The 57671-nt window shown below is 54.5% G+C and carries 48 protein-coding genes, 1 tRNA gene and 1 pseudogene (2 of these 50 cut by a window edge); 32 read left to right on the plus strand and 18 right to left on the minus strand.

What is annotated here, in order from left to right; all coding sequences use genetic code 11:
• From JMJ04_RS10150 to JMJ04_RS10160, 3 genes are all read right to left on the minus strand, one after another.
• Nucleotides 1–231: the start of a Nif3-like dinuclear metal center hexameric protein gene (locus JMJ04_RS10150; protein WP_201370392.1), read on the minus strand. The gene continues 534 nt to the left of window position 1, outside the view; the window shows 231 of its 765 coding nt (coding positions 1–231); the start codon lies at nucleotides 229–231; its stop codon lies beyond the left edge, outside the window.
• A 44-nt stretch (nucleotides 232–275) separates the two neighbouring features.
• Nucleotides 276–1652 carry a CCA tRNA nucleotidyltransferase gene (locus JMJ04_RS10155; RefSeq protein ID WP_007908735.1) on the minus strand — a complete coding sequence of 459 codons (1377 nt, stop codon included), beginning with the start codon at nucleotides 1650–1652 and terminating at the stop codon, nucleotides 276–278.
• A 219-nt stretch (nucleotides 1653–1871) separates the two neighbouring features.
• Nucleotides 1872–4718, minus strand: coding sequence for a tetratricopeptide repeat protein (locus tag JMJ04_RS10160; RefSeq protein ID WP_201370393.1), 2847 nt, complete (start codon nucleotides 4716–4718; stop codon nucleotides 1872–1874).
• Between the two features lie 347 nt (nucleotides 4719–5065).
• Here JMJ04_RS10160 and JMJ04_RS10165 point away from each other — a divergent pair, with 347 nt between their 5' ends.
• The 3 genes from JMJ04_RS10165 to JMJ04_RS10175 all read left to right on the plus strand — a co-directional run bounded on the left by JMJ04_RS10165 (nucleotide 5066) and on the right by JMJ04_RS10175 (nucleotide 7748).
• Nucleotides 5066–5467 (plus strand): response regulator, encoded by a 402-nt coding sequence (locus tag JMJ04_RS10165; protein ID WP_201370394.1) that lies wholly within the window; start codon nucleotides 5066–5068, stop codon nucleotides 5465–5467.
• 378 nt (nucleotides 5468–5845) lie between these two features.
• Nucleotides 5846–6544 (plus strand): hypothetical protein, encoded by a 699-nt coding sequence (locus tag JMJ04_RS10170; RefSeq protein WP_201370395.1) that lies wholly within the window; start codon nucleotides 5846–5848, stop codon nucleotides 6542–6544.
• Between the two features lie 265 nt (nucleotides 6545–6809).
• Entirely contained in the window at nucleotides 6810–7748 is a 939-nt protein-coding gene (locus JMJ04_RS10175; protein ID WP_201370396.1) for a metallophosphoesterase family protein, read from the plus strand.
• A gap of 11 nt (nucleotides 7749–7759) precedes the next feature.
• Here JMJ04_RS10175 and JMJ04_RS10180 read toward each other — a convergent pair whose 3' ends face one another.
• Entirely contained in the window at nucleotides 7760–8791 is a 1032-nt protein-coding gene (locus JMJ04_RS10180) for a glycosyltransferase family 2 protein (RefSeq protein WP_201370397.1), read from the minus strand.
• Between the two features lie 311 nt (nucleotides 8792–9102).
• On the opposite strand from JMJ04_RS10180, the gene JMJ04_RS10185 reads away from it, so the two are divergent.
• The 12 genes from JMJ04_RS10185 to JMJ04_RS10235 all read left to right on the plus strand — a co-directional run bounded on the left by JMJ04_RS10185 (nucleotide 9103) and on the right by JMJ04_RS10235 (nucleotide 18223).
• Entirely contained in the window at nucleotides 9103–9594 is a 492-nt protein-coding gene (locus JMJ04_RS10185) for a hypothetical protein (RefSeq protein ID WP_201370398.1), read from the plus strand.
• A 116-nt stretch (nucleotides 9595–9710) separates the two neighbouring features.
• Complete coding sequence (locus JMJ04_RS10190) at nucleotides 9711–10016, plus strand: Tn3 family transposase (RefSeq protein WP_420799462.1); 306 nt, start codon at nucleotides 9711–9713, stop codon at nucleotides 10014–10016.
• A 134-nt stretch (nucleotides 10017–10150) separates the two neighbouring features.
• The gene (locus JMJ04_RS10195) at nucleotides 10151–10717 is read left to right on the plus strand and encodes a hypothetical protein (protein ID WP_201370400.1); all 567 of its coding nucleotides are present in this window, start codon (nucleotides 10151–10153) and stop codon (nucleotides 10715–10717) included.
• Nucleotides 10681–11898 carry a winged helix-turn-helix domain-containing protein gene (locus JMJ04_RS10200; RefSeq protein ID WP_201370401.1) on the plus strand — a complete coding sequence of 406 codons (1218 nt, stop codon included), beginning with the start codon at nucleotides 10681–10683 and terminating at the stop codon, nucleotides 11896–11898. Before JMJ04_RS10195 ends, JMJ04_RS10200 begins: the two co-directional genes overlap by 37 nt.
• A 251-nt stretch (nucleotides 11899–12149) precedes the next feature.
• Nucleotides 12150–12644 (plus strand): hypothetical protein, encoded by a 495-nt coding sequence (locus JMJ04_RS46475; RefSeq protein ID WP_236038188.1) that lies wholly within the window; start codon nucleotides 12150–12152, stop codon nucleotides 12642–12644.
• Entirely contained in the window at nucleotides 12559–13023 is a 465-nt protein-coding gene (locus tag JMJ04_RS10205) for a helix-turn-helix transcriptional regulator (protein ID WP_236038143.1), read from the plus strand. The genes JMJ04_RS46475 and JMJ04_RS10205 overlap by 86 nt, the downstream gene beginning before the upstream one ends.
• A 109-nt stretch (nucleotides 13024–13132) precedes the next feature.
• Nucleotides 13133–13342: a hypothetical protein gene (locus JMJ04_RS10210; protein ID WP_201370403.1), complete on the plus strand. Its 210-nt coding sequence runs from the start codon at nucleotides 13133–13135 to the stop codon at nucleotides 13340–13342.
• A 218-nt stretch (nucleotides 13343–13560) separates the two neighbouring features.
• Nucleotides 13561–14424, plus strand: coding sequence for a pentapeptide repeat-containing protein (locus tag JMJ04_RS10215; protein ID WP_201370404.1), 864 nt, complete (start codon nucleotides 13561–13563; stop codon nucleotides 14422–14424).
• Between the two features lie 12 nt (nucleotides 14425–14436).
• Nucleotides 14437–15198: an ABC transporter ATP-binding protein gene (locus JMJ04_RS10220; RefSeq protein ID WP_201370405.1), complete on the plus strand. Its 762-nt coding sequence runs from the start codon at nucleotides 14437–14439 to the stop codon at nucleotides 15196–15198.
• Nucleotides 15199–15984 carry an ABC transporter permease gene (locus tag JMJ04_RS10225; RefSeq protein WP_201370406.1) on the plus strand — a complete coding sequence of 262 codons (786 nt, stop codon included), beginning with the start codon at nucleotides 15199–15201 and terminating at the stop codon, nucleotides 15982–15984.
• Between the two features lie 204 nt (nucleotides 15985–16188).
• Complete coding sequence (locus JMJ04_RS10230) at nucleotides 16189–17364, plus strand: cytochrome P450 (RefSeq protein ID WP_201370407.1); 1176 nt, start codon at nucleotides 16189–16191, stop codon at nucleotides 17362–17364.
• Between the two features lie 514 nt (nucleotides 17365–17878).
• Nucleotides 17879–18223, plus strand: a complete 345-nt coding sequence (locus JMJ04_RS10235; RefSeq protein WP_201370408.1) for a hypothetical protein — start codon at nucleotides 17879–17881, stop codon at nucleotides 18221–18223.
• A 1138-nt stretch (nucleotides 18224–19361) separates the two neighbouring features.
• Here JMJ04_RS10235 and JMJ04_RS10240 read toward each other — a convergent pair.
• Nucleotides 19362–20030 (minus strand): transaldolase family protein, encoded by a 669-nt coding sequence (locus JMJ04_RS10240; protein ID WP_201370409.1) that lies wholly within the window; start codon nucleotides 20028–20030, stop codon nucleotides 19362–19364.
• Nucleotides 20031–20034: 4 nt separating this feature from the next.
• On the opposite strand from JMJ04_RS10240, the gene JMJ04_RS10245 reads away from it, so the two are divergent.
• From JMJ04_RS10245 to JMJ04_RS10280, 7 genes and pseudogenes are all read left to right on the plus strand, one after another.
• Entirely contained in the window at nucleotides 20035–20961 is a 927-nt protein-coding gene (locus JMJ04_RS10245) for a methyltransferase (RefSeq protein ID WP_201370410.1), read from the plus strand.
• 460 nt (nucleotides 20962–21421) lie between these two features.
• Nucleotides 21422–22348, plus strand: coding sequence for an alpha/beta fold hydrolase (locus tag JMJ04_RS10250; RefSeq protein WP_201370411.1), 927 nt, complete (start codon nucleotides 21422–21424; stop codon nucleotides 22346–22348).
• Between the two features lie 252 nt (nucleotides 22349–22600).
• Nucleotides 22601–24066, plus strand: a pseudogene (locus JMJ04_RS10260) (amidohydrolase).
• 188 nt (nucleotides 24067–24254) lie between these two features.
• Nucleotides 24255–25001, plus strand: a complete 747-nt coding sequence (locus JMJ04_RS10265) for a COG3942 and LysM peptidoglycan-binding domain-containing protein (protein WP_201370413.1) — start codon at nucleotides 24255–24257, stop codon at nucleotides 24999–25001.
• A gap of 381 nt (nucleotides 25002–25382) precedes the next feature.
• Nucleotides 25383–28058: a GAF domain-containing sensor histidine kinase gene (locus tag JMJ04_RS10270; RefSeq protein ID WP_201370414.1), complete on the plus strand. Its 2676-nt coding sequence runs from the start codon at nucleotides 25383–25385 to the stop codon at nucleotides 28056–28058.
• Nucleotide 28059: 1 nt separating this feature from the next.
• Nucleotides 28060–28437 (plus strand): response regulator transcription factor, encoded by a 378-nt coding sequence (locus tag JMJ04_RS10275; RefSeq protein WP_201370415.1) that lies wholly within the window; start codon nucleotides 28060–28062, stop codon nucleotides 28435–28437.
• A 31-nt stretch (nucleotides 28438–28468) separates the two neighbouring features.
• Nucleotides 28469–30190 carry a hypothetical protein gene (locus JMJ04_RS10280; RefSeq protein WP_201370416.1) on the plus strand — a complete coding sequence of 574 codons (1722 nt, stop codon included), beginning with the start codon at nucleotides 28469–28471 and terminating at the stop codon, nucleotides 30188–30190.
• Between the two features lie 4 nt (nucleotides 30191–30194).
• Here JMJ04_RS10280 and JMJ04_RS10285 read toward each other — a convergent pair whose 3' ends face one another.
• The 4 genes from JMJ04_RS10285 to JMJ04_RS48655 form a co-directional block, all read right to left on the minus strand.
• Nucleotides 30195–31691 (minus strand): acyltransferase family protein, encoded by a 1497-nt coding sequence (locus JMJ04_RS10285; RefSeq protein ID WP_201370417.1) that lies wholly within the window; start codon nucleotides 31689–31691, stop codon nucleotides 30195–30197.
• A 154-nt stretch (nucleotides 31692–31845) separates the two neighbouring features.
• Nucleotides 31846–33735: a MutS-related protein gene (locus JMJ04_RS10290; protein ID WP_201370418.1), complete on the minus strand. Its 1890-nt coding sequence runs from the start codon at nucleotides 33733–33735 to the stop codon at nucleotides 31846–31848.
• Between the two features lie 624 nt (nucleotides 33736–34359).
• Complete coding sequence (locus JMJ04_RS10295) at nucleotides 34360–34572, minus strand: hypothetical protein (protein ID WP_201370419.1); 213 nt, start codon at nucleotides 34570–34572, stop codon at nucleotides 34360–34362.
• Nucleotides 34573–34815: 243 nt separating this feature from the next.
• Nucleotides 34816–35049 carry a CPCC family cysteine-rich protein gene (locus tag JMJ04_RS48655; RefSeq protein WP_201370420.1) on the minus strand — a complete coding sequence of 78 codons (234 nt, stop codon included), beginning with the start codon at nucleotides 35047–35049 and terminating at the stop codon, nucleotides 34816–34818.
• A 186-nt stretch (nucleotides 35050–35235) separates the two neighbouring features.
• Between JMJ04_RS48655 and JMJ04_RS10305 the strand changes: the two genes are divergently transcribed.
• Entirely contained in the window at nucleotides 35236–36498 is a 1263-nt protein-coding gene (locus JMJ04_RS10305) for an FAD-binding protein (protein ID WP_201370421.1), read from the plus strand.
• Nucleotides 36499–36501: 3 nt separating this feature from the next.
• Here the strand turns inward: JMJ04_RS10305 and JMJ04_RS10310 are convergent, their stop codons facing one another.
• The 3 genes from JMJ04_RS10310 to JMJ04_RS10320 form a co-directional block, all read right to left on the minus strand.
• Nucleotides 36502–37290: a hypothetical protein gene (locus tag JMJ04_RS10310; protein ID WP_201370422.1), complete on the minus strand. Its 789-nt coding sequence runs from the start codon at nucleotides 37288–37290 to the stop codon at nucleotides 36502–36504.
• A 598-nt stretch (nucleotides 37291–37888) separates the two neighbouring features.
• Complete coding sequence (locus tag JMJ04_RS10315; RefSeq protein ID WP_201370423.1) at nucleotides 37889–38353, minus strand: GNAT family N-acetyltransferase; 465 nt, start codon at nucleotides 38351–38353, stop codon at nucleotides 37889–37891.
• Between the two features lie 181 nt (nucleotides 38354–38534).
• Nucleotides 38535–38607: transfer RNA gene (locus JMJ04_RS10320), tRNA-Phe, on the minus strand.
• Between the two features lie 444 nt (nucleotides 38608–39051).
• Between JMJ04_RS10320 and JMJ04_RS10325 the strand changes: the two genes are divergently transcribed.
• The 3 genes from JMJ04_RS10325 to JMJ04_RS10335 all read left to right on the plus strand — a co-directional run bounded on the left by JMJ04_RS10325 (nucleotide 39052) and on the right by JMJ04_RS10335 (nucleotide 45564).
• Nucleotides 39052–40713, plus strand: coding sequence for a ribonuclease J (locus tag JMJ04_RS10325; protein ID WP_201370424.1), 1662 nt, complete (start codon nucleotides 39052–39054; stop codon nucleotides 40711–40713).
• Between the two features lie 130 nt (nucleotides 40714–40843).
• Nucleotides 40844–42271 carry a WD40 repeat domain-containing protein gene (locus JMJ04_RS10330; RefSeq protein WP_201370425.1) on the plus strand — a complete coding sequence of 476 codons (1428 nt, stop codon included), beginning with the start codon at nucleotides 40844–40846 and terminating at the stop codon, nucleotides 42269–42271.
• A 137-nt stretch (nucleotides 42272–42408) separates the two neighbouring features.
• Nucleotides 42409–45564: a DNA translocase FtsK gene (locus JMJ04_RS10335; protein WP_201370426.1), complete on the plus strand. Its 3156-nt coding sequence runs from the start codon at nucleotides 42409–42411 to the stop codon at nucleotides 45562–45564.
• A gap of 51 nt (nucleotides 45565–45615) precedes the next feature.
• On the opposite strand, the gene trmD is transcribed toward JMJ04_RS10335, so the two are convergent.
• Nucleotides 45616–46338, minus strand: a complete 723-nt coding sequence (trmD, locus tag JMJ04_RS10340; RefSeq protein WP_201370427.1) for a tRNA (guanosine(37)-N1)-methyltransferase TrmD — start codon at nucleotides 46336–46338, stop codon at nucleotides 45616–45618.
• Nucleotides 46339–46658: 320 nt separating this feature from the next.
• Here trmD and JMJ04_RS10345 point away from each other — a divergent pair, with 320 nt between their 5' ends.
• Genes JMJ04_RS10345 through JMJ04_RS10355 form a run of 3 tightly spaced genes read left to right on the plus strand, consistent with a single transcriptional unit; the run spans nucleotide 46659 to nucleotide 50116 of the window.
• Nucleotides 46659–48374 carry a sensor histidine kinase gene (locus JMJ04_RS10345; protein WP_201370428.1) on the plus strand — a complete coding sequence of 572 codons (1716 nt, stop codon included), beginning with the start codon at nucleotides 46659–46661 and terminating at the stop codon, nucleotides 48372–48374.
• On the plus strand, nucleotides 48374–49096 hold the full coding sequence (locus JMJ04_RS10350) for a response regulator transcription factor (RefSeq protein ID WP_201370429.1): 723 nt from the start codon (nucleotides 48374–48376) through the stop codon (nucleotides 49094–49096). The genes JMJ04_RS10345 and JMJ04_RS10350 overlap by 1 nt, the downstream gene beginning before the upstream one ends.
• A gap of 33 nt (nucleotides 49097–49129) precedes the next feature.
• On the plus strand, nucleotides 49130–50116 hold the full coding sequence (locus JMJ04_RS10355; protein WP_201370430.1) for a uroporphyrinogen decarboxylase family protein: 987 nt from the start codon (nucleotides 49130–49132) through the stop codon (nucleotides 50114–50116).
• Between the two features lie 237 nt (nucleotides 50117–50353).
• On the opposite strand, the gene JMJ04_RS10360 is transcribed toward JMJ04_RS10355, so the two are convergent.
• Nucleotides 50354–50614, minus strand: a complete 261-nt coding sequence (locus JMJ04_RS10360) for a hypothetical protein (RefSeq protein WP_201370431.1) — start codon at nucleotides 50612–50614, stop codon at nucleotides 50354–50356.
• 81 nt (nucleotides 50615–50695) lie between these two features.
• Between JMJ04_RS10360 and JMJ04_RS10365 the strand changes: the two genes are divergently transcribed.
• Genes JMJ04_RS10365 through JMJ04_RS10375 form a run of 3 tightly spaced genes read left to right on the plus strand, consistent with a single transcriptional unit; the run spans nucleotide 50696 to nucleotide 52207 of the window.
• Entirely contained in the window at nucleotides 50696–51211 is a 516-nt protein-coding gene (locus JMJ04_RS10365) for an NUDIX hydrolase (protein ID WP_201370432.1), read from the plus strand.
• A 4-nt stretch (nucleotides 51212–51215) separates the two neighbouring features.
• Entirely contained in the window at nucleotides 51216–51527 is a 312-nt protein-coding gene (locus tag JMJ04_RS10370) for a hypothetical protein (protein ID WP_201370433.1), read from the plus strand.
• 17 nt (nucleotides 51528–51544) lie between these two features.
• Nucleotides 51545–52207: an MEDS domain-containing protein gene (locus JMJ04_RS10375; RefSeq protein WP_201370434.1), complete on the plus strand. Its 663-nt coding sequence runs from the start codon at nucleotides 51545–51547 to the stop codon at nucleotides 52205–52207.
• Nucleotides 52208–52294: 87 nt separating this feature from the next.
• On the opposite strand, the gene JMJ04_RS10380 is transcribed toward JMJ04_RS10375, so the two are convergent.
• From JMJ04_RS10380 to JMJ04_RS10395, 4 genes are all read right to left on the minus strand, one after another.
• Nucleotides 52295–53284, minus strand: coding sequence for an AIM24 family protein (locus JMJ04_RS10380; RefSeq protein WP_201370435.1), 990 nt, complete (start codon nucleotides 53282–53284; stop codon nucleotides 52295–52297).
• A gap of 282 nt (nucleotides 53285–53566) precedes the next feature.
• A complete protein-coding gene (locus tag JMJ04_RS10385) occupies nucleotides 53567–53950 on the minus strand; it encodes a hypothetical protein (RefSeq protein ID WP_201370436.1) in 384 nt (127 codons plus the stop codon).
• 85 nt (nucleotides 53951–54035) lie between these two features.
• A complete protein-coding gene (gene coaBC, locus JMJ04_RS10390) occupies nucleotides 54036–55310 on the minus strand; it encodes a bifunctional phosphopantothenoylcysteine decarboxylase/phosphopantothenate--cysteine ligase CoaBC (RefSeq protein ID WP_307811705.1) in 1275 nt (424 codons plus the stop codon).
• A gap of 292 nt (nucleotides 55311–55602) precedes the next feature.
• Nucleotides 55603–57671 carry the 3' portion of an FHA domain-containing protein gene (locus JMJ04_RS10395; RefSeq protein ID WP_201370438.1) on the minus strand. It continues 1036 nt past the right edge of the window, so only the last 2069 of its 3105 coding nucleotides appear in the window; the start codon falls outside the window, past its right edge; its stop codon occupies nucleotides 55603–55605.

Here is a 57671-nt window from a genome sequence, read left to right on the forward strand (position 1 = left end):
GATTTCGCGGGGCATATTCTCCCAGAAGAGGCCATGATGGGTAATCAGCATGTCGGCACCCGTGGCGGCGGCCATGCGAAAGCACTCAAGATTTGCGCTCACTCCCAGGGCCACGCGTCTGACCTCTGGCTTGCCGATGACCTGCATGCCATTTGGGCAGTAATCACGGAAGGCGCTGATATTGAGATGCGTATTGAGAAACTGCACAACGTCATCGCGAAGGGCACTCATCGAACGTTCTCGCTTCCTGTTTTTCTTAGGAGTTGCATAAGATGTTAAAGCTTTTCGCGCTCAACGAACTCTTTGGCCAGGCTGACCGCACGCTCCTTATCATCAGAGGCCAGTGCGCCATCAATGACCAGGCTCAGCAGGTACTCTTTTAATGGGCGGAGCCAGGGGCCGGGGCCGCGCTCAAAGAGCTGCATCAGTTCATTGCCATCCAGTGGGCTCTTGATGGGAACACGTTCGGCCTCCTCGCGCAAGCGCTGGCAGCGCTCGGTAAGCTCCGCGACGCGTGCGGTTGCCCGCGCGACCTTGTCAACGCGATAGCTTGTAATATCGGCGCTCGAGAGATCGAGCAGTGTTGGCAGATCGTGATCGGCGTCGAGCATCAGACGGCGTACTGCGCCATCGGTCCAATCGATAGTATAGGCATTAGCGCGCATGTGCAGGCGCACCACGCGGGAGACCGAGTCGATAAACTCGCGGTCAAAATGCAGGCGCTTGAGTATATCGCGGGCCATGTGCGCGCCGACATCCTCGTGGCCAAAGAAGTGAACCTTGTGATCTTCAACGCTCTTAGTGCGGGGCTTGGCGATGTCGTGCAGCAGGCCACACCAGCGATTCTTCAGCTTTGGCTGAGTGCGCTCGACGACGCGCAGCACATGGGCGTATACATCCTTGGAGGAGGCCGCGCGCGGAGTAGGCTGCTGGCTGACGCCACGCAACTCCATGACCTCGGGCATGATATACTCCATCAGCCCGGCCTCTACCAGGAGGTCCAGGCCTTTAGCGGGATGCGCCGAGACCAGGAGCTTGTTCATCTCGTCACGGATACGCTCGCGACTGATCTTCTGCAATTTGTTGGCCTGGCGTTTGATTGACTGCCAGGTCGAAGACTCGATTTCGAAGTCCAGTTGCGCGGCGAAACGAATGGCGCGCAAGAGGCGTAGAGGATCTTCATCGAAACGCTTATCCGGCTCGTTACCAACGGCGCGTATAATATGCTCCTCAAGGTCCTGGCGTCCCGCGAAGAGATCAATAATGGAGCCATTGAGGGGATCGCGTGCAAGAGCATTAATGGTGAAGTCACGCCGTTGCAGGTCTTCCGCCAGATCGGTTCCAAAGCACACCTCTGGCTTACGCGACTCTGGATTATAGCGTTCGCTGCGAAAGGTCGTAATTTCGATAATGTTGTTGCTCTCGTAAATGAGGCGTACCGTCCCAAAGCGCTCGCCTACCAGGACGACTGCACTCGGCCGCGTGGGAGCCACCAGGCGTTTGATTTCTTCTGGAAGAGCATCAGTGGCCAGGTCGGCGTCGGCGGACTCGCCACGTTGAAGAAGCACGTCGCGTACCGTCCCACCTACCATATACAGTTGTTTGTGCTGAGCACGAAAATCTTGAGCCAGCCTGATAATAATATCTAGCATGCTAACATCTATGCTTTATTTCTTCTTAATGGAGCCTGCTCGATTCCCTGGCGAAGTGATCCATGGCCAGGTCAAAGCAGTAAAACTCTACGATTTGAAAATAAGGAAGTCCAACCCAGTTTTGCAATGGGATTATTGTATCATGTTCGGATAGTGACTTAAAAGAGGTTTAGCGCATAGGTTTTTTTCTGGATCCATAGCGAAGACATATTTGGCACGTTAATATTCTGAGGCTTTCTCCTCCTGCGAGAGAGGTAAGCTGTCCAACCAGAGCCGCGCTTCCTTGCTTAAGCGATGATGCTGTTGAGCGAAGAAGGTCGCACTGATATTGCCCAACTGGTGAGCGGCCGTGTAATCTCCCTCAAGGGCTGCGGTACGCGCCAGGCCATAGCGTGCGCGTGCCATGACCTCCTCGCCAATGGCAGGCATTGTGAGCATCTCCTGGAAATAGACGCGTGCGCGTTGTGGTTGCTGGCGACAGTCCTCTAACTTGCCATACTCATAGAGCAGGTTGCAGAGCTGGTGTGGGCGATGAATATCGCGCGCCAGGGCCAGACCCTCTTCCAGGTAGTGTTCGGCGTCCTCGAAGCGCAGGCAGGCCGTCATGGTCGCGCCCAGGCCTGTGAGCATGCTAATGATAGAGCGTTTATTATTCATCAGGCGCGCGCGTACCAGGCCTTCCTGGTAGTATTTCTCGGCCTGGGTATAGTCGCGACGGTTGCGCGCAAGTGTGCCCAGACTTTCCAGGCATTCGCAAATTGAGACGGAATGACCTATTTTGCTGGCTAGAGCCAGGCCTTCACGCAGAAATGGCTCCGCCTTCTCATATTCTCCACACTCATTGGCAACGTAGCCCAGGTTGCCTAGGATAGTGCAGAGGATCTCCTGGGCGTTGATCTGCTGTGCCAGTTCCTGAGCCTCCTGGAAATAGCGCTCGGCCTGGGGAAAGTCTCCCAACTCACCCAGAACACAGCCAATATTGTTGAGGATATGACACATCTTCTCCCGGTGAGCGATCAGGCTGGCCTGATCGAGGCTCTCAAAGAGCAGTCCCAGGGCTTGTTCATAATCGCCCCGTTCATAGATCAGTGTTCCCAGACGATGAAGGACGTCCGCGAGATGCTCGCCATTGCCGAGGGAGTGCGCAATCTCCAGGCTCTCCCAGGCATACTCCTCGGCCTGCTTATGATGATCCAGGCTACCATGAGCCTGGGCCAGCCCCAGCAGAATATAGGAGAGTTGTTCCTGGTCGCCCGTGTGACGCGCGTGAAGCATTCCGTCTTCTAAATAGGCGATGGATTCGCTGAAGAGGCCCCGACGGTGCATAATCGTTCCCAGGTGTGTGAGGAGTCTGCTGATGGCTAACTCATCTTGTTGTTGGCGTGCCAGTTGGAGGCCGCGCTGATAGTATGTCTCAGCCTGGAGATAATTGCCGCGCGTATGGGCGATGCGTCCCAGGTCGCGCAGAAAAACAGTGGCATCCGACAAACGTTGCAGCGAGAGCGCCAGTTCTAGCGCGGTCGAAAAATACTTTTCGGCCTCCGAATAGCGGCCACGCACGAAGAGATAGGGGCTACTGGCCTTGACGCCGCGCAGAAAGGTATCGTGCATCTGACGAGTATGCGCCAGTTCCAGCGCGATATGGGTGTTGCGGCTCTCCTGGTCTAGCAGAGAATAGTCCTGGGTATGCTCCTCCAGGTAGGAGATAAAATACTGCACAAAGCGCGTATAGACCTCGCTATCCTCAAGCAGGACGCGGGCGTAATCGGCGATAGTCTGGTGCAGGGTATAGCGACTGGGGCCATTGCTCTCTAGCAGTCCAGCATCCGAAAGCGTATCGAGTACCTCCTGAGAGAGAGCCATGACTGCCAGCGCGGCCTCCTCGGAGAAGCTATTCGGTTTGGCCGGGAAGACAGAGAGAGAGCGTAAGCCGGTGCGTGCAGGTAGATCGAGCAGGGCGTCGCTGACCTCAATGATGGCCTGGAGTGAGACACGGCTCTCGGGCGTAAGGCTGGTATGCCGGTCAATGAGTGAGCGAGGCTCACTGATTTGCAGGCGTTCTCGCGCGTCGCGCAGGCGTGTGAGAGCCGCGTTGATGCGGCGAGGCTGGCGGCCATACGACTGAATGCGTAAGTATTTGCCGATCAGGGTCAGAGCAAGAGGGAGGCCGCCAACGGAGCGGACCAGCTCCAGCGCGCTCTCGGTCTCGTCCTGGACCACGTGTGGCGCGAGCCGAGCCAGCAGGGCCAGGCCATCATTTTCGGCCAGCTCGTGAACCGGGGTGGTGTTACCAGCGGCAAAATGGAGCGCGATATGGGGAAAGCGAGTGGTCAGCAAAAACGCGCAGTTGGGGCCGCCAATCTGGCAGCTCAGGGCATCTTCGATCTGCCAGACATCATCGATAACAATCAATATGCAGCGCTGCCCAATGGCGAAGCGGATGGCCTGTGCCCAGGACTCACAACTCTCCTTATTAGAGAGGGAGGCCTCATCGACATGCAGGAATGCACCCCAGCGGCTGAGATGTTCCAGGACCTCGGGATGAGGACCAAGCCCGGCCCAGAGAATGCCATCGCTAAAGGTTTGCTGTAGAGAGGGATCATGCGCCAGGGCGACGGCCAGGGAGGTTTTGCCCACACCAGGAAGGCCGTTGAGCGCGACAAACGCCGGGCCGCGCGTCGTGTCGCTCAGCTGGTCTCGAATATGCTGCAAAAGATCATCACGCCCAATGAGTGAGCCATCAATGGCGGATAGAAGAGGGATGGTGGGGTCGAGAATGGGATCTGGTGAGATAGGAAGGACGGGTGATAGTTCACTATCAATGGCAGGCAGAGCCAGGCTCTCTTCCACAGGCAAGGTCGTGGGCGTCTCCTGAACCAGTCCTAGTTCCTCAGCATTTTTACCAAAGAGTTCACAGAGACGTTCGCGGAAAAATGGGTAAGGGAAAGAAAGCCCTCGTTCCCAGCGACTGACCGTCGCGGGATCGGTGCCAAGTTCTTGCGCTACCCTGGATTGTGACCAGCCACGTAGCTCGCGCTCGCGCCGTAAGCGCTGATTTGGTTTCATGCCTGTCACCTCTAAGATCTTATGCCGAACCCCAACGTCACTGGCGTGACGAGCGCTTCCCCCATTCGGGGACACGCGCGCTCAGGGTTTTCGGATAAGAGTATGTCAAAACGCAGGCCCCATGGGTGCAAATACTCTGCTTATTGGGATTTATAAAATAATGCAGGCAACGTGCGAGAGTTTGTAAATCAAGCACATCCTTATAAGGAACGTCGCAAAGTTGTTATGTAGTTGTCTAGTAGTTGTCATTGTACCAGATAATACTGTATATGCATAATTAGGTAGGGGAGACATAGGTAAAAAGGTTTACGTACAAATGGGGTAAAGAGAGTAAAAGGAAGTCAAACATGAGTAAGCTCGTGATGATCATTGATGACTCTCCTACGGTACGGAAGATCGTCGAGATAAGTTTGCGCCGCGAAGGTTTTCGTGTCGCAGCATTCAATGATGGCGTCGAGGCATTGCAGGCAGTGACGAATCGTGAATTGGAGCGCATTCCAGATCTGGTCATCCTGGACATTGATTTGCCCAAGATGAATGGCTATGAAATTGCACGGTATTTAAGATCGAAGTCTGCCTGGAGCAATACGCCGATTATTATGCTGTCGCGGCATAATGGCGTTGTAGACCGCTTGAAGGCGCGCCTGGCTGGTGTTCAGACGTACCTATCGAAGCCATTTACGACCCAGACGATTCGCGAAGCCGTCAACGCAAGCTTAAAATTAACCCGAGAGGCGCAAGCTGTGTAAAAGCGCCCAGGCGCTTATTGGTTTAAGCTTACTACTTCTCCGAAAACCCTGAGCGCGCTTGTCCCCGAATGGGGGAAGCGCTAGACACTCTAGTGGCGTTGGGGTTCGGCATAAGATCTTAGTAGTTTATTAAGCTATCACACAGCTACGGCGAGAGACTATTTTCTAACCCAACCCGCCTCGCATCACCGGGCAAGCCGAGGAAACTCTCCTCGGCTTGCCTCTATATGTTTGTATGAAATCTTTCTTGCTTCAGGCTCCCATAGCCATTTTTTGCTATAAAGGCCCTTCTGGATTGATATTGCTTGACTAGAACCTATCTTCTGGTATACTTAGGAAAATATGTTCTAGAATTCTGCTAGAAAGGAGGAAGGGTCATTGGATACTATGCAGACAAGAAGGGAGCCACGTCCGCTGATGTATGATCCAGCAGAAGAAGATGACGCTATCTACGAAACCCGGTCGAGGACAAGTACACGGAGGTATCGCTCAAACCCGCCGACACGTGAGCGCAATACGCGCGACGATGTCATGATTGATCGCAAGGCTGTTCCCCAGCGCAGGCGCTCGGGTCAGACACGAGAGATGCCTATGGTTGAGGTTCCCGTCCGTGAGTCACGCGACCTGAAGCGTGAGCGTCCAAAGGCAAAAAAGGGCAATCCCGCTCTTTTGATTATGGTCATTGGCATGGCCTGTACCGTGTTATTGATTCTCGGGATGAGCACGCTGGCTTCCTGGTGGCATGTTTACCAGGATGATCTGCACTATGGTCGCCCGCGAACATATCAGTTTGACGCCGTAGTTGGCCACAATGATAGCGCACAAAATAAAACTCATTTCGTCATTATCAATTTAAATCGTCGCATCCAGATTATCGAGATTCCCGGTGGCGATCCCTCAAAGTCACGTATGTTTACTGGCCCCTCGCTCGTGGGCTCTGGTCAGGATCTCACACCCGCCTGGGGTGAGGCCACCAAAGACGTGAACGGCGATGGAAAACCCGACTTAATCGTGCATGTGCTTGATCAGCAATTCATTTTTCTCAATGATGGATCTACTTTTCACCAACAGCACTGATTAATTTCTTCTTTTTATAACCTGACACCCCCTTTGGGATGCCAGGTTTTTTCAGGGGCTGGCAGGGTGTGTTATTGTGCAAAAGTAAAGTTTATTATGAATTATGTTATTGACTTATGTACCTGTGCTTTAATAGAGTGTAGAGTATATGACGTGACCGGGCTAATGGGCCCGGTCACGTCATATACTCTACACTCTATTACCCCGCCTTAATATATATAGTTTACAATAGTATAGAGTTAGAAATACATATAGAGAGGTAAATATGAGTGAAGGAACGCATGAGGCGGCCCTCTATTTCTGGGCGATTGGAGATATGCACTACCGTGCCATGCCAGCCTGGCACGAGGTGCACGAGCAGCGTTTGCAGTTAATGTTTGTTGATCTGCGCGCGCTCTGGCAGGAGGAGGGGGAGCCTGCCTTCTGTGCCGCCCCAGGTGACCTGGTGGAGACCTGCGCGCCCGCTAACTATGAGCTTGCCCGGACCTGCCTTACTCGGGAGCTGGGCGATATCCCTTTCTATCCAGGTGTGGGCAATCATGAATTTCATGGCCCCGATGGCGAAGATCCGGCTACTATGCTAGAGACTTTTCACCACTTCTGGCAGCAGCCCCCGCGCTATAGCTGGCAGGTGGGAGGCATCACCTGCATTATGCTCGACTACCCAGATCCACATATGCTTCAGGACCCGGCCTATGTCTATGTCTCACGTGAGACACTGGCGTTCCTGGACGAGACCTTGATGGCTTCTCGCGGGAAGCCTGCCGCTATCTTCTTTCATGCCCCGCTGCGCAACACGGTCCTGGACCGCGACCCACATGTCGGTCGTGACTATAACTCCATGCAGAACTTCTTCTCGCCCGAGAACTCGCAGGCCGTGCGTGATATCCTGGCGCGCCACGATCGGACCTGTCTCTTTCTCAGCGGGCATACCCATACTGGCTGGGAGGCTCCGGGTCTCGTCAAGAGCGAGCAGTTGGGGCAGAACACGGTGACCTTTATCAACCTCATGTCGCCCTGGTATACAGGGAATCAAGGCGCGGTCCGTATTGATAAGGAGCTGCAAACCGTGACCTATGTCCCCGATGAGCCGGATGTAGTGGTGAGTTTCGCCTTTCAGATAAGAGGGGAAGAGGTGCTGATCCGTGCGCGTGAGCACCACTCCCGGCGTTGGCTCAAAGAGTGGCGCGTGAGTATACGCTAAACAAGGCTTGCTTACTTTTCTGTTCGCCTGGGAGAGCGTATTCCCTGCTTCTCACGAGTCACTTTTTCTTCCTCCTCGAGTCCAAGGAGATGATGCACAATATAGAGGGGGCGTGCGCGTACCTCATCGTAGATACGTCCCAGATATTCTCCGATGATGCCGAGAAAAATGAGCTGTATGCCTCCCATAAAGAGCACCATAATCAGAGTCGAAGCCTGTCCTACAATTGCATCCGTGAAGAGACGTAGCACAATCGCAATAATGATGCCTATCAGGCTTAAGAAAGCCAGGATCATGCCGAAGGTGGTCGCGATTTGCAAGGGTAGGTGACTGAAGCTGGTAATGGCATCCATTGAGAAACGGAGCATTTTCTGGAATGGATATTTGGTTGTTCCAGCGAAGCGCTCATGGCGGTCATAAAGAACGGCCTCCTGGCGAAAACCAACCCAGGCTGAGAGGCCGCGCATAAAGCGATGATGCTCACGCATGGAGATCAGGGCATCCACAACGTGACGATCCAGCAGGCGAAAATCACCTACATTGCGCGGAATCTCGATAGAGGTGATGCGGCTAATGAGGCGATAAAAAAGCGAGGCGGTGATAAGCTTGAATTTTGTCTCGCCATCGCGTTTGGCGCGTTGAGCATATACGACCTCAGCTCCCGCCTTCCAACGTTCAATTAGCTGTAGAATGACTTCGGGTGGATCTTGTAGATCGGAGTCAATAATAATCACAGCCTGTCCCTGAGCGTAGTCGAGTCCCGCTGAGATCGCAACCTGGTGCCCAAAGTTGCGCGAGAAATCAACCACGCGCACGCGAGTGTCTTGCTGATGAAGTGACTGCAAAATTTGGTAAGAGTTATCGCGACTACCATCATTGATCAAAACTAGCTCGAATGGTTCCTGTAACTGTTCCATAACAGCTACGACCCGAGCGTAAAAGTGGGGAATGGTCTCTTCCTCGTTAAAGACCGGAGCAACAATTGAATACGTTGGTTGGGTGGTAGGTGGTGTAGTTGAACTTTCTTCTTGTTGGACAACCATTGTACGTTTTTCTCCTCGTACCTTTAGGCCGTTTTCTTTCTTAGCAAGTAGCCTTTCAGGCATAAGTTTACCATGATATTTCTCGCTATGATAGTAGTGGGAGTTTTTTACTGTTGATGTTGGGCACACCTGTTTCTTAAAACGGGGTCATGACATTTTTTCCTCCCTGTTTTCCCGCTAAGGGCAAGCATCTCCAAAATGAGCCAGAATTTCTCCCACTAAACCAACATCATAGCCTTCCAGTCCCGTTTTAGAGCGGTTTCATTGACATCACCTCTGCCCCCTGATAAAAAACAAGAAATGATGGAGATGTGCAAGTCTCTGAACCGGAACTGCAAGCAACCATCGCCTCAGCGAAAATGCTGCGCCCAGACGATGGGGATTCCCTGGATCTCATCGAAACCCGCTATGCTCCCATGCGCCAAAGTTTGCTCTCGCTCTACCAGGCGCTCGACTGGCCTCCTGTTCGTGCGACAGAACCCGCTCTCCAGGCGCTTGAACAGGTCTCGCACCTGGCCCAACACCGCAAACGGGTCACGGCTCCGATTCAGAAAATTGGGAAGGGAAAAATGGTTGCTCCACTGGGGCATCTGACTGAACGATGGCGCAAGCATGCCTTGGCAGGGAAAGGAATTGCCCCAACCTATTATGAGACCGCGGCTTTTGATGCGCTCAAAGGGCGTGTGCGATCAGGAGATATTGCGGTAAACGGAAGCCGAAGATATAGAGCCTTCGAGGGATACCTCCTCCCTCAGCCCGTTTTGAACAGCTTGTCCAGAAACACCGGACCCGGCTTGCCGTAGCGGATGAAGTAGTTGCCTACCTGACGGCGAAACAGCAAGAGATCAAAAGCGGGCTAATCGCTCTCCAGTCGGAGATGAGAAGCTCGTATTGGTAGCGGCGCTGATGGGTTATGGGCATGAATTTAGGGTTGACCAAATTGGAAAGCATGACATTCGACCAAGTCAATACAAAGCTCATTACCGATCAATGGAATGAGATGTGGCGGGTGGCTTCATCCATTCATCATGGAACCGTCTCTGCCTCCTTGTTGATGCGTAAGCTTGCAGCCTATCCTCGTCAAAATCAGGTTGCGAGAGCATTGACCGAGCTTGGCAAGCTTGAACGGACCGTGTTCCTGCTGGAGTATTTTCGCGACGCCGAGTGGATTCTCAAACAGGATGTGATAGAAAGGCTCGTCTTGTCTGCTGGTTCTCTTCTATGATATACTCATCCTTGTTGGGATGTTGGGAAGAACCTATTTGTGGAACAAGGACGTATGCCAAAAACACCTGCAGCGACTCTCACCTGGTTCCTGAGAGCAACTCCTACAAACTCCATATCTCTGACCAACGACCGATGTGGATTGAGCCGGGAACCGAGGGGTCGTGTTTTGCCTGGTTAACAACCCATACTTCATTCTCTTTCCAGGGCCAGCACGGGCATCTTAACGTCTATAAAGAGCAGCGAGCACGAGGCGCAGGCTACTGGTATGCCTACCATACAGCCGCTGGCCAGACCCACAAGCGCTATCTCGGACAAAGTGCCGCTGTGACGCTCACACGTCTAGAGGAGGTAGCCCGGGCCTTTCGGGCGTCGCCACCTGGCGAATTGCAGACTGCCCGTATAGGCAGAGAGGCCACTTCCACCACGACACAGCAAGGCAGCGAACCCGGTGAGCTGAGAACGACGATCGTGATGACCAGGCTCTCTCCCCCACATTTGCCTGCCACGCTGGTCATACGAGAACGATTGCTCGCGGCGTTGGATACCGCCCTCTCTCGCCCGCTCACCCTGCTTTCCGCTTCCGCTGGATGGGGCAAGACCACCTTGCTTGCGACATGGGCGCACAGGCATCCCCAATCAGTGGCCTGGTTCCTCTGGAAGAGATGGACAATGACCCGACGCGCTTCTGGACCTCGCTGATTGAGGCTCTACGCCGATGCTGGCCTGGGATCGGAGAACGCGCGCTCACCCTGCTACAGGCGTCTGCCTCTTCGCTGGCTTCTCTTGTGACTGGCTTGACGACCTTGCTCAATGAATTAGCCGACCGGCAAGCAGAGATCTCGCCCATCTTGCTGATTTTGGATGATTATCACGTCATTCACGAACCGGCGATTCACGCCTCCCAGGCCTTCTGGTTGGAGCATCAGCCTCCACATGTGCATCTGCTGCTGGCCAGTCGCATCGGCCCAGAGCTTTCCCTGGCTCGCCTGCGGGTGCGCGGGCGCCTGGGAGAACTTCGCAATACTGAGTTGCGCTTTACTCGGGAAGAAACACAGGATTTTCTCACCCGGTGCATGGGGCTTGCTCTCTCGGAGACGGACGTTGAATTGCTGCAAGCTCGCACCGAAGGGTGGATTGCCAGCCTGCAACTGGCTGCCCTTGTGCTGCAAAAACACGCTGATCCTTCCGCTTATGGGCAAACACTGCGTGGCAACCAGCGCTTCTTGCTTGATTACCTGCGCGAAGAAGTGCTGGCGAATCTGCCTGAAACGCTCCAGGACTTCTTGCTACAGACCAGCGTGCTCCACCGGTTTAGCGCCTTGCTCTGCGACAGTATCACGGGGAGAGAAGATAGTGATCGCTTGCTAGAACAGGTGGAACGGGCGAATCTCTTCCTCCAACCTTTGGATAACAGTCAGCAGTGGTATCGCTATCATGCGTTGTGGGCGCAGGCCATGCAACACGAAGCCCGCCTGCGCCTGGGAACCGCCGCAGTGCGTGAACTTTACCGCAAAGCCAGTCGCTGGTATGAGCAGCAACAGATGCTGCCTGAAGCGATTGAAGCCGCGCTGACAGGCGAAGCATTTGCCCGCGCGGCGAAGTTGATCGAGCGTTTTGCGGTTCCCAACAGCTTTCGGAACGAGTATCGACTCTTCAACTCCTGGCTGAGACGTATGCTGGAGGAAGAGCTGCAAGCCCAACCAGATCTCTGTTTTCAGTATGCGCTCGCGCTGATGGTTACCACGGATCGACGCTCGTCTATCTCAAGGACACGTATCGAGTCATTGGTGCAGTGGGCAGAGCAGGGTTTTGAGACACAAGGGAAACGAGAAAAGCTGGGCGAAGCTCTGCAACTTCACGCTGACCTTACTTTCTTTTAAGAAGATCTGACCCGTATGGTTACATTGGTCCACCAGGCTCAACCACTCCTGACCGAGCGCAGTCTCATGTATCCTGATAACCTTTTGATCAGGGGGGTGAAGCCTTGCTTGCTGGTGAGGTGAATACAGCCTGGCAGTTCCTTCTCAAAGGGTACGGGAGGGTAAAAAACCTCGGCGATCATTCCGTAGCCCTGGCTGCGTCCCTCGTATTGGGTGAGGTATGCCTGGAAAAAGGGGAGTTACGTAGGGCTTTGCGCTACTGTCATCAAGCTCTTGCTCATGTTGATGAAGACCAGGAGATTTTCCGCGCTTCTGGAGAGCCTGGGCAGGCTCTGGATGTGCTTTCGACATGGGAGGTGCATGCCCGCTTCGGCTGGTCAGCAAGAGCGATACGCGCCTGCCGGGCATGGCTCCAACTGGCACAGGGAGATCTCGCCGCGGTAGAACAATGGGCGCAGGAAAAGGGACAGACGTTGGATTTCCAGGCGTCCGAACAGGAGAAAGCGTGCTCGCTCTTGCACCAGCAGGAAGAAGCGCTCGTCCTCGCGCGCTTCTCCATTGCACAAAGGAGAGGGGAAGCCGCATTGAGAGAGTTTGACTCCCTGGAAAGAGAAGGCTCAGGCGCAGGGGCGCCAGCGGAGCGTTCTCAAAATCCAGATCCTGGAGGCACTGGCTCACGCTGCCCGTCAAGAACACAGGATGGCCAGATCCGTTCTCATACAAACACTCAAGCTGGCTCAACCTGAAAACGATCAACGCGTCTTTCTGGACGAAGGTCCGGCAATGGAGGCGTTGTTGAAAACACTGTTGCCGGAACTGCGCGAGGCTGTGCTGATCTCCTACGCGCGGACCCTTCTGCGTGCATTTGCCCAGGAACCAGGTGCTCAGCCAACCCGGGAGGCGCAGCCTCGCGGGGAGAATGTACTCCTCCTGGAGCCACTCAGCGATCAAGAGCAGCGGGTTCTCCGCCTGCTGGCCGCCGGGCGCTCCAATCCAGAGATAGCAAACACCCTGGTGCTTTCGCTCAATACCGTAAAAACTCACGTCCAAAGCCTCTACCGCAAGCTAGATGTTCACAGCCGTATTGAAGCCAGCGAGGCGGCACGGCGCTTCTCTTTGCTCTAATTTCTCCTCCTCCCTCACCCGCTCACAACCACCCCATCGGGCGATCACAACTCACCCGATGGGGCTTTATACTTCAACCATCCTGAACGAAAGGAGGAAGGCGTTGCAGATGCGATGCTCTATCTCTATCGAAGGACATCTGGACACGTCCTGGCAAGAATGGTTTGAGGGACTCGATATTCTTCACGAGGCATCCGGCAAAACGGTGCTGCGCGGATTACTAGTTGATCAAGCGGCACTCTACCGGGTTCTCTTGAAAATTCAAAGTCTTGGGCTCGTTCTGCTTTCCCTTGAGACGAATGAGCAAGCCCTGGACTAGGATGTACAAAACGACGACACGGAAGCTTGTCATGCACCCCAGGGATGCCAAAGAAAGAACCGAGCGCTGGCTTATCGAGCAAGGTATTGCAATATGAATAATACCTTGACAAACATAGTACTATGCCGTATAATCAGCATACGAGGTATCGCAACAAAGGCAACTGGGAGTACGCGAAGGGCGTGCTGGAGAACCTCTTGTAAAGGAAAGGTGTTGGTATGAATGAGAAATTGACCAACTATGTCAACGGCGTGTTTGCTCCCTACGAGGAGGTCAAAAGCGTCGCCGAATTAAAGGCTGATCTGCTCTCCGATGTGCAGGAGCGCTTCCGTGAGCTCAAAGCCGAGGGCAAGGATGATGAAACCGCCTTTGATATGACCATTGAGAGTATCGGCGACATTGAGCAAACCGTCCAGGAGGTCGCCAACCTCTCCCACGCGCTGCAGCGGCAGGTGGCCATCAACTTGAGTGCAAGCCATCTGCCACAGAGCGACTTTGCGGGCGTTGTCGCGCATCAAGGCAATTTTCAAGCGAGTGCCTTGCGCGGCTCGGACTTTACGGGCGCAGACCTCACCGGGAGCTCATTTCGGGGCAGTGATGTCCGTGAAGCCAATTTTGCAGGCGCCAATCTGACCGATTGCGACTTCTCCACCCTTGACCTTCAGGACGCGAACTTCCGTGAAGCCATCCTTGTGCGCACCAACTTCAGCACATCGGGGCTGGTCGGAGCACACTTCATCGGCGTCACGCTGACTGATGTCACCTTGACGAAGACCGACCTGAGAAAAACAACTTTTGAACGCTGTCGCTTTCTCGGCGTGGACTTCAAACATTCCGACCTGAGCGGACAGCGACTTGATGGGCAGACCTTTCTCGGCGTCACGTTTGACCTGCCAGCACTCAAGGATGTTTCGTTTCAGGGAGCGACCCTGAAAAATGTGTCTTTTCGCCCGGTGGGGATCTGGTCTTTGAAGCGTGCCATTCAATCCATTCACTTTGAGGGCGCGATGATGGATAAGGTCACGTATGCCGCGCTCAAAGGCCTGGGAGCTGATGTCTCGAAGGTGGCTGTTCTATCATAAGGAGCGAAGATTGTGCAAAACACTGCAATTCAGGTAAGAGATCTCCAAAAATCATACAAAAAGCTCAATGTCTTAAAGGGCGTGAATTTCAGCGTGGAGCAGGGCAGCATTTTTGCCCTGCTTGGCTCCAACGGCGCGGGCAAGACCACGCTTGTCAAAATCCTCACCACGCTGCTCAAACAGGACGGCGGAACGGCCATCGTCAACGGCTTTGATGTGGCGTCACAGCCAGACCACGTGCGGCAAGCAATCAGTCTGACCGGGCAATTTGCCGCCGTGGATGAGATGTTGACCGGGCAAGAAAATCTGATCATGATCGCCAGGCTCCGACGCCTCAAACAGCCGCGCCAGGTGGCCGACGAGTTGCTGACCCGCTTCGGTTTAATCGATGCTGCCAACCGCAGGGCCTCGACGTATTCAGGCGGGATGCGCCGCAGGCTTGACCTGGCCATGAGCCTGGTGGGAACACCACCGATCCTGTTCCTTGACGAGCCGACCACCGGGCTGGACCCCGAGGCACGCATCGAGATGTGGAAAGTCGTGAAGGAGCTGGCTGATGGGGGCATCACCGTCTTCTTGACCACGCAGTACCTGGACGAGGCGGAACAGCTGGCTGATCGCATTGCCATTCTCCATGAGGGCAAGATTATTGCTAGCGGCACGCTCGCAGAGCTCAAACAGCTGTTTCCCCCTGCTCAAAAGGAGTATGTGGAAAAACAACCGACTCTGGAGGAGATCTTTCTGGCCATCATTGGCAAAAAGGAGGAACACTAAATGGAAGCGATACAGAAACAGGAAACCATACAGAGGCACTTTTTCAGCGATATGAGCGTGATGCTTGGTCGTTCTATGCGCCATATTTTCCGCAGTATGGACACCATTATCACAGTCCTGATCACGCCTATTGCGATGATGTTGCTGTTCGTGTATGTGTTTGGTGGCGCCATTCAAACCGGGACAGGCAATTATGTCAATTACTTATTACCTGGGATTTTACTGATTGCGATTGCGAGCGGGATAGCCTATACGGCGTACCGGTTGTTTAACGATGTGCAAAAGGGGATCATTGAGCGCTTCCGCTCTATGCCGATAGCCCCTTCCACCCTGCTGTGGGGACACGTGCTGACCTCGCTGGTCTCCAACGCGCTTTCGTTGGCGGTTATCATCCTCGTTGCACTGATTATGGGCTTTCGCTCGTCGGCGGGCATTCTGCCATGGCTGGCCGTCGTCGGTATTCTCGCGTTGTTTACGCTGGCGTTAACTTGGCTAGCGGTGATTGCCGGATTGAGCGCCAAATCGATGGAAGGGGCCACCGCCTTTTCGTATCCGCTGATCTTCCTGCCCTTTATCAGCTCGGCGTTTGTGCCGACCAAATCGATGCCACTGGCAGTCCGCGTCTTTGCCGAAAACCAGCCCGTGACGGCGATCGTGAACACCATCCGTGCGTTGCTATATGGACAGCCCGTGTCTCAGGAGATCTGGGTGGCGCTTGCCTGGTGCGTCGGCATTCTGGTGGTGGCCTACATCTTTGCGATGAGGGCCTATCAAAAGCGCGTGTAAACAGAGGGCCTTCTCCGAGGAAAGGCGTTCACACCATCTCTCCTCTTGCTCGACACGTTCAGCACGTCCACATGACAGGGAGCCGACAGAATGTACGCTCGTCTGTAAAGAATGCCCCACGTCTGAGGGCCAGATCTGCTCACGCGCGTGGGGCATGTACCACCAATGAAGTAGAAGAGAATAAAAAGAGAAAGAAGAAGAATTATGCAGAAAAAAATCAATAGAGAAGAGCTCACCGCCTCGTATGACTGGTATCGTCAGATGCGTGAGACACAACCTGTGTTCTTCGACCCGAATATACAGGGATGGCACATCTTCCGCTACGACGATGTGGTACGCGTGATCACTGAGCACGCGACGTTTTCTTCCGAGCAGAACCGCTTTGTGCCAGCCGAGTACCGCGATGTGAACCCGATTAGTTCGAGCATTGTACGCCTGGACCCGCCGCGCCATCACAAGTTGCGCCAGCTCGTGTCGCAAGCCTTCACGCCGCGCATGGTGGCTAACATGGAATCGCGCATCAAGGAGATCACCAGCGGATTGCTCGACCAGGTGCAGGCTGTGGGTGAGATGGATGTAATCAGGGATCTGGCCACTCCTCTGCCTATCACGGTCATTGCGGAGTTGTTGGGGGTTCCCGCAGAGCGGCGTGAGGATTTCAAGCGGTGGTCCGATGCCTTCGTCTCGGGAGACGCGGAAGCGACGGAAGAGGATATGCAGGAAGGCATACAGGCAGCAGGCAGCATGGTCGACTACTTCGCCCAGATCTTTGAGGAGAGGCGTGCTCATCCCCAGGATGACCTGGTGAGCGCGCTGCTGCTGGCTGAAGTGGATGGGGAGCGCCTGAGCAACGAGGAATTGATCGGGTTCTGCGTGCTGCTCCTGGTCGCGGGCAACGAGACCACGACCAATCTGATTGGCAATACCATCCTGTGCCTGGATGAGAATCCAGGAAGTGTGGAACGTCTGCGCGCTAATCGCGACCTGGTGCCCAAGGCTCTTGAAGAGGCACTGCGCTACTACTCGCCGGTCAAACTCGTGCCGCGCTGGGCCGTGACCGAGACGACAATTGGCGATCAGCGCATAGAAGCTGGTCAGTTACTCTTTGCCTGGGTCCCCTCGGCGAATCGTGATGAGGCCCAATTCCCCAATGCCGATCAGTTCACGATCGAGCGTGAGCCGAATCGGCACCTGGGCTTCGGGCGCGGCATCCACTTCTGTCTGGGCGCTCCCCTGGCGCGTTTGGAGGCAAAGATTGCGCTGAACGAGATGCTCGACCGCCTCCCCGGCTCCTGGCACGTGTCCGATGTGCCGCTGTCCCCGATCAAGAGCATGTCTGCGTTTGGGGTGAAGCAGTTGCCCTTGACATGGGAGAAGTAACATAACGTGAGCCCTGGCGAGCAGATCCCTCTCCGATGAGCGATGAATCGATATGTCGTGGGTGACACCAGACTGGTCTCGCCCACGGCTTTTTTGTGTGTTGTCAATCAAAAATGGTTGAGAATGGAGTTTCCTACCAATGGCTTCTCACGAACATGAAATCATTTCACCGCCACTCTGGCGCAATCCTAACTACTTACTGTTACGGCGAGAGCATCTTGACCTGCTCGTCCGTGAACTGGGACATGATTGACCTCCTGGTCAGCTCTGGGAAAGGTCCTTGTGACCGCTTCCGGAAACGGATATTTTAATGGACAAGGCCTGCGTGGAGTCGTCTGAGATGCAGAAACCTTGCGTCTCAGACGACTCTGCAGCGTCCTGATCCTGAGTACATCCACCACATTTTCCTGACACTGTTGCTTCGCGTACTGGTTCTCGGCGCGAACGTGCTGCGATCTGAACTGGTAGTGGCGAAGCCTCTCCCTCCTGGTCGAAAGAGATCTTGAGGAGAGCAATGTACCATCGCCATAATGATATCGTCTGGCGTTCTTTCGTTCAAGGGGAAAAGGGGGAAGAAACTGTTCAGGCCGAGGCGGCGCAGGAAACCGACGCTCAACATTGCCATGATGTTCCCTGGCGTTATTTTCTGCGCGTTTTCTACTTAAGGGCCGGTTGGTGGTGCGCAAAACTCAGGTTGAAATCGCAGCGAGTTTCTCATCCTTTCCCACAAAAACGAAAATTTATGGGGCAATTTATGGATCTTTCGCCCAGAAACAAAAAGATGCTTTCTCTTTCTGGACATGTATTGCTGCTTGGAAATTTTATATGGCAGAAAACGAGTCTTTCTCCCTTTTTCTAGCTTAGCGGGAAAAACGGGAGGAAAAAATGTATGACCCCAAAACAAGAAGAAGCCTGTGGAGTATTCTCCACAGGCTTCTCACCACCACCTCTCATCACCACCCGTTCCGGTTTCTATCAAGAAGAATATGCATGCCTAGCTCTTCCACTTCCCACTTCCCCCAATATCCATCTACCTGGCTCAAGATAGATAGTGGCATACCCATTTGCATCCCTGGTGCCAGTACCTGCGCTACCACCCTTCGCCACGTCCCCATTTTCAGGTATCTGAGCAGAAACAACCCTTACCACATAACCACCGCTACTTCTTATACGAAAACCAGCGCCACTCACGTGGCAAGCGCTATGTGCTCAGGTTTCCGGATAGGTCGTAGCCAAGAAAATCACTACGAGACCAACTACCCCTCTTCCCACTTTACGAAGTCTGGCCGCGTCCCCATGACCGACCACCTGTGCCGCGCTATATGGCCTCCCTTGCACCTGGCGCCCCCTCTCACATTCATTCCCTACACTTCCAGGCTACCCCTACACTACATCATCAAAAGTGATATTAAAAGTCTATATATCACAACGCGCGCAACACAACTCACCACCGAGCGCCTGTCACACCTGCACATCCTCACGCTCCACTCTGACGCTATCTCCCCGGCCATCCCTCAATTACCCCAAGTATTGGTCAGATATTTCACCACCCTACCAAATGACGATAGTATCCACTATTTCACGCGGAGAGAGCTTATGTGCGCATGAGTCACTCACTCACGACCCATTGCACGTTGTAGCGGCCCTCCACGTCATCTATGCTTGTGTCTTTGTGATACTCCTGCTCCCCACCTGGCAACATCACCTCTATCAATTGACTCCAAGCTCACCACTTCCCCCTACCATCTTCCTATCGACCCCACTTACACTTCCTACCTATAGGACCGCTGTCTTGCCTCAAAGGACCAGTCCCCTCCCCTCTTCCACGACTCCCCACCACCAGGAGCAGATCCTTATCCCACTTCAACTTCCACCAGGGGTTTCCTCTTTTCCGTCACGCCAATACTATAACATGAAGTGATGACGAAGCAATGAATTGATAAACGTGTATGATGAATACTATTTCATAGTATTGGCAAAAGCAACGAAAAGAATAATTACAGTTTTTTCATCTTCTGCCAATCCTGGGAGAAACGCTCGACGGCGGCCTCGGACTCCGGGTCTGTGACCATCTCCAGTAATACCTCGGGTGCCACGGTCAGGTCGTGCGCACCGGCCAGGAGCGCGGATGCAGCCTCTAACGGTGTTTTGATGCTGGCCGCGAGGATGCGCGAGGGGAGAGCGGACTGCGTAAGAAGCTGCGCCATGCAATGGATACGCTGGCTGGCGTCAACCCCGGCGCGCGTTAAACGATTATAGTAGGGGATGATATAATCTGCGGGAACCATGGCGGCACTGTAAGTCTGGGCCAGCGAGGTGACGGCGGTAAAGGCGATGCACCATCCCTGCTGCTTAAGCTGCCGGGCAACACGCATGCCGCTCTGTGTCAGCGGAATCTTCGGGACGACTCGCTCGGGGCCGGCGTTGATATACGTAAGTGCCTCACGTAGCATCTCTTCAGCCACGCTTGCTCCTGGCTGGATAAAAATAGTCTCGCCGGGTAGCTGGCGCAGAAGTTCTTCCAGGAGAGCCTGGGGGGTCAGGGTTTGACCGCGTTGGCGTGCGGTGAGCATCAACGTTGGGTTAGTCGTCACTCCCGCTATGGGGACGACTCGCGCAACGGCTATAATATCATCGAGAAAAGCACTATCAATGTAAAGGGCCATAGCTATGAAACTCCAATCTTCTTTACTTGATGCAACCGTTCGCCTCGCGGGGCATGAGTCTGTACTTGTCCTTAATTCCGCGCTCGATCCCTATGTGCGCCGCCTGGTAGAGGGGCGTCAAACACAGCAGATCCAGGATGTGCGCTTGGTTCTCGCTGAAGATTCGATTGCCAATGCTGAGGCCAGCATGTATATCGCTCCTGAGCGCGTGCAGCATGTGGCTTTTCATGATTATATCTTATCTCACGACGCGGGCGAGGTAGAGGTTGCGCTGTTGAATCTTCTCTACCAGCCATCTAACGCCTGGATGATCTATGGTGTGCGCGTCGCGGCCCACGCGCTACGCAAAGGCGGCAGACTCTACGTGGCCGGCGCGAAGGAGCGAGGAATTCTGACCATTGGCAAGCATATGCAGGCGATTTTTGGCAACTGTGAGACCCTGGAAATTAGCAAGGGGCAACGTGTGCTCTGTTCGGTGAAGGAGGACGATACACTCTCCAGTGAGAAGGCTTCTGAGGTGTTGAAGGTCTTCGCGGAGAATCAACTAGATGAGGGGACGCGCCTGCTGCTAGATGCGCTAGAGGTGAAGCCCACTGACCAGGCTCTTGACCTGGGGTGTGGCGCGGGTTTTATTGGCCTGCATATCGCGCGTCTTGCAACTAGGGGCCGGGTCACAATGGTGGACGTGAGCCTGGCGGCGGTGGCGACCTCTCGGCAACAGGCCGCTGAGCAGGGCTTGACCAATATCCGTATCCTGCCCAGTGATGGCGCGCGCGCGGTCTATACAGAGCAGTTCGATCTCGTGGCAACGAATCCCCCCTTTCATCAGGGGGCCTGCAAACGACTGAGATTGCTGAGCGTTTTATCCGCGAGTCCGCGCATATTTTGCGTCCCACGGGACGCCTCTACCTGGTTGCCAATCGCTTTTTGAAATATGAGCCTGTGCTACGCGCACATTTTCACGCCTTCGAGGAGGTTGGCGGTAATACCAAATTTAAAGTGTTGCATGCGCATGGCTTACGCACGCGCTAAGCGAGTGCTACCAGGGCTGTGAAGATGCCTCGCAAAGACGAACGCGCGTATACTAAAAATATCCTTTTCGATGAGGTACAATACAATAACATATTATGCAAACGCAACGTCAGTGGCTCATAGGTGTAGGTGGTGTGGTGCTGGCTTGCCGAAGGCAAGCCAGCACCACACCACCTACACCAAAAGAAGCGCCGCAGGCGCTGAGAAGTGGTGGGGCCAGGGTCCAAGAGGAGTGTGGGTGGAAGGTGAGATAAGCTTAACACTGGAGTTGAGCGCGGAAAGTCTGTTGATGGTGAGCGTCTTTGTGCAGTTCGGCTTTGGAGCTTGCTGCTCATTACCTTTAGAGAATGAGGATAGAGATGATCAAGCCGCGCAGTTCTTTTGTTGACACCGATATTATTCGCCTACACTACCTGGAATGGGATCCGGCACAACTGAACACGGCTCAGGAGCAGAGCCAGGAATGGGATAACGATAATATTCCCCTGATACTGCTGCATGGGCTGGGCGCGACTGCCGATACCTGGCACCTGGTAGCTGGACGGCTCTACAAGCACTCTCCGGTCATCGCCTTTGACCTGCGGGGCCATGGCTTAAGTGAGCAGCCGGAGACGGGTTATGACCTGGTGAATATCGCCGAGGATGTGGTACATGGTATGGCGGCCTTGGGCCTGGGGCAGGTCGCCCTGGTCGGGCATGGCTGGGGGGGACGTGTGGCCCTGGCCCTGGCCGCGCGCCATCCCGCGCTTATCAGCCATCTTGTGCTCGTCGATTGCCCGCATGTCGAACCGCGCTATTGGCCTGGAATGACGCGGGAGCGCTTTTTACGTGGGCGAGGTGACCAGGAACGCTCGCTCTCCTGGAACGATTTTGTGCGCGAGATGCGTGAGGAGATGGATGATTTCTGGACGCCAGACATTGAGGCCATCGTGCATACCTATGTGCGCGAGAATCCGGATGGCAGTGTTGAAGAGCGCCTGGGACTTGAGCAGCAGCGGCAAATTCGCGCCTCGCTCTGGGATGATCGCGCCCTGGACTACTATGGCAAGCTGACTTGCCCGGTCCTGTTGATACCCGCGGCGGCCCAGCCTCGGCAGGGCGAGGATCCGCCTGAGCGCCTGGAAAGCGCGAACGAATTTGCTGCCGCCAAGGGCTATATGGCCTCTCAGGTGGCACGCGTCATCTCGCGCTGCTCGGTGCTCTGGATGCCGCACACCGCGCACGATATTCAATTGCATCGGCCAGATATTCTCTCACAGGCGATCATTGACTTTATGGCTGAGTAGTTTATTTTTCGCAAGAGGAAGTGCGATGAGCATGGCATTCGCCGTGTTCATCGCACTTCCTCTTGCGAAAATACACTGGTAGAAAAGGTAGGTCTGGTTATGGCGAGAGTTATTTATCTCAATGGAAACATATATACGATGGATGCGGCGCAACCGCGCGCGCAGGCTATGGCGATTGACCTGGCCAGTGGGCGCATTCTCGCTGTGGGCAGCGATGACGAGGTACGTCGCCTGGCTGATATGCAGAGCGAAATGGTTGACCTGCGTGGCAAGACCGTTTTGCCAGGCTTTATCGATGCGCATATTCACCTCATGAGCGCCGCCTATCGCGCGCATCATATCGACGCGGAGATGTGTACCAGCGAAGACGAGGTAGCCGAACTCGTGCGCCAACGCGCGCAACAGACCCCACCTGGACGCTGGATTCAGGGCGGGCGCTGGGATAAAAATACCTGGACGGGCAACAGCGCGGGCCGCTTCCCCACAAAGGCTTCGCTTGACGCGGTAGCCCCCATCATCCTGTCGTGCTCTGGAGCAAGGATGGACATCTGCTCTGGGTCAACTCTCTGGCCCTCCAGCGCGCAGGCATTACCGCCGAGACACCAGAGCCAGAGACAGGCGCCATCTTGCGTGACGGATCGGGCGAGCCAACGGGTGTCTTGCAGGAGGAGGGTGCCACGGAACTGGTGTATCGCGTAGTCGAGCACTCGGACCCCGAACTGGATCGCCTGCTGATAGAGCGCGCCTTGAGCCAGGCCCAGCGCTATGGTATCACCACCGTGCATAATATCGAAGGCGAGAATACCTTGCAGCTCTTCCAGCAGTTGCGCAGCGAGAATAAACTTGGTGTGCGTGTGCAGATGATTCTTCCACGCCAGATGTTGCCGCAACTGCGCGAGTATGGCATCAGCATGGAGAAGAATGACCTGGTAGGGGTCAGCGGCATCAAGATTTTCGCCGATGGAACGCTGGGTTCGCAGACCGCAGCCATGCTAGAAGGCTTTGAAGGCAATCCCAACAATCGAGGCATCCTCTCAATTCCCGAGCAAGAGATGCAGGATGTCGTGCGTGACGCTACGGCTATGGGCTTGACAGTCGCTATTCATGCTATTGGCGACCGGGCGGCGCGTGTCGCGCTCAACTCGATTGAATATGCTCAGCAGTGGGCGCAGCGCGAGGGTCTCTCGCCCCAGGCATCGGCGCTCCGCTATCGCCTTGAGCATGTGCAGTTGATCGCGCCCGAGGACCTGGAGCGGATGAAACGCCTGGGCGTGGTTGCCTCCATTCAACCCTATCACGCCGTCGCCGACCGGGATCTGGCGGTACGCTATTGGGGCAAGCGTCACAAGCGCGCCTATGCCTATCGTACTATGCGTGCCATGGGAATTCCCATTGCCCTGGGCTCTGACGCGCCTGTCGAGACATATGATCCGCTCAGTATTCTCTACGCGGCGACTGTTAGAAGCGATCCCTTTAGTCAGCGACCATCCTGGTTGCCGGACCAGGCGCTTGACATACGAGATGCGCTCTGGGCCTATACCTTAGGTGCAGCCTATGCTGCGGGCGAGGAGCAAGTGAAAGGATCGTTGACAAGAGGCAAGTTGGGAGATGCTATTGTCCTGCGCGACGATATCCTCGCAGTACCGCAACAAAAAATGCCTGAGAACGGCGTCGCAGCCACGATCTTTGGGGGCCATATCGTGTACGGGCGCATCTAGAGCGGGGTTAAGGCGTTTTGGTTTGTATAGTCCTTTTGGCCTATGCTTCACAGTGTTTCAAGCTGTGCCAGGATATGCATATGCTAATATACACATCAATGAACAGCACATTGACTGTAAGCACCAATACAGTGCTCGCGGGTGACGGGCCCGCGCATTAGCAATGTAGTATATGGAGGCAAACGCACATGCAGAAGTATTACCAAAAGGCTTGGCAATACTGTAAACAGCACCAGACAACAAGTATCCTTGCAGGACATGTTGTTATCCTGACCGTACTTACGATAGCGCTGCTTACGACGGGCTTCATCGGCTCTATATCTAGCGCGTTCGCTGCTTCCTACTGTGGAAGCAATGACCAGACGTACATTGTCAAATCGGGTGACACTCTCACTCAGATTGCGAGTCAGTATGGTACTAACTTTAGCAAACTTGCTGACTACAACAAATTGACAAATCCAAATGTAATTTATGTTAACCAGCATATTTGTGTTCCTAAAAACGGGTCTACAACCACGACCTCGGATAATGGCTCAACCACAACGGTTCAGACCAGCACCACAGGTTACACAGCTCCTTTAAGTAAGGGAACTGGCAACTATTTTGCCTATCCTCAGTGCACATGGTGGGCGACTGAGCGCTACCATCAGCTTCATGGTATTTATGTGCCCTGGACCACCAACGCGAACGCCTATCAGTGGGTTGACCGCGCTCATCAGTTCGGCTGGCGCGTCTCCTACACCCCTGTAAAGGGCGCGGTTGTTGTCATGCAGCCTTATGTGCAGGGTGCGGGTAGCCTGGGCCACGTGGCCATCGTTGAGAGCATCAACGCCAATGGTACCTTCACCGCCAGCAACATGAACTGGGGTGCCAACCCTTATTCGGTGGCCTACACCACTCTCACTCCTGGCTCGGGCATTGCCTTCGTCTACTAAATTAAATAGTTCTTGTAGAGACAGAGAAGCGGTAAGCTTTCAGCTTACCGCTTCTCTGTCTCTACAAGAACTTGACCGGATAGGTCGATGAGCATGTGAGAAAGCTCGCCTTCTTTTCGCACAATGCCTTTTTTACCTCTTTGCCGCCGCAGGCGACAAAAAAAACTGCACATCGGATTCATTAGATCAAGTATAGGATAATAGATAGAGGGGAGGGATATAGGTGTGATGATACGCTAATACTAATGGCGTTGAATCCACTAAGGTGGTATGATATGCTACGCAAAGACGGATAGTAGCGTTTATTTTGGTAGTATAGTCGCCATTTCCACACGAAAGACTAAACAGCTAGCGGTTTAGAGAGGAACCGAGGGGAAAGTAATGACTTCAGCCTCGACCTGGGGAAACTCCGAATTTCATAGTGAAACGACCTATTCTGCATCCCTCATACGAAAACTGTTGCAGCAGATGATGGTGCAGTTTAATGCGCATGGAGCTTGCATCGCCCTGTATGACGAGAGCGAGAATCAGATGTGCATTACATATCATATACGCGTGCGCAATGTCGCATCCCTGGCTTCGGGCCAGCTACTGGAGCCTGGTGTGGCCAATATGCGCGTTCCCAGACGACGTGTGACGCTCCAGCTTCAGCGTGATGAATCCGAGGAGCTGCATCGAGGTGAGGAGTTTGATCTTCCCGAGGTAGAAGATGTTACGCCTCAACAGAGCGAGCTTTTTGCCGTAGGCGAGTGTTATACACGAGGGCAGGATGCCATTGGCCGGGTGTGGCAGCGCAATGAAGCCTTTCTCATGACCCATGATGAGTACCTCTCGATCTTTCATCGCAGCTATGGTCATATTCCCCAGGTAGATGTAACGCCCAGTGCCTACCTTGCCGTGCCCGTACAGGAAGTGAACACTATTGAGCTTCCTGAGAGCCAGAATCCACAGCCGCAGACGCTGGGTATCATCGTGCTCTACCAGTTAGAACATACTGGCGGCGCGGTCTTTCAGGCACGCCAGCGCCATGAAGCGCTGCAATACGCTGAACGTGTAGCGTTGTATCTCCAGAATGATCGTTTGCAGCGCGCGCAGAGGCGGACTGGCGAGTACTTGCAGCGCTTGCAGGATATCAGTACCGCTTTCCCCACGAATGTTAAGCTTTATGATCTTATTGAAGATATTTATCGCTTTGCCTCGCAGATGGTAGATGTCTCGTCGCTCCAGTTGACTCTCTATGATCGCGATACCGTCTGCCTCTATGATGTCTTTGCCATTGAGAATGGGCAGCGGTGCGAAGAACTGCTGACAAATCCTACGGTCTCGACCAAAGAGGCGCGCCCCATATGGTGGGATGTCGCCCAGGTACAGAAGGAGAGCCTGCAATTCTCGCCCGCGCAAGAGCCAGCCCTGGTTGAGCGCTATGGCGAGCTCTTGCGGGGAGCCTGGGGCGATCAGAGCCAGGCCGAATCTTTCGTCTTTCTCCCGATGAAGATGTTTAATCGCGTTACGGGTTCGTTAAGTCTGGCGAGCCCCCGGACGGGCGCCTACCCTTCGCAGGAAGTTCAGGTCCTGGAGACCATGATCCAGATCGTGACTGTGAGCATCGAGAATGCCAAGCTTTATGAGCGAGATCGGCACCTCTTGCGCGATGCCAAGCAACGCGAGGCACAGCTGGCCGCCATTAATAGTACCTTACAGACCATTACCTCGGTGCTGGACATCAACGAACTCTTGAATGGCTTTGTGGAGAAGGTCGCGAGCCTGGTCGATGTCGAGTTATGCGTCTTCTTCCAGCTCTCACTCACGCATGAAGAGCTGGTCGCCGAGGCCATGTATGGCCGCCCGAGTGTCAGTCTGCTTGACGATGGAAGTGGGCGGCCCGCCATTGAGCCGCCGCACAATAAGGAAGAGCATGAGGCGCTGACACGTATGATCCGCCTCCCCTTCCGGGAGACCTTTCTGGAGCCGCAGATACGCGATGAAGCTTTCTTCTATCTCAATTCAGAGCGTATTGAAGAACTGGCCCAACATAGTAACGAAGGGGGCATCTTCTTCCTGCACGCCATCCCGGCGCAACAGCTCCTGATGATCCCTATGTTCTACCAGGAGGACTTTATCGGCTTACTCTCAGTCTCGTTGCCCAAAGAGGGGCGAACCTTTAAGCCGAAGGATGTTGGAATGTTGCTGGCGATCTGTGCTCAGGCCGCGAGTGCCATTCGCAATGCTCAGTTGTTCTCTGAGCGCGAAGAGGCCTATGCCGAGCTACAGCGTATGGATAAGCTGAAGGACGAATTTCTGGTCACAGCCTCGCATGAGTTACGTACCCCGATGAGCGCTATTATTGGGTATTCCAGTCTGCTCAAGCGTCAGAGTTCGCGCATTGGTCCATCGGATATTCTGCGCTTCGCGACCAAGATCAGTACCGCCGCGCAGCAATTGCACGACCTGGTCGAGAACATGACCGAGGCAGCGAAGATGGGCGCGGTTGATAAGAAGCTCGAGCTGAGGCTTGAGGTGGTGCAGGTGCGCTCCGTGGCTGAGATGGCGGCGAGCACGCTGCTCTTGAGCATTGAACAACGCATTAAGCTCCCTATTGATGAGCGTCTGTGGGTCAGGGCCGATGCTGTCCATCTGCGCCAGGTAGTTCAAAATCTCCTGGATAATGCGTCAAAGTACTCGCCAGCGAAGAGTGAGATCGTCGTAACAGCGGAAGAAGATATTCTCTCACATGTCGCGGAGAAGCTTCCCGAGGGTTCAATTGACCATATGACCATTGTCGAGCAGGGGAACGCTCCCGTCATCGTCATCCAGGTGCGTGACCAGGGAGAAGGCATCTTGCCAGAAGATCAGCAGCGCATTTTTGATAAATTTGTGCGTGCGCCACGCTCGTTGACAACCCCGGTGCGCGGTTCGGGCTTAGGCTTGTATATCTCCCGGCGCTATGTTGAGGCCATGGGAGGCAAGCTCTGGTTGGAGAGTAGTGGGCTCAATGAAGGTTCTGTTTTCGCTTTTTATCTACTACAGGTAGAGCCGCCAGCCGAAGCAGGAGAATAACATGCAGGTGCAGAAGAAGCCGCAGGAGATCCTGATTGTAGACGACGACCCTATTATTCGCGATATGATGGTGGATATTCTCAGTTTTGAAGGCTATCCTATTGTGATTGCGCGCAATGGGCGTGAGGCCCTGGAGAAGATGCTTCAGGGACATGCTTATCTCGTATTTCTTGATATGCTCATGCCCATTATGGATGGACGTGAGGTATGCCTGGAACTGGCGCGCCAGCCAGATATACGTATGCGCCACGCCATCGTCTTAATGTCCGCCCTGGACAACCTCTTAGATACCATTCCCTTGCAAGTGGATGCGACGATGCCCAAACCCTTCTCCGTTGATGATGTTTTGCGCATCGTTGAGCCATTTATGCGTGCATAGCAGATACATAAAGTTTTAAGGTGTTATTTGTATGAAGTTGCTAAAAAATAGGAAAATCGGCACTCACGAATTATTGTTTGTGGGATTGCTGGTGCTAGCATTTGTGATCCGCCTGGGTTTAATAAGCCAGGGATGGCCAGCAACAAATAGTGATGAAGGTACGATTGGTCTAATGGGGTTGCACATCGCGTTTAATGGTGAGCATCCCACCTTTTATTATGGTCAGTATTACATGGGACCACACCAGGCCTATGTTGCCGCCCTACTCTTTCGCCTCTTTGGTCCCTCGCTTTTTATGCTGCGTTTCGGTCTGTTACTGATCTTCACGCTCTTTCTGATTAGTACCTATTTGCTGACCCGCCTCGTCTATAGCAAGGGTTGGGCGCTGTTCTGCCTCTTTTTCCTGGGAACTGGCTCGTCATTCATAATGGCGCGGGAATTATCAGCAATCGGCGGCTACACAGAGACACTGCTCTTTGGCTCGCTCCTCTTCTTGCTGGCGGGCTGGCTCGTTATTTCTTATCGTCCATATCAGCGCTTGCGTGAGTGTCGCTGGCGTATTGTCGTTTACCTGGCCTGGGGGATAATCGCGGGGACAAGTCTCTGGGATGACCTGCTTAGTGCTCCTTTTGTCTTAATGGCGGGCCTGCTCCTCGTGGTCTTTTGCTGGCGCGAGCTGCTGCAACTCATTACGCCCCTGGCCGCGCTCATTGGTCTGCTGGTAGGGGCATTCCCCATGCTCTACTACAACCTGCATGCTGCCCCTGGCGAGGATTCGCTCTCCGTGCTCAATAACTTGCGCGGCAATGGGATAATGACAACGCAAGTAAAAATTCTGGCGGTCAAACATGCCATCGATATTAGCGTTCCTATGATGACGGGAGAGCCTTTTTGCCAGGCCAACGAATTAGCCGCACTGGGGCCAACCACCTCGTATGCACGAGGTTGCACACTGATTCGGGAAGCCTGGGGCTATAGCTATATGCTGCTCCTGGGGATTGCGATTCTCCTGGCACTCTGGGGTCTGTGGGGGGCTTGGAGAGAGTGGCGTGGTAATCGCCAGGTCGAGCTGGAAGCGGCTGCGCTGGAATCTACCCATTGGCTGCGTCGTCAGGTCATTCACCTGGCATTGTTGATCAGCGCGGTTATTACCTTTTACCTCTATGCCTTTAGTAGCGCGCCCATTGACTGGCCGGGTATTCATGCCCGCTATCTGATCGGTTTCCTGGTGGCGACTCCCGCCATCTTCTGGCCTCTCTGGCAAGGTTTTATCTCTGTTCAAGCACGGTTACGTACGCTGGTGCAGGTCCGACGCGTCGTTTGCGGCGCTCTGCTAGCACTGGTAGGCGCTCTACTGGTCGTTGGATCAGTGGATGCATACACTGAAGCGCCCGCGATCAGCGCGAATAATGCCCGCGATATGGCCTTGATTAATACTTTGTTGAGCCACCGTGTTAGCCATATCTACAGTGACTACTGGACATGCAACAAAATTATGTTTTTGAGCAATGAGCGCGTCATCTGCGCGGTGGTGAATGACCAGCTACAGGATAGCCATAATCGCTATCATCGCTACTATGATGTAGTGAGCGCAGATCCGAAGGCAGCCTATGTCTTCCCCATTGATATTGGTTATGTGAAAAAGGACGGCGATCAATATACTCTTCCCATCGTCGATGAGTATGCGCCGAGGAGAGGTTTTACTTATCAAATCATTGCCATTAATGGATATGTGCTGGACCTGACTCAGTAAGCTCTTAACTTGATGCGTATTGCTCGGGTTTATGCGCATCCTTCACTGTGTCTGTGGATGATGATGATATAGCGGCAGGCGGTTCCTCCTGGTGAGGAGCCGCCTGCTTTTTTGTGGTCTTGGTCAGGCGCGTGCCAAGCTGAATAAAGGGGCGCTCAACGGCGACGAAGAGCAGGAAGACCAAGGGAATAACAAAGATGGCGAACCAGCCCCAGTAGACGGCGTAGCGCAACAAGGCTGGCCACTCGGGATGCCGAGCCACAAAGCTGGTGGGAAGGCGCACCAGATTCAAGTGCCACATATAGAGGCCATACGAAAGCAGGCCAAGCCAGCGGAGCGGCGTCCACTCAAAGGGACGTTTTAGCCAGCTTCGACCAAAGAGAATCGCCAGAATGAGCAAGCCATAGCCAATGCCATACCCCAGTTCAGCATAGGTCGCGTAATTCGCTGGCGTGAACACAAATTGCGTGAAGAATGGAAAGGCCTGGGGTGCTGATTGCGCAAATTTCCAGGCGAACATCGCTAACTGCCACAGGAGCGCGAACACGAAAAGCACAGGGCTCAAGCGGCTCAGCCAGCTTGCTAATATACTGGAAGAGTGGGCTCCCCCCTTTCCAGGCATGCTTTGAGTGTAGATATAGAGCGTACTTACCAGCATGCCCATGGCGAAATCCTCCAGAAATTTGCCATGGAGTCCAGCCACAGGTGCGCCAAAACCAAAGAAGAGAAAAAGGTTAATCAACCAGCTCGTGAGGGGTGTGGTGGCGATCTGTGGATTAGCCACCAGGTAGATGCCCAGCCAGCGCGAAAAGACGCCCCAGGCAGCCAGTATGCATAGTGAGCCTATAATCCATCCCAGGCGTATACGGGGATTGCCTGAGCGCTGTGAGCAGCGCTCGACCAGGAAGGCAATCCCTAGCGCGATGAAGGGCAAGATCAGGTAAAACTGCCACTCTACCGCTAATGTCCAGAAGGGACCGTTGATCTGCTTATAGGCATCGGCTGAGGAGTCAATAAAGAGAAACAGAAAAGAGAGCAGGCCCTGCCAATGATGGATGCTAAGATAATCCGGGCGAAAGAGCAGGATCATTAAGAGCAGCGAGACATAGTAAGCGGGCAGGATACGGAAGATACGCCGCAGGTAGAAACGCTTCCACGAGGGTTGAGGTTTGCGCCAGAGAATGGCACTTGCGAAGGGCATAAAGAGCAGAAAACCTGAGAGGACAAAGAAGAGATTGACCCCTGTATCGCCCGCGAAAGCTACAGCCGAAAAGAGGGGATTGAATTGCGAGGCTGTCCATAAAGGCACATCTCGCGTCGTAATCAATGAGAGATGGAAGGCTACGACAATCAAACAGGCAATGGCGCGTACCCCGTCCAGCGCGGCAATGGTATTCTGCTTATGGTTGGCCTGTTTCCCCTCTAGAAGATAACCAATATACGGAAAAATACGTTTCCAGAATAGTATCGTACGTGGTTCTAACGCTTTCTGTGCCTGCATCGAAAATCCTTTAAAGCTATCCGTACCTCTGACCTTAGCCGCTCTATGTACAAACGGACAAGGGGCGGCACACGCAACTACCATAGGACCAAGTGTGAAAGGAAGTGCAATGGCGAGTTGGCTTTGCTAACTCGCCACTGCACTTCCTTTCACATTACACCTCCTCTAGTTGCGCGGGGACGGCTGGCGCGCCGGGCCAGCTAATGGGCAGGCCCTCAAGGCGCATGATCTTGAGCGCGTTAGAGGTGGGGCAGGGACCCGTACGCAGGCAGTAATCAAAGCTCATTTTGCCCTTTATGACATGCTCGCGGAAATGATAGTTGTAGATTTGCGGAAGCTCGTCAGAGAGTGAGACCAGTTCCAGGTCATGCGTCGAGATTGCCCCCAGACAGTGCTGGCCCGCCAGGGCATAGATATAGGCGTGGCTGCCTATCAGGCGCTCGCGATTATTGGTGCCTTTGAAAATCTCGTCGATGAGGAAGAAGAGCGGGTAGCGTGGCTGGCCCTGTAAGCGCGAGAGAATCTGGCGTAGGCGTCGCACCTCGGCATAAAAGTAGGAGTAGCCATCTGTCACCGAGTCCACAACGCGAATACAGCAGCAGAGCTCAAAAAGCGTGGTATGCAGTGAGGCCGCATTGACTGGTCCGCCCGCGTAGGCCAGGCAGAGATTGAGTCCTACAGTACGCAGGAAGGTGCTTTTCCCCGCCATATTGGAGCCCGTAATCAGCATCACATCGCCCTGGCGCGCGAAGCTGACATCATTGGTTACCTTGCCCTCTGGCTCAAGCAGCGGGTGCCCAAGTGCCGTACCCTGGAGCAAGGGCGCGTTTCCCAGCTTCTCCTGGGCGACTACCTCTGGCAGGGTATATTCAGGATTGAGATAGGCGAAATTCGCCAGTGAGCAGAGGGCCTCCAGCTCAAACCAGGCCGAGAGCCACTGAGGCAGGTTATTGATTGCGACTTGTTTGGAGAGGGCCAACTGGTCCGCGATATAGGCGTCCCACGGTAGGAGGGCATTCAGGAAGAGCGCCCCCACCTGGTCCTGCGAGAATGTGGCCATGCGTGCCAGGCGGCGCAGTCGTGCCAGGAGGTGGGTGGGACCCTGGGCCTTCTCCTGCGCGAAGGGCGCACATAACTCTTGTAGGCGCGAACCCTCCTGATAGGGATAATGCTCCAGGTAGCCAAAGATATCTCCCAATTGCGCGAAGCTCTGGCTGATAAAAGAGGCGTCCGCGAAGAGCGCCAGGCGGTCGCGCATCGTAAAGAGTGACCAGGACACACTTACCAGCAGCAAGACCAGAGGGACCATCACAGGAAGTATCCCCAGCGCGTAGAGCAGGAGAGATGCAAGTAAGATCACCGTCAGGACGCAGGGGACAAACAGCTTATAGCGTGGCGGGCGTGGTGCGTCATCCTGGGCTAGCCAGAGCAGGATGCGTTTGGCATCAAAGAGCTCACTCATATAGCGCGTTGTGTAGAGCGAGTGAAAGGCCAGCTTATGGCGAAAGCGCGTCTGTGTGGTCAGCTCGCGCACCAGGGCCTGGCGATGCTGAATGGTCTCCAGGTCTGGCTCGCGCTGTAAGAGCCACTTGCGCAGATGCAGCGAACCCTCGTGCGAGAAAGCCGTATTAAGCAACTGGTGCAGCGAATACTCGCCCGAGATATCCAGGTCGTTCTCAAAGGGATGATCTGACTGCTCGCTCCTGGCTGGCACGGAGGGAATATGCTCCCAGTCCAGCCTGGCACGAGCGACCTGTGTCTCATAGAACTGTACCAGGTTTTTTAGTTTGAGCGCGCTATCGCTGTAGGCCACCTGTTGCTTGCGAGAATAGTAGAAGTACGCTATGGCGCCCAGGATGGCTAGCACACCCAGCGGGCGAAAGATCGCGAGCAGCACAAAGCTAATCACAAAGCCAAGCAACAGCGCCATGACCTGCTGCCAGGCGAAGTAGTTTGATTTTAGTTCACGCCTGGCGCGACGGGCTTCGAGGCGCTCTATCTGGCGTTGAAGAAGGGCGAGGCGTTCTGTTCTGGTCGTTTTCACGCTAAAGTCCTTGCTCAGAAAAATACTAATGACTGCACGTCTGCTTTATACATCGGATGGGGCCCGACGCTGCTGAAGCACGCGTCTACATATCAAGGTACGAGGCACGTCGCGCCAAGATATGTAAGCGCGTGCTTACGTATTTAGCAGCGTTGGCTCGATAACTCTACTTCACCTAGGATAACAGAAACACGTACCCACTTCCAATTTCTTCTATACAGGCATATTGCGCGCACTTTGCCTTGACAAAAGCCTGTTTATCCATGGTCAAGGCTAACCTCCTGCAATCGCCCATACGTAGCCACTACACGCTCAACTCATCCATCCTGCCCATCCTGCCCGCTCTTCTCATCCAATACGTCGCGCTCCTGCAATCGCCCGACATCAGCGTCATCCCCATCCCACTCATCTCCGAGACCTCACACAGTATAAAGAGCTCCAAAGCAGAAGACGCTCCCAGTCCTGAGTCTATCCCCGAACCTATCATAAGCCACCCATTTCCATCACCAACGGCACCCAGCCCGCCATCCGAGACGCATAACCACACAGTAAGATGAGTACGCCAGTAGAGGGCCCTCTACTGGCGTACTCATCTTACTGTAATCAGGTTAGTATGGGGATAGGTCACTCTTGATTCTTCTGGAAGTAGCCAATAATCCCAATAATGGCGCCTATGAAGATGAGAAGTACGGAGAGCAGCGGAAAATAAGTGGTGAAGGCATCGACTGATATAAAGGTGAAAGTGCGGAAGGCAAGGAAGCTATTGCCCGGTTGAGCGAGTCCTATGCCTATCAAGGCAATCACAATTCCTAGAAGCATCGTTTTGTTTGACTTCATGTCCTTTAAAACTCCCTTCATGCCTTAAAAGCCTTATGAGTTTATGCATAGATTAACGCATGGAAAGAGGCAAAATAAAATAAAACAGTTCCTCGTTGGCTGATTTATCCCAGGCGCAAGCGTAAACTGGCTGCATCTCTTCCCATGTATTCACTATCCAGAATTTGTGTGAAATATTGGGATACCAAATAGGCTAACTTCGATGTAATGTTTTTATGCTGCCTGCGAGATACCTATGAGATCTCAATAAACGCTAGCTAGAGGATGCGTATGCAACACAAGGATATCCCGCCATTGGAGCACACTTTCGTGGGCTTCTTGTAGCGTTATCCTATTAGGACCCAGGCTCTCTGGATTATCAACTTGAGTATGTGTTTGCTCCCAAAAGCAGACGTCGCAGATCTCATAAGACCCCCAGGGGTCCTCTTCCAACGTAAGGAAGCCACAACAATAGCAAGCAAATTTCTTTGTGTTCATATCACTACCTGCCTTTAGCCTGCTGCTCTTCGGCTACTTCCGTAGTGTAGCATTACAGTGCTCAAAAAATCGAGCTTTTACGCGAGGCAATATGTTGGTACCGCTTGCCCGCCCAGCCCGCGCTTTGAGTGAGGGAAAATGTGGTATAAAAAGCTTAAAGGTTGGGCATAAAGAAGGAGGAAGGCTATGGCTGAGATAGGGACGCCAGGAAGAAACTGGGCTGGCAATTACACGTATCGGGCGCAGAAGTTGCACCGACCGAGGACGATTGAAGAGGTGCAGGAGATCGTCGCCCAGGCGGACCGCGTGCATGTGTTGGGCTCGCGGCACTCGTTTAACGACATCGCCGACTCGCAGGAGCTGATCTCGCTGGAGGACCTGCCTGCTGATATCATCGTCGATCACCAGGCTCACACGGTCTCCCTGGGCGGAGGGGTGAGGTATGGCGAGTTGGCCAGGACGCTGAACGATGAGGGCGTGGCCCTACATAACCTGGCCTCGCTTCCCCACATTTCTGTTGCGGGTGCCGTGTCGACGGCAACACATGGCTCGGGCGTTACCTGTGGTAACCTCGCAACGGCAGTCGCCGGGCTGGAGATGGTGACCTCCAGCGGTGAGATCCTCAAGGCGTCCCGAGGTGAGCCTGACTTCGACGGCCTGGTGGTCGGACTCGGCGTCCTCGGCGCGGTCACCCGGATCACCCTGGATGTGCAGCCTGCCTACAAGGTGCAACAGCGGGTATTCGAAGGCCTGAGCTGGAAGGCGCTCTACGACCACTTCGACGAGATCACCTCGTGCGGCTACAGCGTCAGTATCTTGACGCGCTGGGGCCAGGCGATTGACCAGGTTTGGGTCAAGAGCCGGATGGATGAACCCGACCGGGTGGAGGGGGACCTCTTCGGCGCGGTTGCCGCAACGGTTGAGCGACACCCGATCATCGGACTCGATCCAACCTCTTGTACCTCGCAGTTGGGGCGGCCCGGTCTCTGGTCTGATCGCTTACCGCATTTCCGTATGGGCTTTACACCCAGCAACGGCGAAGAAATCCAGTCGGAGTATCTCCTACCTCGCCGACACGCCCTCCAGGCCATCGAAGTGCTGCGTGGACTTGGAGACAAGGTCCAGCCAATCCTACAGGTGTGCGAGATTCGCCGGGTGGCCTCTGACAGATTGTGGATGAGCATGAACTACGAGGAAGACAGCGTCGCCTTTCACTTCACCTGGAAGCTCGAGCCAGGCGCGGTGAAGGAGGTGCTCACCCTGATCGAGGACGCCCTGATCCCGTTCGAGGCGCGCCCACACTGGGGCAAGGTCTTCCACGCGGACGCAGCGGTGATCGCTCCGCTCTACCCACGCCATTCCGACTTTGCCCGCCTGGTGGAGCGACTCGATCCGCGCGGCGCGTTCCGTAACGCCTGGCTCAAGGCCCACGTGCTCGGTGACAAGTAGGCGCTAGATCTCCCAGACCTTCACGTTTGAGAAGGCGACCTCGGTTGGCTTGTTTGTGTCGTCGGCGAGCAGGCCAGTATACCCGCTGGTAAAGGTTTCGTCCTGAACCTGTGAGAGGAAGTGCTGATTGATGTACAAATAGATTGAGGACCCGCGCACGATGATGGTCACTACATTCTTTTGCCCATAATTGGTATTGAGATAGGGAGTAGCTATACCCCAGGTCAAGCTGTCCATGCTAACTGTAGGATCTGTTCGCTTGAACAGTGAGTATTCCCCTTGCTGGTTATATTCAAACATGTAGTACTTGTTTCCGGTGGAATCGGCGCGAAAGACTAGGCCCGAGTAATCGCCTTTGAGGAGATTGACCTCTATCTGAATAGCGAAGTTCATATAGAATCTGCTGAAGTCACAATTAGTGAGGTAGCCTTTCTTAGATATGGACACATGGTATGTGCCATCCTTGAAGTCGCAACTATAGGTCGAGTCCGAGCCGATATCGATCCAATCGCCTTCTCCCTTGCTGGCAAGCGAGTTGCTGAACGTGGGAGTGCGGTTCGTCACCTCGGTATAGAGCGCCTGCGCATTAACTGATTGGGTAGCCTGCGTGTTTACTGTGGCCTGGATACTCAGCGTTTGTTTCTGCGCTTGCGTCACAAATCCTTGTATCCCCAGAAGGCCCAGACTACAAATAAGACCGCAACTCCCAAGGATGACGATGCCCACGATGGAGAGCGTCACGATGAGCCATGTCTGGCGCTTCTTTTTAGGTTGTGGCGGTGGAAATGGCATTGGCGCGTAGGGGGATATGGTGGGTACGGCGGCGGCATGACTATTGGCCCCTGCGATGGCACGGTGGACATGGGAGCGTTGGGTCCATGCGGCGGGATAACGCCCGCGGGCGTCTCAGACGGTATGTCTGGAAACGCAATATACTCTGAGGGGGAGGGTATGGCCTGGATAGGAGCCTGGCAGAATGGGCATACTGTTGCACCTTGCGGGATCTCGGCCTGGCATGTTCGACATTGCATGGGTGTCTGTCCTCTGTTTCACAGTATATGAAGAAAATATAAGTAGAAACTCATCTATGCAATTATGCCATAGGCTTGCTTACTTGAATAGTAGAGAGGAAAGTAACTCCCTTTGCTCTCCTGTTGGGTATGGACTTGATGAGGGTGAACTGAGGCTTTGTAATAGGGGATAGCAATTAATCTGAATGAGAAGGGTACTCTCAAACTGTGAACTGAAATAGGCCCTTAAGTATTAACGGATACTGTTGCTAAATTGTTTCTTGGTGCTCAACCTGAGCATGGCATTCTGTTCGTTTCAGCCTGGCAAACGAATTTAGCAACAGTATCATTAATGGACCAGAATACTTAAGGGCCTAATGCTACTCAATTTCATTATTGGTATTCGACTCTACTACCATAGACATGTAAATGTCTATGAGATCCTCACTATCCACTTTAAAACCAAACCGTTCATAAAGACGCTGAGCAGGGCTTCCTTGCAGGACATTTAATGTCACCCGTTTTCCTATTACATAATCTTGTTTAAGAAGATATTCTAATACCTGACTACCAATGCCTTTACCTTGGTAATCGGGATGAATATAAAAATGTTCCAACAGATATCCATCTACTATCGGTTTAAAAGCTATGCAACCAATAAAGGAAGAACCCGCTTTAATGATCCATGTATGAACTGGGTTAAATGCATCACGAAAGCGTTGTCGAACCCTTATTTCATTAAATCTTCCTAATCTAGTTAGATCATCATATAGTACAATTGCCCGTAAATTAGCGATTGTCTCAATATCGGAATTTTGGGATTGGTGAAGAGTAATCTGTTCCATCTAATATTATAAATCCTTTATCTCGATCTGCATCTTATGGCGTGCAGTTATGAACTGGACCTGGCCCAAATTGCTGCCCTGCCAACAGATGATTTGACCTTTCCTTTTGCTGTCACGAGCATATGAGAGCAAAGAAGAGGCCCGCGTGCAAGCTCTTGCACGCGGGCCTCTTCTTTAAGAGTGCCAAGGGCCGGGATCGAACCGGCGACACCAGCATTTTCAGTGCTGTGCTCTACCGACTGAGCTACCTTGGCGCAGGACATAATATAGCATGTCTCTTGCGAACCGTCAAGCCCCTTTGGCGACTTTTTTTGGCGGCGCGCAAAAATTGGTTCGCTTGCGGTGGAGCGCGCCTCCCTTTGAGCATGATGGCTCGTATGTCTGCCATTTTGGGTTGCCTGGGGATGCTTTTACCTCTTTCGTTTGTTATAGTAAGTAGAGAAAAGCTATAGATTTGCCGATAGTGAAACATAACATCACTTTATGATTGAGAGGCGATGTGGGGTGGCACTGTTCCAGGCCCTTACCCCTTGCTTGTGTTTTATGACCTGCTATGCTACACTGTCAAATGGAATAATATAACTTATTTTGCCTTTACCTCCTGTGGCGGATGCAGGAGTGAAGATATATGCAACACAAAAGAGATACGTTTGTCACATCGTGATACACATATAGTTCATTAGGAGGTCCTTTATACATTGACGAAGGATAAAATTCGAGTGGTGCCCCTGGGTGGCTTGGGCGAGATTGGTAAGAACATGATGGTCATCGAATATGGTGATGACATCCTGATCGTGGATGTGGGGGTGATGTTTCCAGATGACGAGATGTTTGGCGTGGACCTGGTGATCCCTGATACGAGCTATCTGGCTGATAAGAAGCACCGTATACGTGGAATTCTCATTACACACGGACATGAAGACCATGTTGGTAGCCTCCCCTACGTCTTACCCATGCTTGACTTCCCCCCCATTTACGCGACACGCCTGACGCAGGGGTTGATTCAGGTGAAGCTGAAAGAGCACAGGCTGCTCGAGAAGACGATCATTAACGTGATCTCCCCCGAGGATAAGCTGGAACTGGGAAGTTGTGGGGTTGAGTTCTTCCGCGTCAACCATAGCATTCCCGATGCGATTGGCATTGTCATTCGCACGCCCATCGGTACTGTTGTGCATACGGGCGACTATAAGTTCGACTATACCCCCGTTGATGGCAAGCCTGCCGATCTTGGTAAATTGGGAGAACTGGGCAATCAGGGTGTGCTGCTCATGATGGGCGATAGCACGCGTGTTGAGTCTCCCGGCTATACGCCCTCCGAGCGCGTTATCAATGACTCGCTGGACAAGATCTTCGCCAATGCTCCCGGGCGTGTGATCGTGGCAACCTTTGCCTCGCTGATCTCGCGTGTGCAGCAGGTGGTGGATACGGCGGAGCGCTATGAGCGCTTTGTGGCCCTGGTTGGGCGCAGCATGATCAACAATGTGCAGATGGCCATTGAGCTTGGCTACCTGCGTGTGCCTAAGGGTATGTTGATTCGCGCCGAGGATATCAATAAGTTCAATCCCGGGCAGGTGGTGATCATCTGTACAGGAAGCCAGGGTGAGCCAACCTCGGCTCTGACACGTATCGCGAACGAGGATCATCGCCTGGTGCGCATTCAGGAAGCGGACACGGTTATTCTCTCCGCGACTCCGGTGCCGGGCAATGAGAAGATGGTGCATCGCACAATTAATAGCCTCTTCCGCCAGGGGGCTGAGGTCTTCTACCAGGGCCTCTCCAATGTGCATGTCTCCGGACACGCCGCGCAGGAAGAGTTGAAGCTGATGCTGAGTCTGCTGCGTCCGAAGTTCTTCCTCCCCGTTCACGGCGAGTATCGCCAGTTGATCCTGCACGCGAAGCTGGCCTATTCGCTGGGTACTCCTGAGGAGCACATTGTGGTTGCTGAGGATGGCGATATCATTGAGCTAACGCAGGAGCGCATCGAGATGGTTGGACATACCACCTCAGGGAATGTCTATGTTGATGGCTTGAGCGTGGGTGACGTGGGTCAGATTGTCTTGCGTGACCGCAAGGTGCTGTCGCAAGATGGTATCCTGATGGCGGTGCTCACCGTCGATAAGGAGACTGGTCTGCCTATTGCGGGCCCCGATATCGTGACGCGTGGCTTTGTCTACATGCGCGATGCCGAGGAGTTACTGACGAGCGCTCGTGAGCGTGTGATTGACTCTCTCAGTGGCCTGAACGGCCATAGCTCGGACTGGTCCTTTGTGAAGGACAAGATCAAGAGCACGTTGAGCGAGTATCTCTATGAGAAGACGCGCCGCCGTCCTATGATCTTACCAGTGGTCATGGAAGTTTAAAGGTAAGAACATAAAAAAGCAGCCTGGGCGAATGCCCAGGCTGCTTTTTTATGTTCTTAAAAGGGCGGCTTTTACGTATTATATTTATAAGTATGAAAATAGCGCGGCGCACAGTGAAAGGCAATGGGGCATGAAGCCGTACGAAGACGATGATGATATGGAGTTGGAGATCGTCGACCTGGGCGATTTCGAGAATGCTCCGGAAGGTGTCTGGAAGAGTTCACTGTCATCGCGGGAGAAGAGCGCCTTGCCGGAGCCGCGCGAGCCTCTTCCACTGTGGCGGAGGCGGCGTGTGCAAGTGCCTTTTGTAACGGCGGTCTTCTGTGTGGGGCTGGTGGCGTTGCTCCTGACCAGTGGAAGCTGGTCCCGGTTCGCCAGCAAATTCGTGCCTCAGCCACCCATCACTTCCGCGAATACCCTGGATATGGGTGAGTCATGCATCAATGATGCCGAGCTGGCCCCCAATAAAGAGGTGATCGCGGTCATGGAGCGTGATTATTGCTATCTGCCCTCGCTCTCTCGGATCGAGGGGCGCACTGGTAATGCCAGACTCAAACTCTTTGACGCACACTCGAAGCGTCTCCTGGGCCAGTTTGCTCTCGCTAAAGCGATTCTCGATATCGTTCATAAGCAGCAGTTGAAGACGGAGGATGTAAGCGATATCTACTATCTTAATGTGAGCTGGTCATCTGATAGCAAGAAGGTAATTTGCGCCTTCCAACTGGCTCTGACACCCAAGAATTCGATGTTCGTGGGGACGCTCAAGACGCTGGCGGGCTTGTATGTGCTCGATCTGCCAAAACAAACGCATATCTATCTCGCCACTCACGAGTCCAGTGCCGCATCTTCTTCGAGCTTTATGGAGCTGGGCTTGGTCTGGGATGTACTGAGGGGTGTGCAGGTGCCGCAAGCTGCACATGTGCTGGAGACCAGCGCCAATACTGGCTTACAATGGGACGAGCAAGGGCACCTGGTACAGCCGCCAGCAGGTACGCTCTCGGGTACAGATGTGGGAAGCGTGCATAGTGGAGAGCCCTTTACTTTCTGGCAGCCTGGAAAGGTCCAGGTCGTGGATACGACGCCGGAGAGGCAGTATGTCTGGAATGCCTCCTGCGTGAGCTGGTCGAGTGATGGGCGCTATATGGCTATCCTCTACTGGCAGGCGCGTATAAGCCTACCCGGGCAAGCGCCCTTAGCGCCGAATGTGTTGAAGGGAGCCTCACTGGATCAATTGCCAGTCTTACCTGTGCATGATAAAGCTCTTGAGATGCTTCTGCGCTCCCAATCTAAAGGTCTGGAGACGAAGACGTTTGCCTGGAGGCCCGATGGCCAGGTGCTGGCGGTGTATGATCATCAAGGAGAGCGTCTCTCGCTCTATAACGCCAATACGGGCGCGCTCTGGCGTGTGTATGGTGTCTCCGTGAGCGATCATAACGATGAGGCGGCGGACCTGATCGCCTCCAGCGTGCTGCAATGGACCCCCGATGGTAAGACGCTCTTCCTGGCCCTGCGCACCGGTTCCATGCAGCTCTGGCAGGGAAGTGTCCTTCCCGCCTGATGAGGTTGTGGTGCTGCGTGCAGCACCACAACCTCATCAGGCGGGAAAAACTCCTGTTCTGCTACTTGCTTCTTTTGAACATCTGCGCTATCATAACGGGTGTCTCCGACGTTATGCACTCAGGAGGGAACCTCATTATGGCTGGTAGTAGCTCGAAAAAAGAGGCGAGGAGCCAGGTAAGCGGCACTTCGCGCGTGAGTAGCGCCGCGGGCGCGGTCGGTTCGCAAAGCGTACAGAAGGCTCAAATGGAGCAGCGCACGAACCTTCCCTCTTCGCGCCAGGGGCAGACTCCGCGTACGCGTGCCAGCGCTTCGTCTTCGCCTTCGCGTTCGGGTCGTGGAGCGTCCACGTCGGGCGTGCGCAAGAAGGGCGCGGCCTCTAGTCGTCCGGGCGCGTCTCCTCGCTCTGCCGCTCCCCCTCCTGCCACTAGCGATACGCGCTTTCTTCAGTGGGCGCAGCAGAAATGGGCCTCGTTGGAGGCACACCAGCGCCAGCGGGTATTTAGTAGTGTGCTGCTGGTGCTTTCTCTGCTCCTCTTTGGCTCGCTGACCTTCTTTAGTAAGGTTCCCGTTCTGCGCAATATTAACCAGTTCTTTCTTGTCTTCTTTGGCTGGTCAGCCTATCCGCTCGCCATAGGGCTGGTGCTCTTCGCTGCCGCCCACCTGATGGAAGGCTTGCGCAATGAACGCCTGGTGCGCCTCTCTATGGTCTGGGGGTTGGTTGTTATCTGGATCTTGCTCCTCGTAGAGAGTCGTCTGCTGCTGGGCTATGGCAAGGCGGGCGTGCTGGCCGACCTGCTGGCGCTGCCACTCCTGGGCTGGCCGACCGCGGTTGCACACGTGGGCCTGATTGGTCTGATTATCTTAGCTATTATCCTTACCTTCCGTATCACCTTTGGCCATGTTCTGCTTGTCGTCGGTTTCTTCCAGCGCCTGGTCGCTGATCCCCTACCGCGCGCAGGTGAGTCCGATGAGATTGAGCTGAGCGAGAGGCGGCGGATTTCCGCCTTCCTGGGACAGCGCCCGCGCTTCAGTCGCTTTGGTAATAGCGCCGGTATTAAGATTGGACCCCAGGATGATGAGGAGGAAGAGGAGGAGATCGACGAGACGCCAACGATCCCCAATGACCGCGAGGCAGTACAGCAGATCGTGATGGCTGCCAAGAGGCGTTCCGCTCCTCCTCCGCAGTACGAGGACGAAGAGGATGATGAGAATGTTGAGTTTGAGCAGGACTTCGGCTTTGATGACGAAGACGATGACCCACGCAACGATATCAATATTCATAAGCACCACGTCGGTTCTGTGCCACGCCGGGACCTCAAGGTTCCCCCGGCGCTTGACGCCAGGGGCTATGCCAAATCGGTGCGCGGTGCTAACCAGCAGGAACTGCCCTTCAATGAAAGCCAGGCGCGGCGTGCAGGCGCAAAACGTGGCGAAGAGATCGCGAACAGCCGTATGGAGCCGCTCGCGCCCAATCCCCGCCTGGGTAAACGCCAGGAGCAGCAGGCGATAAATCTGCCAGGGGGAGAGACCGCCCCCAAAATCCCTAAGGGCGCGAAGAATGTTCCATCCCAGGTCATGCCGAACGTGGTCTCGCGCTGGAAACTGCCAGAGAACACACTGCTCAATAACGCGGAGGAGACTAAGCTCCAGGCCTATGGCGACGACACGGCTGAGCTGGCGCGCCTGATCCAGGAGACCCTGCACAGCTTCCATGTCAATGCCGAGGTACGCCCAGAGGATATCAGTATCGGGCCTACCGTGATTCGTTTCGGTATTCGGCCCACGGGCAAGGCCTCGATGATCAAGGACGACAAAACCGGCAGGATGATTCCCGCGCTCGATGCCGCCGGGAATATCGTTTATGAGACGCGCACGCGTGTGAGCCGCATCATGGCCTTACAAAATGACTTGGCTCTGGTGCTCGAAGCCAAAACGATTCGTATGGAGGCACCCGTCCCTGGTCGTCCCTACGTCGGTGTGGAGGTCCCTAACAAGAACAGTCGCATGGTGACCCTGCGCGAGGTGCTGGAGAGCAAAGAGTACCATGCCGCGAAGGGGAAGTCCAAGCTCTCTATTGGCCTGGGCAAGGACGTTGCTGGTCAGGTGCGCCTGGGTGACCTGGCGCGTATGCCGCACCTGCTGATCGCGGGCGCGACTGGAGCTGGCAAGAGCGTCTGTATCAATACGATTATCGCCAGCATCCTGACGCAGGCCACGCCCGATGATGTACGCATGCTGATGGTTGACCCCAAAATGGTTGAGTTGAGCCTGTACAATGGGATTCCGCACCTGCTCTCGCCCGTGGTTATTGATGTCGATAAGGTGGTGCCACTCTTAAAGAACGCCATCAATGAGATGGAGCGGCGCTATCGCCTCTTCTCTCAACTGGGTGTGCGTAACCTGGACGGTTACCGCAAGATGCGCCGCGAGCGCATCGCCAATGGCGATACCTCGCTGAATAATCTCCCGGCAATCGTGATCATTATCGATGAGCTGGCTGACCTGATGATGGCTGCCCCCGAAGAGGTGGAGTCCATGATCTGTCGCCTGGCGCAGCTAGCGCGCGCAACTGGTATTCACCTGGTTATCGCGACGCAGCGCCCCTCAGTGGATGTGATCACTGGCTTGATCAAGGCGAATATTCCCACGCGTATCTCCTTCATGGTCAGCTCGGCTGTGGACTCGCGCACGATTATCGATATGGGTGGTGCTGAGCGGCTGCTGGGACGCGGCGATATGCTCTATCTCCCGGCGGATGCAGGACGCCCTGAGCGCATTCAGGGAGCCTTCCTGGCTGATGAGGAAGTGGAGCGCCTGGTGGAATACTGGAGCAAGCAGGCCCAGGCCATCGCTAATGAGGGGGCTGAGGATCCAGTTGCCGCATCCGTGCCTCAGGCCGTTGAGCCGGGCTGGGAGATCAAGGATGAGCCAAACTCCGATGACGTGGAGCTGGATGATGAGCTGCTCGACCGCGCCGAGGAGATCGTGCGCGAGTATGGGCGTGCCTCCATCTCGCTGCTCCAGCGCCGCCTGCGCGTCGGCTATTCACGCGCGGCCCGCCTGATCGATCTGCTGGAGGATAGAGGCATTATCGGCCAGTTCGAGCCAGGTGGGCGCGCACGAGAGATTCTAGATGGCAGCAATGGTGGAGGATCGCATCATCACGCCGATGAATCTGGCGACTCACTGGCCGATGTCGCGGAGGATATCGCCGCCGAAGAGCGTGCCCGTAACGATTTCCTGCGCCAGCAGGCCGCAAAGCGCAACATCGCCGCTCGCCAGGAAGAGTAATGAGGAATTATAGGTGCCATGCATGCCTCCGATCGGAGGCATGCATGGCACCTATAATTCCTCTTCTATCTCTTTGAGCAGTTTTTTATCTTGCTTGCTAGTGAGGTCGAGTTGGGCGTAAAGGTCGGGACGGCGTAGGTGCGTCTTCTTCAGGGCCTCCTTGCGGCGCCAACGTGCGATCTGCTCGTGGTGGCCCGAGAGCAGGACATCGGGCACGCGCCAGCCACGGAACTCGGGCGGGCGTGTGTAGTGAGGATATTCCAGCATATGGCTGGAGTGCGACTCCTCAGTGGTCGAGCCTTCGGCAAGAACGCCGGGCAGGAGGCGACTCACCGCGTCAACAACGATCATGGCCGCAAGTTCGCCCCCTGTGAGCACATAATCGCCAATCGAGATTTCATCGGTGACAAGGTGCTGGATCACGCGCTCATCGATGCCCTCGTAGTGCCCACACAGCAATGTGATGCGCGACTCCTGTGCCAGGTCCTGCGCGATCTGCTGATTAAAGAGGCGCCCCTGTGGCGTCAGGTAGATGATGGGACCGCCCTGGTGGACCGCCTCAATGGCGTTAAAGATGGGACCTGGCTTCATGACCATGCCAGCGCCTCCACCATAGGGATAATCATCCACGACATGATGCTTATCCGTTGTGGCATCACGAATGTTGTGAAGCGCCACGCTCAGCAGCTCACGGTCCTGGGCGCGCTTGAGAATGCTCTCAGTTAATGGCCCCTGAAACATGCCAGGGAAGAGGGTAAAAATATCAAAATGCATGATAATATTCCGGTCGTTAATGAAGCAGTATGTCTCCAGGGGGTATTAGGATGTGATGGTGGGCTGGCTCCGCCAGCCCACCATCACATCCTAATACCCCAGTGAGCCACGCAGTGGTGATCTGTATTGAGAGAAAAGTATATCAAGTGAGGGGAAAAAAGACAAGAAAGCAGGAGGTGCGCATAAAGAGTATCTTTCTTTCTGCCAGGAGGTGTGCTACACTGACAGAAGCAATTTTAACCTTCTAACGAACTCCTGGTTTTCAACCGGCCAGCCCGTACATCTGCCAGATCAAACGTCGAGTGGAGTCTATTATTCCTATGTCCTGGTCTCAATCGCATCAGTCCGAAGATCTGCACGACCAAATAACTCTTCTGATTGGAAGCGCTATACAATTGCTAGGAAGCGATGCTGGTGTCTTTGTCATCTCCAATGAGGCCTTTGATCCACAGCGAAACGTTGAGTATATCGCCTATCACCTGCGCCCGGAGGTGCTTCCTGATCTATTACAGCGCGTTCAGGAGGGTTTGCAGCCTACCTCGCGCCACCCCATGGTGATAGAGATTCTGGAGCCTGCCTGGGCCAGGAGGGTGTATGCTGAGGAGCAGGTGGAGAGTAACGGCACGCATGACGCCAGCGGTGAGCCGCATGAGTCTGAGGCAACACCTTCACCAGGGCCGGAGAAGGATGCGTCCTGGCACGAGCTAGAGGTTTGCTCACTTGCCGTCTTTGATGCGGCAGGCCCGCTGGGGACACTGCACTTTCTTCGCTCCACCGGTACCCGCTCATGCTTTGAAGTGCATGAAGAGAAGATTGGGGTGCGCCAGGGGAAGCATACATATGACTCTGACGCGGAAGAAGGAGGCGAGGAGAACGCCACTCTGCGCATGTTTATTGTGCAACTGGCCGCGTCCCTGCGTTGTGCCTTTAAGGCTCAGGCCCTGGTGAGCGAGCAGGAGCGTCTGGCCTCCATCTTTCGCTATAGCACCGAGGGCCTCCTGACCGTCGATAGCGCGCTAAGGATAATTGATTTTAATCCCGCCATGGAGAAGTTGACCGGGTGGCGCGAAAGCGAGGTATTGGGGGAATTATATTTCTCGGTACTGCGTCCTCGCGACCGGCAGGGCAATGAGCTAAGCTTGCAGGAATCGCCAATCTTGCAGGCCTTCGCGGGCCAGCGTGTCGTCAACCGCGAGATGATTTTTACCACACGTGATGGCCTGCCCGTCGATGTGCGTGTAACTGCCTCCTGTGTTCGTTCAGCGCGTGGGGAGCCGCTCAATGGCTTTCTCACGGTGCATGATATCACACTGGAGCGCGAGCAGGAGGAGCAGCGCTCGACCTTTATCTCCGTGGTCTCGCATGAGCTACAGACGCCCATTGCCATCATCAAGGGCTATGCCTCGACCCTGGCGCGTATTGGGAGTCGCCTCGCGCCTCAGGCCTTGCAGACGCGGTTGGTTGCGATTGAAGAGGAGGCCGACCGCTTAAATAAGCTAGTGGGGAACCTGTTGTATGCCTCGCGTATCCAGGCCAATGGCCTCCAGATGGAGATTGCGCCCCTGGACCTGGAGCCACTGATCGAGACGGTTATCAGGCGCTTGAAGATACGCTACGCCGACTTGCAGGCCACGCTTGAGATATCGCCCGACCTGCCGAGCGTCATGGCGGATCGCGAGCGGATTGAAGAAGTGTTACAAAATTTGCTGGATAACGCGATCAAATATTCGTCGGGCCAGCTCAAGATTACCATTTCCGCGCGTGCCACCAGCAACGAGGTTATTGTAAGCGTACGCGATACGGGCATGGGGATCTCGTTACGCGACCAGGAGCAGATTTTTAAGCGTTTTCGTCGCATTGGCAATCCCCTGGCGCAGTCTACCCCGGGCACGGGTCTGGGCCTCTATATCTGTCGTGCCATCGTGGAGGCTCACGGGGGCCGGATCTGGGTAGAGAGTACCCTGCGTCAGGGATCAACATTTTCATTTAGCCTGCCGCGCGAGAAGCAGGCACAGTTACCGATGGTGGTGTTTTGATGGAGAACGAAGTTTTTGATCAGCGTGATATGACCATTCTCATTGTGGATGATGAGCCACGCATCCGCGACTTTGTGCGTATGAACCTGGAAATGGAGCACTACCGCGTTATCGAGGCCAGTAATGGCTTGGAGGCGCTTGATCAGCTACGCGAGCACCTGCCTGACCTGGTAGTCCTGGATGTCATGATGCCAGAGATGGACGGCTTCGAGACCTTAAAAGCCATTCGCGAGGTCTCGACCGTGCCAGTGGTGATGCTGACAGTGCGCCAGAGCGAGCAAGATAAGATTCGCGGGCTGGACCTGGGAGCCGATGACTATATCGCCAAGCCCTTCAGTCCACCCGAACTACTCTCGCGTATTCGCGCCCTGCTGCGCCGCTCGCTCATGTCCCCCCCGGCGCGTAAGACCGAGATCGTGGTCGACGAAGACCTGCAAATAGACTTCGCGCGTCGCGAGGTCATGGTGCGCGGCAAGAAGGTCGTCTTGCGGCCAACGGAGTACCGTCTTCTCTATCACCTGGTGAGCAATGCGGGGCGGCTGATGACGCACGAGACTCTGCTCTCAAAGGTCTGGGGGCGAGAGTATCGCGACGAGGCCCACTATTTACGTCTCTACATCACCTATTTGCGCCAGAAACTAGAGGAAGATCCAGCCCATCCTAAATATATACTCACGGAACGTGGTATTGGATACCGCTTCAAAGAGCTAGACAATCAGTAGATCTCGCATCAGAGAAAGGATCAAGAAGCTAGCATGAATAAGAAGGAACGTGTTGAAGCCGTGCTACGCGGTGAGGCGGTTGACCGGGTTCCGGTGAGCGCCTGGTGGCATGATTACCAGCGTGAAGGCAGCGCCCAGATGTTGGCCGAGGCCACTCTGGAGAGCTATAGCCGCTATGACTGGGATTATGTCAAGGTCACGCCACGATCGAGCTATATTGTGGAAGGCTGGAAAGCGCGCTATAAGCTGTCCACGGAGAAGTATATGCCGCCTGTGTTGGAGACTACGCCCATTCGTGGCTCCTCCGATTGGAAGCGCCTACGGCATATTGAGCCTGACCAGGGCTCGCTGGGCGAGCAGCTTTTAGCGCTGCAACTGATCAACCACGCGCTGGGCTTTGAAGCCTATTTCTTGGAGACTGTCTTCTCTCCCCTGGCGGTGGCGCAGATCCTGGTGGGTGGGAGTGAACAGGTGCTCCTGACGATGCGCGAGGATCGCAACGCCATGCATGCCGCGCTCCGTGTTATCTCTGAAACGATTACCTCGTTTGCGATTGCCTGCCTGGAGCAGGGCGCGCATGGTATTTATTATGAAACCAATGGCTGGGCCAGCACCGAGCAGTTGACCGCCGACAAGTATCGTGAATTTGGCGAGCAGTATGACCAGGAGATTCTCGACGCACTGAAGAGTCGCAGCAAGTGTACGGCGCTCCATAATAGTGGCGCGAACATCCATTTTGACCTGCTGGCGAGTTATCCTATTCATGCCATCAACTGGGCCAGCGAGGCGAGTGGGAATCCCGACTTGCGCGATGGGCAGCGCCGCTCAGGGAAAGTTGTCATGGGTGGCTTGAGCCAGGGGGCCTTCCAGAAGGGCGCCAGCCCCAGCCAGGTGCAGGACGAGGTTGGTAGTGCGCTTGAAGCCACGGGTGGAAAGCATCTACTGCTCGCGCCTGGAGGCTCTCTCACCCCCGACGTGCCGACGAAGAGCCTCAATGCATTACGCCGCGTGTTATCTTGAGTTATCCTGCTTGACACTCTGAAGCGCATTCGCTATACTCACACATAATTTTAACCGCATAATGAATGCACTCCATTTCGGTAGAGACCCGCTTTAGCGCGTCCAAATGCCATTTATGGCAGTGCGGCGTAAGCCTGCTTTTTGAGGGGGCGTGTTTGCCTCACGATGGTGCAGACAGAGGCGTTTTTGGGCTGCGCCTACAGGCGATTAATCGCCTGTAGGCGCTAAAGCGGGTTCCTACCGATGGGAGAGCCGCCTTTGTAGGCGTGTACGTGAGTAGCGCTCTTGCGTGATCTGCTCTAATCGCCAAGGATGGCTAAGGACGGGGCAGGATGGAAAAAATGTTGTATAGTGTATTCGATATTCGTCTACGATAGAGAAGCTAGCGAGATACGCCTGGGTTGTCATGAGGTATGGGCGTGTATAGCGCGAATAGTCAATGATGACGAACTGAATAGGAAGATAGAGTGTGCTACCAGTCTGCCAATCTGGTAACATGGTAGTAATTCATTCATCTATAGACCTATTCAGTACAATTAGAGGGGGGTTGAAGCGCGAGAAATGGAGCGATACCGCACAATGCGAGCGTACTCGGCAGGGGGCGTCGTGTTTCGCCTGGTTCCGATGCGGGCCTCGGAGCAATTGTTATTGCAGCACGAGGCATATGCCGGAGAGCATGAGCAAGCGGAGGGAGCGGGCAGCATGGAGGTAGTGCTGGTTGGGCGTAGCCACGCGGGAATATGGGCTTTGCCCAAGGGAACACCTCAACCTGGCGAGACAGCTGAGCAAGTCGCGGTTCGTGAGGTGCGCGAGGAGACAGGGCTTGAGGTACGATTGATCACTTATGTGGGCAGTATCTCATACTCTTTTGTGCGAGACCAGGTACGATACCATAAACAAGTGCGTCATTTCCTGCTGGAAGCAGTTGGTGGGGATACCTCTTTCCATGATTGTGAATATGATATGGTGGAGTGGTTCCCCTTGCATGAAGCTTGTCGTCGTCTGACCTATCAAAATGAAGTACATATTCTGTACCAGGCGGAGGAAATGCTCTCGCGCTGGTTACAGTATCAACGTAAAGAGAGGCAACCATAGCTTTATGAGCCAGCCGCAGGATTATTCGCTCATTCGTCGCATACTCTTGCCCTTTAGTGGGAATGAGACCATCACGCCCGGGCAGAGGTGGAGAGTCATGCTTGTGTGGGGGCTGGTGTTTACGCTTCCCATGGTACTATGTACTCTGCTTGTGGGGCTCGCGGCCAAATCAAGCACCGGGAAGTTAATCACGCTGCTGACGATTGTGTTTCTGGCAGGTATCATTATATTTGGAGCGACCGCGGCCTTCGCCGTGAGCAGTATTAACCGCTCTGTGCGTCTGCGAGAGCAACGCAAGGAACAGGCCAATAAATAGCACCAGTGGAGGTAGGTATGGATCTTAGTGTTGAAGGCAAATCTGAGCGCATTCCCCCTGGCTCACATATCTGCCAACTTTATAGTAAGGTGACAGAGATACCAGGTGTCACGGCGCGTTTGATGAAAGTCGGCCTGCTCTCACAAGAGAAGTGTATGTTCGCGGCCGCACCCGCCCAGGTGAAGGAGTTTCGCGACGAGCTACAAAAATTGCAGATTGATGTAGAGCAACTTGAGGCCTCGGGTCAGCTTGTTTTGTTTGAAGAGCGCGAGGCTTTCCTGGCGGCGGGGAAGCGTTTCGACCCCTATTACTTGCTCTCATCGCACCAGACATTCATTGCCCAGGCCCTGCGCGAGGGCTGGAAGGCGGTACGCATCTCTATTGATATGACCTGGCTCTCAAAAGATATTGCCACCCCTGAGCAGGTCTTGAAGTATGAAGCGGCCTCGGACGCGGTCTTCACCTTCCAAAATGCACCAATCATTGCGCTTATCCATTATGATCACAGCAAGCTCTTGCCCAGCCTGGTGGTAGAGATGCTCAAACTGCATCCTATTTCGGTGGTTGGCAAATATATCAAGCGCAACCCCTACTACCTCAACTCTGAGCAATATATGCTCAAGATCTTGCGTATCAACAAAGACAAGAACGGGAACGGTGGCTCATCTGCCAGCGCATAAGGTAGTGTTACCTCGTCAGCAATGAAAGGGGATGATGGCAGGTGAAGCCTGCCATCATCCCCTTTCATTGCTGACGAGGTATAAATGCTAGAAGAGGTCGCCCAGGCCGCCGATGTTCATATTCATGTTGTTCTGGCCGCCTGCCTGGGAGGCGCCTTCGGCCGTGGGTGGATGATAGGTCATGGACTGGATACCCACGCGACCGGGGCCGATAAAGCGGTTCAGCGTGATAGAGGAGCCAGCCATAAAGTTGCTGATCGCGCCCAGGATGCCACCGCCGCCGCGCTGGGATCCAGCCACTGTGGTCATCTCCATGCGGACCGAGGGATCCTTCCAGAGCCAGGCTCCAGGCTCGATATCGAGGACCTCGCCGGGGGCAAGCATCTTCTCGAAGACGTTGCCATAGCCATGGAGCAGTAGCATGCCCTCGCTGCCCATCGCGGTAAACTGGTCGACAAAGAGGCCGGTGCGGCTGAAGAGGATGTTGGAGACGCCCTGGACAAAGGTGAAGTTGTAATCTACATTGCCCGTGGCGACCAGGAACTGGTGTTCACGGACCTCGACCATCTGGCCGGGCTGCAGGCGTAGCGCCACGATCTGCCCCACTGAATCGCGTGAGAAGGCAATGTTGCCGGGACCCTGTGCCTCGCCAATGAAGATCTGTAGGCCCGCGAAGAAGCGCCGCGCCGCTCCCCGCATCGACTTAAAGCCCAGTTGTACCCCAGGGTGCTTCCAGAGCAGGATGTGATGTTCGAAATAGATAGGCATCTGGTTGCCCAGCATGATATCGACGACCGGGACCAGTTCACCATCGATAGTGATGGTCATGTCCGCGATATGCAGGGGACCCTTGGGGTTATGCAACTCGGAGCGAGGAACGACATTGCCAAAGACGCTGTTGCTATACTCCTCAAACTGGTTAGGGGGAACATAGGCTTGAGCTGGTGCTGGCTGCGGATCGCTATAGGCCCCGGAGGGGTGCTGAGGCGCCGCTTGTGCCGCGCGCATATCCTGCCCGCAGGTGCCGCAAAACTTGACATGGTCGGCAACCTGGTTATGGCAACGGGGGCAAATCATGAAGAATCCTCCTTCAACGTGGCGGGACCGCGCTGCTAAAGCACGCGCTTACATATAATGGTACGGCATTTCTCGTCTCATCATATATAAGCGCGTGCTTTAACAGCGCGGTCGGATAGCTCTTTATCAATTTCAACGTTCGCCGGTAATTATTTTCGCGGGCGGATGGTTCTATCAGGAAAGACGTAAACGGGACCCTTATATCAAAAAGAGGGAACCCGAAAGGGGTTCCCAATTTGGATGCGACAGAGTATACGATTCGTGATAGATAGGTTAAGAGACTTAGAGCACGAAGCTATCGGCGAGTGGGCTGCGAGCGTTGTTATTGCTCTCCCGCTTATCGCCATTCAGGTTGACGGTGCTCTGCCCATTGTTGGAGCGTGCCGGCTGATTGTAGGTGTTCTGCCCTGCTGGTTGAGGGGTGCCCTGAAGTGATTGCAGACTCTGTAGTGCGGCCTGCGACTGTGGGTTGGTGGCGCTACCGCCATCGGTTGCCAACTGAATTGTCTTGCCTTCGATGACGACAGCGATGCCCACGCCACGGCGTAGATCAGCCAGTTGACGGCGAAGTTCGCGGTTCTCCGCTTCCAACGCATCCATTAATTTTTTCTGCTCGAGCAGCATCTGAGCGATGCCTTCAAAACCAGCGCTAGCAGTGCGATCCATCGGGGATTCTCCTCCTGCGTACTTTTCGTACCCAATATATCTAGAACAAAAGCTCCCATCACAGCGCCACGTCCCCCCAGCTACCCTATGCCAAAAGGGATATAACTCTATCCCAAATCGCCGCCGCAACGCCTGCTTTGGGCATAACGGGCAAGTCTTCCATTGACCCATCAGCATGGAAGAAGTAGACCTTGTTAGTATCCGCCCCAAAACCGCTATCTGAGCGCATCACATCGTTTGCCACGAGAAGATCGAGCTGTTTACGCACGAGCTTATCGCGTGCATTCGAGATGACATTCTCAGTTTCCGCTGCGAAGCCAACGCGAACGAGTCGCCGCGGTCGCGGCTGCTCTCCAGCGTTGCTTCGTGGCTGCGCTGCCTGAAGAGAAGCCAATTCAGCCAGGATATCTGGATTGCGGACCAGGTGTATTGAAAACCCGCCACCAGAAGTGTCAGCGTCTGGTGTCGCCTGCCCCTGCTGCCCAGGAGGGGTTATGGCTAGGTGCTCTCCCGCGTGTTTCTTGATTTTCTGAGGAGAGGGATGAGCGGGCCGAAAATCGGCGACGGCAGCGCTCATAACCAGGGCATCAGCATCGTGTACAGTGGCCATGACGGCATCACGCATCTGTGAGGCCGTTTCTACCCGAATCAGGTCTACCCCATAAGGAGCGGGAAGCGAGACCGGCCCTGTCACCAGGACGACATCAGCCCCACGATCACGCGCCTCTGTCGCAATGGCGTAGCCCATCTTTCCCGAAGAATGATTCCCCACATAGCGAACAGGATCAATTGGCTCCTGTGTCCCGCCAGCCGTCACGATGACGCGCTTCCCCGCCAGGTCTCCACTGCGGCGACCCAGGGTCAGGCGTATGGCCCCCATAAGGAGGTCTGTATCTGGTAGGCGGCCAGGTCCAATCGCCCCTGATGCCAGGCGTCCCACCGCTGGCTCGACAACATATGCCCCTCGTTGCCGCAACACCTCCAGATTGGCCTGTGTCGCAGGATGAGTATACATATCTTTATACATGGCAGGAGCCAGGAGTAAGGGTGCTTGCGTCGCCAATGCTACTGTGGTGAGCATATTATCGGTGAAACCATGAGCCAGTTTCGCGATTGTCTGTGCGGTCGCTGGTACAATCGCCAGGATATCAGCCTCCTCCGCCAGCTTAATATGTGTCTCCGCGGCCTCCCCTGAGGGCTCCCACAGATCGCTATAAACTGGGCGGTGGCTCATCGTTGAAAAGGTTAGTGGGCGAACGAATTCTTCGGCGTGCTCCGTCATAATGACGTCTACCTTCGCGCCAGCTTGCTGTAGCTTACTGGCCAGATCGACCGCTTTATAGCAGGCGATCCCCCACAGACGCCGAGGATAATATGCCTATTGAGTAACATGTAGGTGATCTCGTTCCCTTGTGTTGGACAGTCCTAATGAGAACACCATTACAATAGCATACGCCGATTGTAAGGAGCAAGGGCCTTGCCAATAAGTACCATATATCATGAATCACGTACTACATTTAAAGGAACGTATAGAAATCCGGTATTGCCATATTTGAGATTATACAAAATAGGAAGGATGATGCATTAAAAAAAGAAAAGTGGTGCATGAATGACAGGCTTCGTCTGTCATTCATGCACCACTTTTCTTTTTTTTAACGCCGAATATCTTTGCGCTTGAGGCAGAAGGCAATGATCAGACCAAAGATGAGAGTCATCGCCAGCAAGGCGAACCAGGTGAGGAGCAGATGCGAGGTTGCCTCTCCCTTGGTTGCGTGTCCAAAGAATGTGCTGACATACGAGAAATCGTCTGCGCCAAGCTTATCGCCGCGCAGGCCAATCGTGGTACCCATCGCGGCCATGGCCCAGCGAGCCGGGAAGAAGGCTGCCGGGAATTGGAGCGCCTTGGGACTATCCAGTGAGAAAATGACGCCCGCGAAGATGACCTGCGGAATGAGCACGATAGGAACCATACTCATGGCGCGGTCATTGGTGGGCACCAGGGCCGAGATCATCAGGCCCAGCATGAGGCCCGCCAGGGAGGTCAGACACATCGTGACATAGATCTCCAGGAACGGTGGCAGGATGACGCTAGTTTTAAAGGGCGTCTTCAGGGCCACAAAGGCGACCAGGACCAGGCTCTGGACCAAGCAGAGCAGGCCCAGGACGATGATCTTGGAGAACATATAGGGCGCGATACCCAGGTTCACCGTTCGCTCACGCCGGTAGATGGGTGCCTCTTTGACGATCTCGCGTGCGCCATTGATACAGCCAAACATAACGGCGGCGAAGGCCATGATGAAGAGAATCTTCTGTGCATCTCCGCCCGATCCCTGCTGAATCAGGTCGTCCTTGATCTTGTTCTTAAGCTCATTACCCTGCAAGTTCTGGTAGCGCAGGGGATTCTGGCTTTTGAGTCCATTAATAATGATCGCACCCTGGGGTCCATCGATCTGATTATAGGCCTGCTGACAGTCATAGTCGGTCTTGCCAGTCTGTGTGATCATGTTCTTGGGGTGAGGACAGGTTACAATGCTGGTGGTGTTAAAGATGTTAGCCTGCGTCATAAAGAAGAGGATCAGGCCAATGATGGGGGCCTGTAAGAGCAGGATGGCCAGGTTACCCACATCGTTGCGCAACAGTTCAAGATAGCGGCGCGAGAGAATCTGGAACTGCTTCCAGGGATTGCCGCGCTTGGGTGGCTTGATGACCGCCGGTTGGGCCATAAGCTGAGCGCTCTTGGCGGCGTTTTGCGCCAGGGGCTGCGCGACATAGCGCTGGTAGTCAGGCGACTGGCGGAAGCGTGCCCCAGCCTCGGCGGGAATATTTGGATTCTCGTCGGTCGGCTCAAGTGCGCTATAGATCTCAGCGAAATCTGCCTTGCCAAAGTAGGCCTTGGCCTCGTCGGGCGGTCCGAAGTAGGTCAGGTGTCCACCTGCGGCGAGGAAACAGACGTAGTCACAGGCGTTGATATTGTTGGTCGCGTGCGTGACGAGCACAATCGTGCGTCCGCGGTCGGCCAGGCGGCGCATGAGTGTCATCATTTTGCGGTCCAAGCCTGGATCGAGGCCCGAAGTAGGCTCATCCAGGAAGAAGGCGCTGGGGTTCGCCAGGAGCTCAAGCGCGATAGAGACGCGTTTGCGCTGACCGCCCGAGAGTTTGCTGATGAGCAAGTGGCGGCGAGGCGTCAGATCGACATCGGCCAGGACCTCTTCGATACGTTGGTGAATCTGTTCTTTGGTCACGTCATCGGGGAGGCGCAGGCGTGCGGCGTAATAGAGGGCATGCTCAACGGTCAGTTCGCGGTGAATAATATCGTCCTGGGGCACATAGCCAAGCTGAGTGCTGAAGGCGGCCAGGTTATGATAGTAGTCCTGGCCGTTGTAGAGCACGGTCCCCTTTGTCGCCGGGCGCAGACCGTTGAGGGAATCCATCAACGTTGATTTACCGGCGCCCGAGCCACCGACCAGGGCCACGAACTTGCGCGGTGGAATGGCGATTGAGATGTCATTAAGCAGGATACGATGGGCCTGGCCCTCTTTGACGAGGTTGATAGCATCAATACGAATTGTATTGCTCTCGTCCTGCTGGATGAGCATCTGCCCGGTATAGATGAAGCGGAAGGGACCGATGCGGATCTCGTCATTGGGCGCCAGGTTGCGTGCACCACGCGAGATGCGTGCGCCATTGACATACAGTCCATTCTTGCTGTTCAGGTCAACAA

The sequence above is a fragment of the Ktedonobacter robiniae genome (genome assembly GCF_016587375.1).
GTDB lineage: Bacteria > Chloroflexota > Ktedonobacteria > Ktedonobacterales > Ktedonobacteraceae > Ktedonobacter > Ktedonobacter robiniae.

Bases quoted from the DNA above. Each gene is read 5' to 3' on its own strand.
- JMJ04_RS10270 (WP_201370414.1), top strand. From the start codon at position 25,383: ATGACTTCAGCCTCGACCTGGGGAAACTCCGAATTTCATAGTGAAACG.
- JMJ04_RS10330 (WP_201370425.1), top strand. From the start codon at position 40,844: ATGAAGCCGTACGAAGACGATGATGATATGGAGTTGGAGATCGTCGAC.
- JMJ04_RS48655 (WP_201370420.1), bottom strand. From the start codon at position 35,049: ATGAACACAAAGAAATTTGCTTGCTATTGTTGTGGCTTCCTTACGTTG.
- JMJ04_RS10175 (WP_201370396.1), top strand. From the start codon at position 6,810: ATGAGTGAAGGAACGCATGAGGCGGCCCTCTATTTCTGGGCGATTGGA.
- JMJ04_RS10250 (WP_201370411.1), top strand. From the start codon at position 21,422: ATGATCAAGCCGCGCAGTTCTTTTGTTGACACCGATATTATTCGCCTA.
- JMJ04_RS10355 (WP_201370430.1), top strand. From the start codon at position 49,130: ATGAATAAGAAGGAACGTGTTGAAGCCGTGCTACGCGGTGAGGCGGTT.
- JMJ04_RS10285 (WP_201370417.1), bottom strand. From the start codon at position 31,691: ATGCAGGCACAGAAAGCGTTAGAACCACGTACGATACTATTCTGGAAA.
- JMJ04_RS10230 (WP_201370407.1), top strand. From the start codon at position 16,189: ATGCAGAAAAAAATCAATAGAGAAGAGCTCACCGCCTCGTATGACTGG.
- JMJ04_RS10275 (WP_201370415.1), top strand. From the start codon at position 28,060: ATGCAGGTGCAGAAGAAGCCGCAGGAGATCCTGATTGTAGACGACGAC.
- JMJ04_RS10200 (WP_201370401.1), top strand. From the start codon at position 10,681: ATGGACAATGACCCGACGCGCTTCTGGACCTCGCTGATTGAGGCTCTA.
- JMJ04_RS10235 (WP_201370408.1), top strand. From the start codon at position 17,879: ATGTACCATCGCCATAATGATATCGTCTGGCGTTCTTTCGTTCAAGGG.
- JMJ04_RS10210 (WP_201370403.1), top strand. From the start codon at position 13,133: ATGCGATGCTCTATCTCTATCGAAGGACATCTGGACACGTCCTGGCAA.
- JMJ04_RS10335 (WP_201370426.1), top strand. From the start codon at position 42,409: ATGGCTGGTAGTAGCTCGAAAAAAGAGGCGAGGAGCCAGGTAAGCGGC.
- JMJ04_RS10215 (WP_201370404.1), top strand. From the start codon at position 13,561: ATGAATGAGAAATTGACCAACTATGTCAACGGCGTGTTTGCTCCCTAC.
- JMJ04_RS10375 (WP_201370434.1), top strand. From the start codon at position 51,545: ATGGATCTTAGTGTTGAAGGCAAATCTGAGCGCATTCCCCCTGGCTCA.
- JMJ04_RS10280 (WP_201370416.1), top strand. From the start codon at position 28,469: ATGAAGTTGCTAAAAAATAGGAAAATCGGCACTCACGAATTATTGTTT.
- JMJ04_RS10365 (WP_201370432.1), top strand. From the start codon at position 50,696: ATGCGAGCGTACTCGGCAGGGGGCGTCGTGTTTCGCCTGGTTCCGATG.
- JMJ04_RS10195 (WP_201370400.1), top strand. From the start codon at position 10,151: ATGTGGATTGAGCCGGGAACCGAGGGGTCGTGTTTTGCCTGGTTAACA.
- JMJ04_RS10305 (WP_201370421.1), top strand. From the start codon at position 35,236: ATGGCTGAGATAGGGACGCCAGGAAGAAACTGGGCTGGCAATTACACG.
- JMJ04_RS10240 (WP_201370409.1), bottom strand. From the start codon at position 20,030: ATGGCCCTTTACATTGATAGTGCTTTTCTCGATGATATTATAGCCGTT.
- JMJ04_RS10370 (WP_201370433.1), top strand. From the start codon at position 51,216: ATGAGCCAGCCGCAGGATTATTCGCTCATTCGTCGCATACTCTTGCCC.
- JMJ04_RS10295 (WP_201370419.1), bottom strand. From the start codon at position 34,572: ATGAAGTCAAACAAAACGATGCTTCTAGGAATTGTGATTGCCTTGATA.
- trmD (WP_201370427.1), bottom strand. From the start codon at position 46,338: ATGCATTTTGATATTTTTACCCTCTTCCCTGGCATGTTTCAGGGGCCA.
- JMJ04_RS10245 (WP_201370410.1), top strand. From the start codon at position 20,035: ATGAAACTCCAATCTTCTTTACTTGATGCAACCGTTCGCCTCGCGGGG.
- JMJ04_RS10225 (WP_201370406.1), top strand. From the start codon at position 15,199: ATGGAAGCGATACAGAAACAGGAAACCATACAGAGGCACTTTTTCAGC.
- JMJ04_RS10155 (WP_007908735.1), bottom strand. From the start codon at position 1,652: ATGCTAGATATTATTATCAGGCTGGCTCAAGATTTTCGTGCTCAGCAC.
- JMJ04_RS10265 (WP_201370413.1), top strand. From the start codon at position 24,255: ATGCAGAAGTATTACCAAAAGGCTTGGCAATACTGTAAACAGCACCAG.
- JMJ04_RS10180 (WP_201370397.1), bottom strand. From the start codon at position 8,791: ATGGTTGTCCAACAAGAAGAAAGTTCAACTACACCACCTACCACCCAA.
- JMJ04_RS10315 (WP_201370423.1), bottom strand. From the start codon at position 38,353: ATGGAACAGATTACTCTTCACCAATCCCAAAATTCCGATATTGAGACA.
- JMJ04_RS10385 (WP_201370436.1), bottom strand. From the start codon at position 53,950: ATGGATCGCACTGCTAGCGCTGGTTTTGAAGGCATCGCTCAGATGCTG.
- JMJ04_RS10360 (WP_201370431.1), bottom strand. From the start codon at position 50,614: ATGTTACCAGATTGGCAGACTGGTAGCACACTCTATCTTCCTATTCAG.
- JMJ04_RS10380 (WP_201370435.1), bottom strand. From the start codon at position 53,284: ATGATTTGCCCCCGTTGCCATAACCAGGTTGCCGACCATGTCAAGTTT.
- JMJ04_RS10190 (WP_420799462.1), top strand. From the start codon at position 9,711: ATGAATTTAGGGTTGACCAAATTGGAAAGCATGACATTCGACCAAGTC.
- JMJ04_RS10160 (WP_201370393.1), bottom strand. From the start codon at position 4,718: ATGAAACCAAATCAGCGCTTACGGCGCGAGCGCGAGCTACGTGGCTGG.
- JMJ04_RS10345 (WP_201370428.1), top strand. From the start codon at position 46,659: ATGTCCTGGTCTCAATCGCATCAGTCCGAAGATCTGCACGACCAAATA.
- JMJ04_RS10165 (WP_201370394.1), top strand. From the start codon at position 5,066: ATGAGTAAGCTCGTGATGATCATTGATGACTCTCCTACGGTACGGAAG.
- JMJ04_RS10310 (WP_201370422.1), bottom strand. From the start codon at position 37,290: ATGCCATTTCCACCGCCACAACCTAAAAAGAAGCGCCAGACATGGCTC.
- JMJ04_RS10350 (WP_201370429.1), top strand. From the start codon at position 48,374: ATGGAGAACGAAGTTTTTGATCAGCGTGATATGACCATTCTCATTGTG.